At 44.5% G+C, this 57671-nt stretch carries 36 protein-coding genes, 3 tRNA genes and 2 pseudogenes (2 of these 41 running past the window's edge); 33 read left to right on the top strand and 8 right to left on the bottom strand.

The genetic code is table 11. From position 1 onward, the window contains the following. From pheA to AB5618_RS09390, 5 genes are all read left to right on the top strand, one after another. A protein-coding gene (gene pheA, locus AB5618_RS09370) for a prephenate dehydratase (RefSeq protein WP_148462375.1) crosses the window boundary here: on the top strand, positions 1-629 show its 3' portion. The gene continues 502 nt to the left of window position 1, outside the view; only the last 629 of its 1131 coding nucleotides appear in the window; the start codon falls outside the window, past its left edge; the stop codon is at positions 627-629. A 223-nt stretch (positions 630-852) separates the two neighbouring features. After that, positions 853-2163: an ATP-binding protein gene (locus tag AB5618_RS09375; RefSeq protein ID WP_173718763.1), complete on the top strand. Its 1311-nt coding sequence runs from the start codon at positions 853-855 to the stop codon at positions 2161-2163. A 68-nt stretch (positions 2164-2231) separates the two neighbouring features. Beyond that, a complete protein-coding gene (locus AB5618_RS09380; protein ID WP_148462372.1) occupies positions 2232-3767 on the top strand; it encodes an HD domain-containing protein in 1536 nt (511 codons plus the stop codon). A gap of 11 nt (positions 3768-3778) precedes the next feature. Next, the gene (locus tag AB5618_RS09385; RefSeq protein WP_148462370.1) at positions 3779-5938 is read left to right on the top strand and encodes an RNA degradosome polyphosphate kinase; all 2160 of its coding nucleotides are present in this window, start codon (positions 3779-3781) and stop codon (positions 5936-5938) included. Positions 5939-6132: 194 nt separating this feature from the next. Continuing rightward, positions 6133-10089 (top strand): Ig-like domain-containing protein, encoded by a 3957-nt coding sequence (locus AB5618_RS09390; RefSeq protein ID WP_148462368.1) that lies wholly within the window; start codon positions 6133-6135, stop codon positions 10087-10089. Positions 10090-10340: 251 nt separating this feature from the next. Here AB5618_RS09390 and AB5618_RS09395 read toward each other — a convergent pair. From AB5618_RS09395 to AB5618_RS09405, 3 genes are all read right to left on the bottom strand, one after another. Next, positions 10341-10412, bottom strand: a tRNA-Glu gene (locus AB5618_RS09395). A 48-nt stretch (positions 10413-10460) separates the two neighbouring features. Continuing rightward, positions 10461-10532 (bottom strand) — tRNA-Glu (locus tag AB5618_RS09400). 49 nt (positions 10533-10581) lie between these two features. Then, a tRNA-Glu gene (locus AB5618_RS09405) sits at positions 10582-10653 on the bottom strand. A 467-nt stretch (positions 10654-11120) separates the two neighbouring features. Between AB5618_RS09405 and AB5618_RS09410 the strand changes: the two genes are divergently transcribed. Then, on the top strand, positions 11121-13046 hold the full coding sequence (locus AB5618_RS09410) for a type IIA DNA topoisomerase subunit B (protein WP_148462366.1): 1926 nt from the start codon (positions 11121-11123) through the stop codon (positions 13044-13046). A 105-nt stretch (positions 13047-13151) separates the two neighbouring features. Here the strand turns inward: AB5618_RS09410 and AB5618_RS09415 are convergent. Continuing rightward, positions 13152-13232, bottom strand: a pseudogene (locus tag AB5618_RS09415) (DUF6783 domain-containing protein); the annotation flags it as partial. A 32-nt stretch (positions 13233-13264) separates the two neighbouring features. On the opposite strand from AB5618_RS09415, the gene AB5618_RS09420 reads away from it, so the two are divergent. The 13 genes from AB5618_RS09420 to AB5618_RS09480 all read left to right on the top strand — a co-directional run bounded on the left by AB5618_RS09420 (position 13265) and on the right by AB5618_RS09480 (position 28353). Then, on the top strand, positions 13265-15511 hold the full coding sequence (locus tag AB5618_RS09420) for a DNA topoisomerase (ATP-hydrolyzing) subunit A (protein ID WP_368366709.1): 2247 nt from the start codon (positions 13265-13267) through the stop codon (positions 15509-15511). Positions 15512-15841: 330 nt separating this feature from the next. Then, positions 15842-16306, top strand: coding sequence for a ribosome maturation factor RimP (gene rimP, locus AB5618_RS09425; protein ID WP_118578686.1), 465 nt, complete (start codon positions 15842-15844; stop codon positions 16304-16306). A gap of 150 nt (positions 16307-16456) precedes the next feature. Next, the gene (gene nusA, locus AB5618_RS09430; RefSeq protein ID WP_148462362.1) at positions 16457-17665 is read left to right on the top strand and encodes a transcription termination factor NusA; all 1209 of its coding nucleotides are present in this window, start codon (positions 16457-16459) and stop codon (positions 17663-17665) included. Next, positions 17649-17924: an RNase P modulator RnpM gene (locus tag AB5618_RS09435; protein ID WP_148462361.1), complete on the top strand. Its 276-nt coding sequence runs from the start codon at positions 17649-17651 to the stop codon at positions 17922-17924. Before nusA ends, AB5618_RS09435 begins: the two co-directional genes overlap by 17 nt. Further along, positions 17914-18234, top strand: coding sequence for a ribosomal L7Ae/L30e/S12e/Gadd45 family protein (locus AB5618_RS09440; RefSeq protein ID WP_148462358.1), 321 nt, complete (start codon positions 17914-17916; stop codon positions 18232-18234). Before AB5618_RS09435 ends, AB5618_RS09440 begins: the two co-directional genes overlap by 11 nt. Positions 18235-18394: 160 nt before the next feature. Then, the gene (infB, locus tag AB5618_RS09445; RefSeq protein ID WP_148462357.1) at positions 18395-21397 is read left to right on the top strand and encodes a translation initiation factor IF-2; all 3003 of its coding nucleotides are present in this window, start codon (positions 18395-18397) and stop codon (positions 21395-21397) included. Between the two features lie 90 nt (positions 21398-21487). Next, positions 21488-21910: a 30S ribosome-binding factor RbfA gene (gene rbfA / locus AB5618_RS09450; RefSeq protein WP_148462355.1), complete on the top strand. Its 423-nt coding sequence runs from the start codon at positions 21488-21490 to the stop codon at positions 21908-21910. Between the two features lie 17 nt (positions 21911-21927). Continuing rightward, on the top strand, positions 21928-22890 hold the full coding sequence (locus AB5618_RS09455; RefSeq protein WP_148462353.1) for a bifunctional oligoribonuclease/PAP phosphatase NrnA: 963 nt from the start codon (positions 21928-21930) through the stop codon (positions 22888-22890). After that, positions 22890-23780 carry a tRNA pseudouridine(55) synthase TruB gene (gene truB, locus AB5618_RS09460; RefSeq protein WP_148462351.1) on the top strand — a complete coding sequence of 297 codons (891 nt, stop codon included), beginning with the start codon at positions 22890-22892 and terminating at the stop codon, positions 23778-23780. The genes AB5618_RS09455 and truB overlap by 1 nt, the downstream gene beginning before the upstream one ends. Positions 23781-23852: 72 nt before the next feature. Continuing rightward, positions 23853-24752, top strand: a complete 900-nt coding sequence (locus tag AB5618_RS09465) for a bifunctional riboflavin kinase/FAD synthetase (protein ID WP_148462350.1) — start codon at positions 23853-23855, stop codon at positions 24750-24752. A 212-nt stretch (positions 24753-24964) separates the two neighbouring features. Further along, on the top strand, positions 24965-25231 hold the full coding sequence (gene rpsO, locus AB5618_RS09470) for a 30S ribosomal protein S15 (protein WP_148462347.1): 267 nt from the start codon (positions 24965-24967) through the stop codon (positions 25229-25231). 371 nt (positions 25232-25602) lie between these two features. After that, positions 25603-27699, top strand: coding sequence for a polyribonucleotide nucleotidyltransferase (locus tag AB5618_RS09475; protein ID WP_148462345.1), 2097 nt, complete (start codon positions 25603-25605; stop codon positions 27697-27699). A 141-nt stretch (positions 27700-27840) separates the two neighbouring features. After that, positions 27841-28353: a deoxyuridine 5'-triphosphate nucleotidohydrolase gene (locus AB5618_RS09480; RefSeq protein ID WP_148462341.1), complete on the top strand. Its 513-nt coding sequence runs from the start codon at positions 27841-27843 to the stop codon at positions 28351-28353. Positions 28354-28572: 219 nt separating this feature from the next. Here the strand turns inward: AB5618_RS09480 and AB5618_RS09485 are convergent, their stop codons facing one another. Next, positions 28573-28968, bottom strand: a complete 396-nt coding sequence (locus AB5618_RS09485) for a DUF1292 domain-containing protein (RefSeq protein ID WP_118578668.1) — start codon at positions 28966-28968, stop codon at positions 28573-28575. Between the two features lie 343 nt (positions 28969-29311). Here AB5618_RS09485 and AB5618_RS09490 point away from each other — a divergent pair, with 343 nt between their 5' ends. From AB5618_RS09490 to AB5618_RS09515, 6 genes are all read left to right on the top strand, one after another. Next, complete coding sequence (locus tag AB5618_RS09490; RefSeq protein ID WP_368366710.1) at positions 29312-30067, top strand: exodeoxyribonuclease III; 756 nt, start codon at positions 29312-29314, stop codon at positions 30065-30067. A gap of 81 nt (positions 30068-30148) precedes the next feature. Next, positions 30149-32251, top strand: coding sequence for a Type II secretory pathway, pullulanase PulA and related glycosidase (locus AB5618_RS09495; protein WP_173735381.1), 2103 nt, complete (start codon positions 30149-30151; stop codon positions 32249-32251). After that, a complete protein-coding gene (locus tag AB5618_RS09500; protein WP_148462446.1) occupies positions 32229-32774 on the top strand; it encodes a DUF5662 family protein in 546 nt (181 codons plus the stop codon). The genes AB5618_RS09495 and AB5618_RS09500 overlap by 23 nt, the downstream gene beginning before the upstream one ends. Before the next feature lie 154 nt (positions 32775-32928). Further along, the gene (gene putP, locus AB5618_RS09505) at positions 32929-34464 is read left to right on the top strand and encodes a sodium/proline symporter PutP (RefSeq protein ID WP_173735380.1); all 1536 of its coding nucleotides are present in this window, start codon (positions 32929-32931) and stop codon (positions 34462-34464) included. 231 nt (positions 34465-34695) lie between these two features. Then, positions 34696-35811: a UDP-galactopyranose mutase gene (glf, locus tag AB5618_RS09510; protein WP_148462337.1), complete on the top strand. Its 1116-nt coding sequence runs from the start codon at positions 34696-34698 to the stop codon at positions 35809-35811. An 11-nt stretch (positions 35812-35822) separates the two neighbouring features. Then, positions 35823-36416: a DUF6553 family protein gene (locus tag AB5618_RS09515; RefSeq protein WP_118578660.1), complete on the top strand. Its 594-nt coding sequence runs from the start codon at positions 35823-35825 to the stop codon at positions 36414-36416. 54 nt (positions 36417-36470) lie between these two features. Here the strand turns inward: AB5618_RS09515 and AB5618_RS09520 are convergent, their stop codons facing one another. Continuing rightward, positions 36471-37982, bottom strand: a complete 1512-nt coding sequence (locus AB5618_RS09520; RefSeq protein WP_148462335.1) for a hypothetical protein — start codon at positions 37980-37982, stop codon at positions 36471-36473. A 525-nt stretch (positions 37983-38507) separates the two neighbouring features. Here AB5618_RS09520 and AB5618_RS09525 point away from each other — a divergent pair. The 7 genes from AB5618_RS09525 to AB5618_RS09555 all read left to right on the top strand — a co-directional run bounded on the left by AB5618_RS09525 (position 38508) and on the right by AB5618_RS09555 (position 55142). Then, positions 38508-47330 carry a Cna B-type domain-containing protein gene (locus tag AB5618_RS09525; RefSeq protein WP_368366711.1) on the top strand — a complete coding sequence of 2941 codons (8823 nt, stop codon included), beginning with the start codon at positions 38508-38510 and terminating at the stop codon, positions 47328-47330. A gap of 273 nt (positions 47331-47603) precedes the next feature. Next, positions 47604-50528 (top strand): insulinase family protein, encoded by a 2925-nt coding sequence (locus AB5618_RS09530; protein WP_173771077.1) that lies wholly within the window; start codon positions 47604-47606, stop codon positions 50526-50528. Positions 50529-50559: 31 nt separating this feature from the next. After that, positions 50560-51468: a GTPase Era gene (era, locus tag AB5618_RS09535; protein WP_118578648.1), complete on the top strand. Its 909-nt coding sequence runs from the start codon at positions 50560-50562 to the stop codon at positions 51466-51468. 2 nt (positions 51469-51470) lie between these two features. Then, complete coding sequence (recO, locus tag AB5618_RS09540; protein WP_173771076.1) at positions 51471-52238, top strand: DNA repair protein RecO; 768 nt, start codon at positions 51471-51473, stop codon at positions 52236-52238. A gap of 209 nt (positions 52239-52447) precedes the next feature. Beyond that, complete coding sequence (locus AB5618_RS09545) at positions 52448-53842, top strand: glycine--tRNA ligase (protein ID WP_173735377.1); 1395 nt, start codon at positions 52448-52450, stop codon at positions 53840-53842. A 180-nt stretch (positions 53843-54022) separates the two neighbouring features. Further along, positions 54023-55066: an acyltransferase gene (locus AB5618_RS09550; RefSeq protein ID WP_173769365.1), complete on the top strand. Its 1044-nt coding sequence runs from the start codon at positions 54023-54025 to the stop codon at positions 55064-55066. Beyond that, a complete protein-coding gene (locus AB5618_RS09555) occupies positions 55050-55142 on the top strand; it encodes a DUF6783 domain-containing protein (RefSeq protein WP_368356966.1) in 93 nt (30 codons plus the stop codon). Before AB5618_RS09550 ends, AB5618_RS09555 begins: the two co-directional genes overlap by 17 nt. A 112-nt stretch (positions 55143-55254) precedes the next feature. Here AB5618_RS09555 and AB5618_RS09560 read toward each other — a convergent pair. Further along, positions 55255-55337 (bottom strand): annotated as a pseudogene (locus tag AB5618_RS09560) (DUF6783 domain-containing protein); the annotation flags it as partial. 28 nt (positions 55338-55365) lie between these two features. Then, complete coding sequence (locus AB5618_RS09565) at positions 55366-56244, bottom strand: aldose 1-epimerase family protein (protein WP_173716884.1); 879 nt, start codon at positions 56242-56244, stop codon at positions 55366-55368. Between the two features lie 302 nt (positions 56245-56546). Here AB5618_RS09565 and AB5618_RS09570 point away from each other — a divergent pair, with 302 nt between their 5' ends. Beyond that, on the top strand, positions 56547-57671 hold the 5' portion of the coding sequence (locus tag AB5618_RS09570) for a 6-phosphofructokinase (protein ID WP_148462325.1). 132 nt of this gene lie beyond the right edge of the window; 1125 of the gene's 1257 nt are visible here — the first part of the coding sequence; the start codon lies at positions 56547-56549; its stop codon lies beyond the right edge, outside the window.

Below are 57671 nucleotides of genomic sequence, written 5' to 3' on the forward strand. Positions count from 1 at the left end.
TTGTGACAGATATTTATGACCTTTTGACAGAATATAATCTGTTTATCGTGGGAGAGCAGATCCTGAAGGTTGAGCATGTGCTGCTTGGCCTGCAGGAGGCTGAGCTTTCCGATATTGCCGGGGTATATTCCCATCCTCAGGGGCTCGCCCAGTGTAAGGAATATCTGGAAGAGCATAGAGATTGGAAAACCACAGCAGTAACCAACACCGCCGCAGCGGCCAAAAAGGTCAGCGCAGATCAGGATAAGACTCACGCAGCGATTGCCAGCAGGGCTGCCGGAGAGATTTACAATCTGAAGGTTCTGGCAGAGAATATCTGCAAAAATGACAGCAATGTGACCAGATTTATTATTCTGGCAAAGAAACCGGTTTATGAGAATAACAGCTCCAGGATCAGTGTATGCTTCGAGGCACGTCATGCAAGCGGAACTCTTTACAATGTACTTTCCCATATGATCTATAATGGTCTGAATATGACCAAGATCGAGTCCCGGCCTATTCCGGGAAAAACCTGGGAATACCGTTTCTTCGTGGACTTCGAGGGAAATCTGCGGGACAGCGCGGTAAAGAATGCATTGCGGGGCATGGAAGCAGAGACTAGCTATTTGAAAATTCTGGGCAATTATTAAGATTATAGCTGCGAAGGCAGAGAGTGGCGGCAATTTCATTTATTGTTAAAATTAACCAAAGAATTTAAGAAGATTTTATCTGTTTTTAATATAAGAAAAGTAGAATGAAAAACGGTGCGAGTGCGTGAGCTTGTATATCCGAAAGTGTGCTGTTATGAATTGTGCGGACGGCAAAAAGGAGAAGAGACACGTAAATGCGTCATGGAATTGAGAGGAAACAAAAATGGCAAGAACAGAAGAATGTATCCTTTACCGCAATTTCGACAACGGTGAGGTACTGGACATAATGACATCACTGATGAACAACTATGAGGCTGGTGAAGAAGGCTTTGAGAATCGTAAAGAGGAATTTTTCCATATGGCAGGAAGCCTGGTGGAAATGGCAGGAATGTATGGGTTTTCCGGGAATCTGTGGCACACTTATCTGACGCAGCTTCTGGTCAATCACGAGAATGCATTCAGTACCGCTTCCGAGATCAGAGGGGCAGTGGAGGGAAGCATTAACCATCTGGCTCTTCATGATTTTGGAATTTTCAAAGAACTTTATGACTTTGATCTTGCTGTTTTTGACAGTGCGTTTGGAACAGACTGTGCTGATTTTCTCTGTAATTATGTGAATACAGGATGCAACAGCAAGGTATACAACCAGCGTATCTGCGACAGAATCTGTGATATGAGCAAAACACTGGCAGAGGCTTCTACAGTGGAAGAGTTTATGGCAGATATGGTGCAGTTCTACAAAGATTTCGGCGTAGGTAAGCTGGGATTGAACAAGGCATTTCGTATTGAGCATGGCAAGGATGGCAAGCCGGTGATCGCACCGATTACCAGAATCGCCCATGTGAATCTGGATGATCTGGTTGGATATGAAATCCCCAAGCAGAAGCTGATCGAGAACACGGAGGCTTTTGTAAGAGGAAGAAAGGCCAATAACTGCCTGCTTTTTGGTGATGCAGGAACTGGCAAATCTTCCAGCATCAAAGGTATCCTGAACCGTTATTATGACGAAGGACTTCGCATTATCGAGGTGTACAAGCACCAGTTTCAGGATCTGAATGATGTGATCGCACAGATCAAAAACCGTAATTACAAATTTATTCTTTATATGGATGATCTTTCCTTTGAGGAATTTGAAATCGAATATAAATATCTGAAAGCAGTGATCGAGGGCGGTCTTGAGAAAAAGCCGGACAACATCCTGATCTATGCAACCAGCAACAGACGTCATCTTGTTCGGGAGAAATCCGGGGATAAGCTGGAGGTGGCAGACGATGAAGATCTGCATTCCTCCGATACTGTGCAGGAGAAGCTTTCTCTGGTTTACCGTTTTGGCGTGCGGATTTATTTCGGTGCACCCAACAAGAAGGAATTCCAGAATATTGTTACTACACTTGCAGAGCGCTATGGTGTTACAATGCCTGCAGAGGAGCTTCTGACGAAGGCAAACGCCTGGGAGCTTTCTCACGGCGGTCTCACTGGAAGAACGGCGCAGCAGTTTATTGATCATGTTCTGGGAACAAGTGAGGAACAGTAAAAGATTACCAGAGATTATCTGAAATTTATGTCTGGAATGAAATAATCCTTGGCAGGAGGGAAAAACGTATGGCAGTGACCACATTTGCGGCAATTGATATCAGTTCTTATGAGATCACCATGAAAATTTTTGAATTTTCCAAAAAGGGTGGTTTCCGGACTGTGGACGATATCCGGTATCGTCTGAATCTTGGAGTAGGGGTATATTCCGGCGGAACCATGGAAGTGGATAAGGTAGATACTATTTGTGAAGTACTTAACGACTTTAAGAGGATCATGGCAGAGTACGGTGTGAAAGACTACCGCGCCTGTACCACAAGTGTTTTCCGTGAGATGAAGAATCCGCTGATTATCATTGAACAGATTTTCAGAAGAACCGGAATTCATGTGGAGGTTTTAAGCAATGCCGAGCAGCATTTTCTGGGCTATAAATCTATTGCGGCCATTGAGAATGGCTTTAAGAAAATGATCCAGAAAGGAACCGCTATTCTGGATGTGGGCGGTGGAAACCTGCAGATTTCCCTGTTTGACAAAGATGCGCTTGTAACCACCCAGAGCCTGAAAATGGGAAGCGTGCGTATCCGCCAACGTCTGAAGGAGCTGGAGAAAACCAATACGAATTATGCACAGCTGGTGGAGGAGTTTATCCGTAATGACCTGACCGGGTTTAAGCGTCTTTATCTGAAAGACCGCGAGATAAAGAATTTGATCCTTATGGGGGATTTTCTTACTGAGACTATTTTCCGTGAGGAGAGACAGGATAACATTATTACACGGGCTGAATTCGAGAAGCGGTATGAGAATACGGTTTATAAGACCGAGACTTCACTGTCAGAGGAAATGGATATTGATCCGGAGTATGCCGCTTTGATCGTGCCAACTATGGTTATCTGTAAAGATTTTATGGATCTTTTCAATGCAGAAGCGCTTTGGATGCCAGGTGTATCTCTTCTTGATGGCATTGCCTATGATTTCGGGGAAAAGAAGAATTTTATTAAGAGCGCACATAATTTTGAAAATGATATTCTGGTGGCAGCCAGAAACATTGCCAAACGTTATTCTACTGGAAAGGATCATATTAAGGGTACTACCGACCTTGCCCTGGCGATTTTTGACAGCATGAAGAAAGTTCACGGAATGGGAGACAGAGAGCGTCTGCTTCTTCAGATCGCAGTGCAGCTTCATGACTGTGGCAAATATATCAGTATGGGAGATGTGGCAGAGTGCTCCTATCAGATCATTATGGCTACGGAGATCATCGGACTTTCCACAGAAGAACGTCAGATCATTGCAAATGCGGTGCGCTACAATACCACAGAATTTGTTTATTACAGCGAGATCGCAGGAGAAGTCGGAATGGATCGTTCCGTATATCTTTTGATCGCCAAGCTGACTGCAATCCTTCGTATTGCAAATGCCATGGATCGCAGCCATTATCAGAAGGTAAAGAATATGAAGGCTATGCTGAAGGACAGAACTCTGCTTCTTACAGTTGATTCTGAGCAGGATATCTCCCTGGAACTTGGACTTCTTATGGATAAAGTTGAATTTTTTGAAGAGGTATTTGGTATCCGTCTGGTATTCAGACGTAAGAGAAAAGTGTGAGGAGGGGCACAATGGATCTGAAAAATTTTGAAAAACCGGAGTATTTTGTGAACAGGGAGTTGAGCTGGCTGAAGTTTGACGACCGTGTTCTTTCAGAAGCAAGAGATAAAAGTCTGCCATTGTTTGAAAGACTGAAATTTACCAGCATTGTATCTTCCAATCTGGATGAGTTTTACATGGTTCGTGTGGCTTCTCTGAAGGACCAGGTTCATGCCGGCTATGAGAAAACAGATATTGCAGGAATGGGACCAAAAGAGCAGCTGAAGGAGATCAGTGTCCAGACACATGAACTCGTCCGTTCCCAGTACAGCACTCTGAACCGTTCCCTTCTTCCGGCGCTGGAGAAGGTAGGACTTCACCTGGTGATGGAGCATGAGAAATTAAACGAAGAACAGCAGGAGTATGTGGACCGTTATTTCGAGGATAATGTTTATCCGGTTCTTACTCCTATGGCAATGGATTCTTCCAGACCTTTCCCGTTGATTCGAAATAAGACATTGAATATTGGCGCCTTGATTTCCAAGAAGGATAAGAAAAAGGGCAAGGATGTACTGGTATTTGCCACTGTCCAGGTGCCGTCTGTACTGCCGCGTGTGGTTGTCATTCCATCCGGGAATAAAGAGGACACTACTGTGATCCTTCTGGAGGAGATTATCGAGCGCAATATTGACAAGCTTTTCCTTGGATATGATGTGGTTTGTGCACATCCTTACCGTATTATGAGAAATGCGGATCTTTCCATAGATGAGGATGGGGCGGAGGATCTTCTGGTGGAAATCCAGAAGCAGCTGAAGAAGCGCCAGTGGGGTGAGGTGATCCGCCTGGAAGTGGAGGATAAAACGGACTCCAGACTTCTTGGCATTCTGAAAAAGGAATTTGACATTAAAGAAGAGGATATTTTCTATATTAACGGACCACTGGATCTTACCATGCTGATGAAGGTTTATGGACAGGATGGCTTTGATCAGTACAAAGAGCCGAAATATACCCCTGCTGTAGTGCCTGCATTTGCAGATACCAGTAAGGATATTTTCCAGGTGATCCGTGAGGGTGATGTGTTCTTACACCATCCATACATGAGCTTTGACCCGGTTGTAAATTTTGTACGCCAGGCGGCAAAGGATCCGGATGTACTTGCGATTAAGCAGACGTTGTACCGTGTCAGTGGAAATTCCCCGATCATTGCAGCACTTGCCCAGGCAGCGGAGAATGGCAAACAGGTTTCGGTTCTGGTAGAGCTGAAGGCACGTTTTGATGAGGAACACAATATTGTGTGGGCAAAAATGCTGGAAAAAGCAGGCTGTCATGTTATTTATGGTCTGGTTGGCCTGAAAACACACAGTAAGATTACTTTGGTGGTTCGCCGTGAGGACACCGGAATCCGCCGTTATGTCCATCTGGCAACTGGTAACTATAACGACTCTACTGCAAAGCTTTATACGGACTGCGGCATTTTTACCTGTGATGAGCGCTTCGGCGAGGATGCAACTGCAGTGTTTAACATGCTTTCCGGATATTCTGAGCCGAAGAACTGGAATCGTCTGATCGTGGCACCAATCTGGATGAAGGATCGTTTCCTGAAGCTGATCGAGAGAGAGGCAGAGCACGCGAAGAAAGGAATGCCGGCTATGATCGTAGCGAAGATGAACTCTCTTTGTGATCCGAAGATCATTGCAGCTCTTTATCATGCATCTTCCTGTGGCGTGCAGATTTACCTGCTGATCCGAGGTATCTGCTGTCTGAGAGTGGGAATCCCGGGTGTGAGCGAGAATATCCATGTACGTTCCATTGTAGGAAACTTCCTGGAGCACAGCCGTATTTTCTATTTCCACAATAATGGCAGTGACGAGATTTATATGGGAAGTGCGGACTGGATGCCTCGTAATCTGGACCGCCGTGTGGAGATTGTTTTCCCGGTCGAGGACGAGCAGATCAAGAATGAGATCAAGCATGTTCTGGATCTGGAGTTCCGTGATAATGTAAAAGCCCATATTCTTCAGCCTGATGGAACTTACGAGAAGCAGGACAAGAGAGGCAAGCTTCTGATCAATTCCCAGATGGAATTCTGCAGGGAGGCCACTGAGAAAGCAGAAGCGTTAAAGAAAAAAGAAAAACATGAAAATTCCAGAGTCTTCATCCCGGCAGAACCGGCGGAGGATGTGGAAGAATAAGAAGTTGAAGTGAATTAGGAAAAATAAGGAAAGCCGCTGTATTGTGATGTGAGATTATAATACGGAGGCTTCCTTCGTTTGTTTGCAAAATTTAACCAAAATGTACTTGAAATAGAAGAAAGAATATTTTATTATTAAATTAGTCCAGTTTATCACGGTAAACCGGAAAAATATTTTAACGAAGGAGGAGCATTATGAGTAAGAAAATGTGGAAAAAGCTTTCTACACTTTTGCTTATGGTTGTTATGGTGTTGACTATGAGCCTTTCGGTCCAGGCAGCAGCCGTAAAAATGAATAAGGCAAAAGCAACCCTGTATCCAGGCCAAAAAGTTACACTCAAGGTTACAGGAACCAGTAAAAAAGCAAAATGGTCCAGCTCAAATGCAAAAGTAGCAAAAGTAAGCAAAGGTAAAGTTACCGCAGTGAAAAAAGGTAAGGCTACGATCAAAGCCAAAGTAGGAAAGAAGACCTACACCTGTAAGATTACGGTAAAAGCACCGGCTCTGAGCCAGAAAAAGCTGAATGTAACAGTTGGCTCAAAAGCAACTGTAAAGCTGCATGGAACAAAGATCAAATCTGTATCCAGCAGTAATAAGAAAGTTGCGACTGTTACCAAAAAAGGTGTGATCACAGGTAAAAAGACAGGAAAATGTACCGTTACATTTAAGGGTGCGAATGGAAAAAGCTACAAATGCACAGTAACTGTCAACGTAGCCCCAACTGCAACCCCGGCACCAACCGCAACTCCAGTGCCAATTGCGACTCCGGCACCAACCGCAACTCCGGTGCCAACTGCAACTCCGGCACCAACCGCGACTCCAGTGCCGACTGCAACCCCGGCACCAACTGCAACTCCAACCCCTACTCCAATTACTCAGCAGGTGGTTTCCACTCAGGCTGAACTGAATGCAGCACTCGCTTCTTCTAATCCGGATCTGAAAGAAGTAGTAATTGAGCAGAGTGGAGCAAGCAGCTTCGAAATTCCAAAGGAAGACAAGTCTGATTTAACACTTGTAGTAAATGCACCAAACGGCGAAGTTGTCAACAATGGTAATTTCAAAGAAATTGTAATCAAAGCAATTGCATCCAATACCTTTATTGAGAAAGCAACTGGCAATAACATTATATTCCAGGCAGCAACCGGACGTGTGGCAATTGATGAAGGCGCAAGCGCAAACATCGAAGTAAACAAAGGTGAGTCCGAAGCACCAAAGCTTGATCTGGTAAATAACGGAACTGTATCCGAACTTACCCTGTCCACAAAGGCAGATGTAAATGTATCCGGCAAAATTACTGCAACGGCAATTCCTGTTACCAGTACGGCTTCAGCAGGGGGAAGTACCATTTCCACCAGTCAGAACCTGAATCTGAAAGCAGAGAGTAAGGTAGAACTGACACTGAACGCAGGTGCAGAAAGCACAACAGCTGCTGTATCTGACGTAGCTAATATTCCAGATGTAAAAGGTCTTGGAAAAGTTCAGGTAAAAGATTCTGATTCAGGTAAAATTCTGGATACAGTAGTGGCAGAGAAAGATGAAAATGTGGCAGTTAATAAGGTTTCTGTAACCGGTAACGTAAAAAATGCAGGGGATAACACTGCATTTTCCGGTGCTTCTGTATATCTGTTAAACTATGTTGCAGGAATCAATGCAGGAAATGTTTCCCAGTATCTGACTGCAGAAAATAAAGTGGCAGATACAGCTGAAGACGGAAGTTATGCGTTTGAAGCAGAATGGGGAAATTATTATCTGGTAGTTGTTGCAGACGGATACCGCACTGCATTACAGACTGTAGAGATCACAAGTGCAAATGAAAACTCATTCAGCTGTGAGCCAATCAGCCTTGTAGCTGGCGGCGAAGATGAGACAGGCAGCGTGGATCTTACATTTGTAGATGCTGCAACAGGAAGCGTTATTGATTATGCAGTTGCCCTTGAAATTCGTGAAGGAGCAAACAATGTTTCTGGAAAAGTATTAAAAGAGATTGCAGTAGATGCGTCTGAAAATGGAAAATGCACAATAGAAGAGCTTCCGATCGGAACGTACACCATTCAGGTAGTATCAGCAGATGCAAAGTCTGAAATTGTTGCTGCGCCGTTCAGTGTAACAGTAGTAAGCGGACAGACAGTAACCAAGACCTTCTCTGTAACGAGGATTATCAATGATGACCAGATTCGTTTCGTTCTGAGATGGGGCGATGAGGAGTCTGACGCACCTTCTGACCTTGATTCTCATCTGGTTGGTCCAAAAGCAAGCGGAAATGGTAAATTCCATACCTATTATTCGGATAAGACATATGGAGATACAGACACACAGGAGAATTATGTGACCTATGCAGATCTGGATGTAGATGATACAGATTGGGAAGGACCAGAGACAACCACAATTTACAAACAGACGGCAGGAACTTATAGTTTCTATATTTATGATTTTACAGATCAGTCTGATGAAGAAAGCACCAACATGTCTAACAAGTCTGGTGCAATTGTCACAGTTTACAGAGGAAGTACCCTTCTGAATACATTTAGTGTACCGACTGGTCAGGCTGGAAATCTGTGGCATGTGTGCGATTATGATTCTGTTACTGGCAGGGTAACCGGTATTAATACAGTTGGTTACTGGCCAAATGGTGGAAGCGATACTGTTGGTATGTCTGAGACTGATGTTTTGAAAGCAGAATTGGACAGAAAAATCAGCGAAGTATCAAAACAGAAAGCGGCTCTTGTAGATAATGCATTTAAGGCTGACCTTGATATCCTCCTTTCTGAAGCAAAGAGTGTGAATAGTACTTCAGATAATATAGATGACATTAAGGCAATGATTCAGAAGCTGAATGATATTATAGATGCCATTGACAGTGTTTCAAATGTGGAAAATGTTATAATAGACGGTGAGTACGCTGACTATGAGAAAGTGTATAATGATGAAGAAGACTGTGATGGAATCCTAATCCGCGGCAAAGGTGAAAATATTGGAAATCTGGAAATAACTTTTGCAAACGAAAATGGAGAAAAGGCAGATGTTCAAGTAGCAGATGTATCTGGTCAAGATTATGTAAAAATGGTTACGGCTACTAATGCTAAATATGGTATCTCTAGAGTTTGGAAAATCTTTTATGAAATGGATTTAAGAGAAATATTCAGCCTCAATGAAGATGATATTGTAGGTAGTATGATTACGCGGGTTGATATTGAAACCTATGATACCAGTGGATGGATGGCAATTTATGGAGTTTCAGAGTCCTTGCCAGAATTTACAGTAAATACAGCTGAGGGTATTGAATATACAATTAGCGAGGATGATGGAAGTCATGAATGTGATGTAGTAATTACATTAACATCCGGAGAAAAAACTTTTAAATATTATGTTGAATATGAAAGAGACTTTAAACTTGTACGTCCGGACAGAATTTCTGGAAAAGGTATTGTTTCATATTCTGTAAGTAATATTAACAATATTATTAGTGTAACAGGAACGGAAGCAACGTTGACAGACTTGTCTGTAACAAATGATGACGAAAATAAATCTGTACAGATTAACAAGGATGAACAGGGCGTTGTAAAAGAAATTGTAGTAACAAACAGCAAATATAATATTACTGTTACATATTCGGTTAAATACACAATGTTAGAAGCTTCTGCAATTGAGTGTGACACTGAGTATGAAGTATCTCTGGAGGAAGGCGAATATGCGGATTATACGTTTGTACCGGAGAAAACAGGTTGGTACAATATTAAAAATATAACTTCTGATTATAGTGATGTATATATTGAACTGTACAAGAATGGAATAAGAGTTGATTATTCTAGTGACGGTTTCGTTGAAGATGCATATCTGCTGGCTGGTGAAACTTATTATTGCAGAATAAGACAATTTGAGAATGAGAACGGTGTTTATACGTTTACGTTCAAAGTGATTTTTGCAGGGGATGACGTGGATATGCTCTCTTTACCAGAATCTGACGGATTCACTGATGAAGCAGTAGTAGCAGATACCGAAGGAACCGCATTTGGTGACGAGAGTTTCGTAGAAGAGGGCGAAAGCACACCAGAGGCTGACGGATTTACAGCTGGTTCCGGTGATTTCACAGAAAATGCTGGAGAAAGCATTGAGGCAGATGCAGACGACTTCGCTTCCGAAGATTTCCAGTAAAAACTAAAATCCTGACTTTATACTTGTAAAGCCGGATCAAGGGTGCCGCAGGGCAGACTGATATAGCAGTCGCGCTGCGGCACCTTTTTGAAAAAAAAGAATTTAACAATATTTATGGGAACTTGTTTTTCCATAAGAGTGAATGGAGTTGGTTTCTTGTTTAAACTATAGAAAAATGCAACAATATACAAAAAAACTTTCATAAAATCTGGTAAACAAAAAAACTTCCGAATCACTTCGGAAGTTTCTAGCAGCCAGTACGAGAATCGAACTCGTGTTTTCGCCGTGAGAGGGCGACGTCTTAACCCCTTGACCAACTGGCCATGCAAGCGGTATGCTTAACATATATATTCAATTTGTAGAAAACAGAGCAGCCAGTACGAGAATCGAACTCGTGTTTTCGCCGTGAGAGGGCGACGTCTTAACCCCTTGACCAACTGGCCATGTAAGCGGTTCGCTTAACATATGTATTCAATTTGTCGGAAAATAAAGCAGCCAGTACGAGAATCGAACTCGTGTTTTCGCCGTGAGAGGGCGACGTCTTAACCCCTTGACCAACTGGCCTTGTCAACCGACTCGCTTAGTATATCTTACTTTGCAGGAGAATGCAAGCACTTTTTTTATTTTTTTTGCGAAAAATTGAAAAACTCCGAAAAAAGCCAGGAAATAAGCGGGTTTGCGGTGTCAAAAAAATTTTAAACAAAATAGAAAACCCAAATTTTACTTGCAAAAATACCATAAACTGGGGTATGATATAGAACGAATGTTTGAACAGAAGATAAGAATGGAAAAGAAGCGGACATACTGTCCGCTTTTCACAACCATTGGAATAAATGCTGAAGCCCAGACAGTGCATCATGAAATGTAGAGCTGTAAATGAAATGAGCAGTTATTTCGTGCACTTACAAGTTGATTTCTCGAACAATCCTGTCGGTACACTGGATGCATAAAAGAAGAATTTGGGACAGCAGAGTCTGAAGTTACTGTTCACTGGTAACAGTCTGAATGATAGTAAGAAAGGAATTAACACCATGGCAAAGAAAGACACTTACGACGCGGGTAGTATTTCTGTCCTGGAAGGATTGGAAGCTGTTCGGAAACGTCCGGGAATGTACATCGGAAGCGTATCCAGAAAAGGTCTGAACCACTTGATCTATGAGATCGTGGACAATGCGGTAGATGAACATCTGGCCGGTTACTGTTCTGAAATTGAAGTAACACTGGAGAAAGACGGCTCCTGTACGGTCACTGATAATGGACGAGGAATTCCGGTAGATATGCATGCGAAAGGGGTATCTGCAGAGCGTCTTGTATTTACCACCCTCCATGCAGGCGGTAAATTTGACAACTCTGCTTATAAGACAAGCGGTGGACTTCATGGCGTTGGTTCTTCCGTTGTAAATGCCCTGTCCACATATCTGGATATTAAGATCAGCCGTGATGGATTTGTACATCACGATCATTATGAGAGAGGTATCCCCACGATTGAACTGGAAGAGGGACTTCTCCCCAGGCTTGGCAAGACCAGACAGACCGGAACCTGCGTGAATTTTCTTCCGGACCCGGAGATTTTTGAAAAAACAAGATTTTCATCCACAGAAGTAAAGAGCCGTCTCCATGAGACTGCATACCTGAATCCCAACCTTACCATTCATTTCATGGATCTTCGTGGTGATACTCCTGAAGATATCACTTATCATGAGCCAGATGGAATCGTGGGATATATCAAAGACCTGAATCACAATTCCGAAGCCCTCCACGAACCGATTTATCTGAAAGGAGAAGCTGACGGAATCCAGGTAGAAGCAGCATTTCAGTACACCAACGAATTTCGTGAGAACGTACTTGGCTTCTGCAATAATATTTACAATGCAGAAGGCGGCACTCATCTTACCGGATTTAAAACAACCTTTACAACGGTGATGAATACTTACGCTCGTGAGATCGGTATTCTGAAGGAAAAAGATGCTAATTTCACAGGAGCGGATATCCGTAATGGAATGACAGCGGTTGTTTCCATCAAGCACCCGGAGCCACGCTTTGAGGGGCAGACCAAGACCAAACTGGACAATCAGGATGCAGCCCGCGCCACGGGAAAAGTAATGTCTGAGCAGCTGGTACTCTATTTTGACCGAAACCTGGAAACCTTGAAGACCATTTTGTCCTGTGCGGAAAAGGCCGCCAAGATCCGTAAGACAGAGGAGCGTGCCAAGACCAACCTTCTCACCAAGCAGAAATATTCTTTCGATTCCAATGGAAAGCTTGCCAATTGCGAGAAAAAAGATCCTTCACTTTGTGAAATCTTTATCGTAGAGGGAGATTCCGCTGGCGGTTCTGCAAAGACTGCCAGAGATCGTAATTACCAGGCAATTCTTCCGATCCGCGGTAAGATCCTGAATGTGGAGAAAGCCACCATTGACAAGGTGCTTGCAAACGCAGAGATCAAGACTATGATCAATGCATTTGGATGCGGATTTTCCGAAGGCTATGGAAACGACTTTGATATCACCAAACTTCGTTACGACAAGATCGTGATTATGGCCGATGCGGATGTGGATGGTGCTCATATTTCCACACTTTTACTTACTTTATTCTATCGTTTTATGCCGGAACTGATCTATGAGGGACATGTTTATATTGCCATGCCCCCTCTTTACAAAGTAATGCCGAAGAAGGGTGCCGAAGAGTACCTGTATGATGATAAGGCACTGGAAAAATACCGCCGCAGTCACAAGCCGGGAAGCTTTACCCTCCAGAGATACAAAGGTCTTGGAGAGATGGATGCCCAGCAGCTTTGGGAGACAACCTTAAATCCGGAAACCCGGAGAATGAAACGGGTGGAAATTGAGGATGCCCGTATGGCTTCCAGCGTGACGGAAATCCTGATGGGAAGCGATGTGCCGCCAAGAAAGGCATTTATTTACGAGCATGCAACTGATGCAGAACTGGATATTTAAGAAGGCTGAAATCCGAAAGAGCAGAATTTTTCGGACGAAAAAGCAGAATATGGTCTGAACGTAATATAGAAGAGTATTTTGCAAGAGGAGAACCTCAGATTTTAGCTTGGAGTGTGTTTGAAAAATGCTTTCTGCAAGATGTGCGTCACAATTTGTGGGAGATTGCAGGAATGATTTTTTAAACAGGCTCCAGAGTGTGTTTGAAAGGAAAACAGATTATGGAAACAAAGCAGGAGAATGTAATTGCCACGGACTATGCGGACGTGATGCAAAAATCCTATATAGATTATGCCATGAGCGTTATCATTTCCAGGGCACTTCCGGATGTCCGCGATGGTCTGAAGCCGGTACAGCGAAGAACCCTGTATGATATGTACGAGCTTGGGATCCGTTACGACCGTCCATATCGTAAGTGCGCCCGTATCGTTGGAGATACCATGGGTAAATATCACCCTCACGGGGACAGCTCTATTTATGAAGCACTGGTTGTAATGGCGCAGGATTTCAAGAAGGGCAAAATCCTGGTAGACGGTCATGGAAACTTCGGCTCCATTGAGGGAGACGGTGCCGCTGCCATGCGATATACAGAGGCAAGACTGGAGAAACTGACCCAGGAGGTTTTTCTGGCAGACCTTGACAAAAATGTAGTGGACTTTATGCCAAACTTCGACGAGACAGAGAAGGAGCCTCAGGTGCTTCCGGTGAAGATTCCCAACCTTCTGGTAAACGGTGCAGATGGTATCGCCGTAGGTATGGCCACCAGCATTCCGCCTCATAACCTTGGGGAGGTTGTGGATGCAGTGAAGGCTTATATAAAGAACAACGACATCAGTGTGAAAGGCCTGATGCGTTATCTGAAAGGACCGGATTTCCCTACAGGCGGTCTGGTTGTAAATAAAGATGATCTTCTGAATATTTATGAGACCGGAAGCGGCAAGCTCCGTCTCCGCGGTAAAGTGGAAGTGGAAAAAGTAAAAGGCGGTCGCCAGCAGCTGGTGATCACCGAGATTCCGTACACCATGATCGGTGCCAATATTGGAAAATTCCTTAACGACGTAGCCTCCCTTGTAGAAACCAAGAAAACCACAGATATTGTGGATATTTCCAACCAGTCCTCCAAGGAAGGAATCCGTATTGTACTGGAACTGAAAAAGGATGCAGATGTAGAGAATCTCACCAACATGCTCTACAAGAAAACCAGACTGGAAGACACCTTCGGAGTCAATATGCTGGCTGTTGCAGACGGACGTCCGGAAACCTTAAGCCTGAAGCAGGTGATTGAGCACCATGTGGATTTTGTGTTCGAAGTAACTACCCGCAAGTACAAGACTCTTCTGGGAAAAGAGCTTGAGAAAAAGGAAATTCAGGAAGGCCTTATCAAAGCCTGTGATGTAATCGATCTGATCATTGAGATCCTTCGAGGCAGCAAGAGCCGTGACCAGGTTAAAAAGTGTCTGGTAGAGGGTATCACAGAGGGAATCAGATTCAAGTCAAAAGCCAGTGAGAAAGCTGCAAAGAATCTGAAATTTACGGAGAATCAGGCTACAGCCATTCTGGAAATGCGTCTGTATCGTCTGATCGGACTGGAAATTGAGGCACTTCAGGCAGAGTATGACCAGACTATGAAAAATATTGCTTCTTATGAAGATATTCTGAACAACTATGATTCCATGTGTGAAGTAATTATTGAAGAACTTGACGGAATCAAAAAAGAATACAGCACCAAGAGAAGAACTGTGATCGAGAACGCAGAAGAGGCAGTTTACGAAGAAAAGAAGATGGAAGAGACAGAGGTCTGCTTCCTTATGGACCGCTTCGGCTATATGCGCCTTATTGATAAGAATGCTTATGAGAGAAACAAAGAGGCTGCCCATGCAGAGAATAAATTTATTTTTACCTGTATGAATACAGACAAGATCTGCATTTTCACAGATATGGGACGCATGCATTCCATCAAAGTGGCAGACATTCCGCTGGTGCGCTTCCGTGACAAGGGAACTCCGGCTGATAACCTGAGTAACTACGACAGCAGCCAAGAGCAGATCCTTTATGTGGCACCTGTAGGACAGGTGAAATTATCCACCCTGTTGTTCGTGACTAAGACCTCCATGTGCAAGCTTGTCGCAGGTGAGGAATTCGATGTGGCAAAGAGAACGATTGCATCTACCAAGCTGGGAGAAGAGGATCAGCTGATCTTTGTAGGTACTGCAGATGAAATGGAACAGGTGGTGTTCCAGAGTCAGAATGGCTATTTCCTCCGTATCCTGAAAACGGATGTTTCTACTATGAAGAAGACCTCTGTTGGTGTAAGAGGAATGAAGCTGGGGGACGGGGATGTTCTTGAGCATGCCTATCTGGTGGAACCGAGACAGGAGTACACCATTCAGTATCACGACAAGCCGTATGCATTGAACAAGGTAAAGCTGGCCAAACGTGATACCAAAGGTATGAAGCCCAGAATCTAAGCAGCAGATTATGAAGAAAAGGCTGTTATACAGGTTGTGAAGCGGAAGCTCAAAAGAGCTGAGAGTAAAAGCTGTTGCTGGTGAAATAAACTTAACAATACTGTCAAAATGGGTTAAAACCTTGTAAAATGGGCATTTATAAGAAAAAGCCCTTGCAATTTGGATTTAAAGGTGTTAGAATAATACAAGAAATCAGAACTTGTTGACAAAGGAGTGGGCGTGAGCCCACTCTTTTTGATGATAAGGACCAGAGCGGCATTCGCAGGTGATAACCGCGAATACCGGATTAGAGCGTGTTTGAAAAAGGCTCTAGAGAGGCAGGTGGGAAAAATGAGCAGAAAAGAAGAGTATGAACAGAAAGCAGAAGCATTGTTATCTCCGATCGTAGAAAGCAATGGATTCGAACTGGTAGATGTGGAATATGTCAAGGAAGCAGGAAACTGGTATCTTCGCGGCTACATTGACAAACCAGGTGGAATCACAGTGAATGACTGCGAGACAGTAAGCAGGGCTTTCAGCGACAGGCTTGACGAAGATGATTTCATCGAGGACAGCTACATCATGGAGATCAGCTCTCCGGGACTTGACAGACCTCTGAAGAAAGAAAAAGATTTTGCCAGAAGCATTGGCAAACTGGTAGAAATCAGAACCTACCGGCCAATCGAGAAACAGAAAGAATTTTGTGGTGAACTGACAGCATATGATAATAACAGTGTGACCATTGATGAGGAGGGAACTCCACGCACTTTCGATAAGAAAGATATCGCACTGGTGCGTCTGGCAATTGATTTTTAAGTTACCATGAAAGTCCGGGCCGGCAGCTGTGGGAGTACCACAGGCGCGGAACAGCTGACTTTCATATAGGAAGATGCTGCCAGTAGGCGACATGTCCGATTTAAGAAATAAGCGATTATGCTGGAAAGCAAAAAGGAGGAAATAAGAAAAATGAACAAGGAGTTAATGGGTGCTCTGGACGAACTGGAACGCGAGAAAAATATCAGCAAGGAAACTTTGCTGGATGCCATTGAGCAGTCCCTGATCCAGGCATACAAGAATCATTTTGGAAAAGCTGACAATGTACATGTTACCATTAACAGAGAAACAGGCGATTTCAGTGTATATGCAGACCGCAAGGTTGTAGAATTCGTAGAAGATCCTGCTGAAGAGGTTTCTCTTGTAGAAGCACAGAAGCAGAATACCAATGCAGAGGTTGGCGATATCCTGAAGGTACCGGTTCACTCTGACAAATTTGGCCGTATTGCAACACAGAATGCAAAGAACGTAATCCTTCAGAAAATCCGTGAGGAAGAGCGTAAAGTTCTGTTTGACCAGTATCACGGCAATGAGAAAGAGGTTGTTACCGGCATTGTACAGCGTGTGGTAGGACATAATGTAAGCGTAAATCTTGGCAAGGCAGATGCAATCCTTGCTGAGAATGAGCAGGTGAAGGGTGAGACCTTCAAGCCTACTGAGAGAATCAAAGTGTATATTCTTGAGGTAAAGGATACACCGAAGGGACCTCGTATCCTTGTTTCCAGAACACATCCTGGCCTTGTAAAACGCCTCTTTGAGTCTGAGGTTGCTGAGGTGAAGGACGGAACTGTTGAGATCAAGAGTATTGCCCGTGAGGCAGGTTCCCGTACCAAGCTGGCAGTATGGAGCAACGATCCTGATGTAGATCCGGTTGGAGCATGTGTTGGTGTAAATGGTGCCCGTGTAAGTGCGATTGTAAATGAGCTCCGCGGTGAGAAGATTGATATCATCAACTGGGATGAGAATCCTGCAATCCTGATCGAGAATGCATTAAGCCCGGCGAAGGTAATCGCTGTTATGGCAGATCCGGATGAGAAGACTGCACTTGTTGTGGTTCCGGATTACCAGCTTTCCCTTGCAATCGGTAAAGAAGGACAGAATGCACGTCTTGCAGCACGTCTGACTGGATTTAAGATTGATATCAAGAGTGAAACCCAGGCAAGAGAGTCCGGCGACTTCTATGATTATGACGAGGATGACGATGAGTACTATGAGGATGACGAGTACGAAGAGTCTGAGGAGTCCGCTACAGAAGAAATTTCTCAGGATAGCGAAGAAACAGCTGCCGGTGAAGAGTCTGAAGAGACTGAGGATGCGGTAGAGAATGAAGACGAAGAATAAAATTCCCATGCGCCAGTGTACTGGCTGCAGAGAAATGAAGAATAAAAAAGAAATGATCAGGGTGTTGAAAACCGCAGAGGATGAGATCGTTCTGGATGCTACAGGCAGGAAAAACGGTCGCGGAGCCTACATCTGCAAGAGCCGTGAGTGCCTGGAGAAAGCCAGAAAAAATCACGGACTGGAGCGTTCTTTGAAAGCAGCTATCCCGGATGAGGTTTATGATAGCCTTGAGAAGGAGTTTGATAGTATTGAAGAATAATAAAGCACTGTCCCTGATCGGACTTGCAACAAAGGCCGGAAAGACAGTCAGCGGAGAGTTTTCCACTGAGAAATCCATTAAGACCGGCAAAGGATATCTGGCAATCGTAGCCGGAGATTCTTCTGATAACACCAAGAAGAAATTCCGGAACATGTGTGAATTTTACGAAGTGCCCTTGTATATCCTTTCAGATAAAGAAACGTTAGGGCATGCCATGGGTAAGGAATTCCGTGCCAGCCTGGCTGTACAGGACTGGAATTTTGCAGAAGCTATTATGAAGGTGCTGCAGGATGAGGGGAAGGAGCTTTAGAGCATACCACTGTTGTCTGAGAAAACGACCTGAACCAAAGAGGAAAAAGCGTTCCAGGGAATGCTTTTAAATGTTCCCGGGAAATGATTTTTGATGATACGAGCTGCGAAAGACTTATGAAAGCGTATCCTGGCTCGTACTGGTGAAGGGAGAATGGCATATGGTGATAAAGTCACATGAGCCTGCCAAAGACAGAAATAAGCAAAACAGAGAGAATAAAAACAGAGTGAAAAAAGTTATAGATACGGGAAAGGAGAAAGGAATAACATTGGAGACTCCTAAGACAGAAGAGCAGAAAGTGTCAGTAAAGAAAGAAGGCGACGGTGCAGAGGCACCGAAGAAGAAAAAAAATATTATCCGCGTATATCATGCACAGAATGCAAGTGACGGCGGGAAGAACAGAAAGAAACCAGTTGGAGAGAGAAAAGCACGTCCACAGGGCACACGTCCTGCAGCACAGGCACAGCCGGCAGCGAAAGCGGAGGCACCTGTAAAGGCAGCACCGAAGACAGAAGCTCCTAAGACAGAAGCACCGAAGCCGGTAAGTGCACCGAAGGCTGAGGCTCCTAAGACAGAAGCACCAAAAGCTGAGGCACCAAAGGCAGAAGCACCAAAAGCTGAGACAGCACCAAAGAGCGCACCGGTAAGTGCACCGAAGACAGAGCCGGCAAAACCGGTTCAGACTGCACCAAAAGCAGAAGCTCCAAGGACAGAATCCCAGAGACCAGCTGCACAGCAGAACAGAAACGAAGGACAGCAGCGTCAGGGAAATGGCCAGGGCAACCGTAATTTCCGTCAGGGCGAGGGCCGCGACAATAATCGCGGAGACAACAATCGTGGTGACAGAAATGGAGGCAGATTTGGCCAGGGAAGACCACAGGGCGGCAATGGCGGCCAGGGTGGATTCCGCGGAAACAGAAATAATGATGGTCAGGGAAGACCTGTAAGACAGGGAGATTCCCAGAACAGAGGACCGCGCCAGGGTGATGGAAACGGACGTGGATTCCGTCAGGGCGGTGACAACAGAGACAATAGAAATGGAAACGGAAATGGCAGCAGATTTGGCCAGGGAAGACCACAGGGCGGACAGGGACGTTTCGGAGGAAAAGACGGAGATAACCGTAGTGAAGGACGCTTTGGCGGACAGAACCACCAGGGTGGACAGCGCTCCGGCGGTGCAAGAAGAAGCGGCGGCGGATCTGACGCAATCTTTACACCAGAGCTGACCAAGACATCCAAGGACAGCAAGCGTGAGCGTGACAGAGAGAACAAGAATAAGAAGAAAGATTTCGATAAGACATCAGGTGGCGGACACAGACCAAACCAGGGTGGCAGAAACCAGATGTCCAGAATCCCGAAAGCACTTCAGAAGCCTGCTCCGCAGCAGAAACAGGAAGAGAAGAAACCGGAGATCAAGGAGATCACAATTCCGGAGAAGCTTACCATCCGCGAGCTTGCAGAAGCGATGAAGATGCAGCCATCTGCAATTGTTAAGAAGCTGTTCATGGAAGGTCAGATGGTAACGGTAAACCACGAGATCGATTTCGAGCAGGCAGAAGAGATTGCTCTTGGATTTGACATTATTGCAGAAAAAGAAGAAAAAGTAGATGTAATTGAGGAACTTCTGAAAGAGGAAGAGGAAGACGAATCCACAATGGTTTCAAGACCACCGGTAGTCTGTGTAATGGGACACGTTGACCATGGTAAAACTTCTCTTCTGGATGCAATCCGTAAGACAAACGTAACAAGAGGCGAGGCTGGTGGAATCACACAGCATATCGGTGCTTATGTAGTTGATATCAACGGACAGAAGATCACCTTCCTTGATACACCGGGACATGAGGCATTCACTGCCATGCGTATGCGTGGAGCAAACTCCACAGATATCGCTGTTCTTGTAGTTGCAGCTGACGATGGTGTTATGCCGCAGACAGTAGAAGCTATCAGCCATGCAAAGGCTGCTGGTGTTGAGATCATCGTTGCCATCAACAAGATCGATAAGCCAAGTGCAAACATTGAACGTGTAAAACAGGAGCTTTCCGAGTATGAGCTGATTCCTGAGGACTGGGGCGGTACAACTCCGTTCGTTCCGGTATCTGCCAAGACAGGAGAGGGCATTGATGATCTTCTTGAAATGATCCTTTTAACAGCAGAGGTTTCTGAGCTGAAGGCAAACCCGAACCGTGCAGCAAGAGGTCTTGTGATCGAGGCTCAGCTGGATAAAGGCAAAGGACCGGTTGCTACGATCCTTGTACAGAAGGGTACTCTTCATGTTGGAGATTTTATCGCAGCCGGAGCATGCAATGGTAAAGTACGTGCCATGATGGATGATAAGGGACGCCGTGTAAAACAGGCTGGTCCGTCTACTCCTGTAGAGATCCTTGGTCTTGGCGATGTTCCGAATGCCGGAGAGGTTCTTATGTCCTTTGAGAATGATAAAGAGGCTAAGAATTTTGCAGCAGCATTTGTTTCCGAGAATAAGAACCGTCTTCTTGAGGAAACTAAGGGTAAACTTTCCCTGGATAATCTGTTTGACCAGATTCAGGCAAGCGACCTTAAGGAGCTCCCGATTATTGTCAAAGCCGATGTGCAGGGTTCTGTAGAGGCTGTAAAACAGAGTCTTGTAAAACTTTCCAATGATGAGGTTGTTGTAAGAGTGATCCATGGCGGCGTTGGTGCTGTCAATGAGTCTGATGTCAGCCTTGCTGCTACATCAAATGCGATCATCATCGGATTTAACGTTCGTCCTGATACCACAGCGAAACAGCTGGCAGAGCAGGAAGGCGTTGACCTTCGTCTGTACCGTGTTATCTACCAGGCAATTGAGGACGTGGAAGCTGCCATGAAGGGTATGCTGGATCCGGTATTTGAGGAGAAGGTAATCGGTCATGCAGAGGTTCGTCAGCTGTTCAAGGCTTCCGGTATCGGTACTATCGCAGGAAGCTATGTGCTTGACGGTACCTTCCAGAGAGGATGCAAGGTACGAATCACAAGAGACGAGGAGCAGATCTATGAAGGTGAGCTGGCTTCCCTTAAGAGATTTAAAGATGATGTCAAAGAAGTCCGTGCGGGCTATGAGTGTGGTCTTGTATTCCAGGATTTCAATGACGTTAAAGAAGAAGATAAAGTTGAAGCATATATTATGGTTGAGGTGCCGCGCTAGAGCGTAGTAATCGCAGGTGTCAGTTGGGGGCAAGCTCATTGCCCCCAATTTTTCGTTGTCAGAGCCTGCGCTCATATAGGAGACCAAAAAATGAGAAAAAACAGCATTAAAAATACAAGGATCAATGCAGAAGTTCAGAAAGAACTGAGCAACATTATCCGCAGTGAGATCAAGGATCCCCGCATCCATCCCATGACATCTGTCATGGCTGTGGAGGTTGCACCGGATCTTAAGACCTGCAAGGCATTTATCAGTGTCCTTGGCAGCGAGGAATCCAAGCAGTCCACAATTAAAGGGCTGAAAAGTGCAGAAGGCTATATCCGCCGTCAGCTTGCGAAGAACCTGAATCTTCGCAACACTCCGGAAATCCGCTTCATTCTGGATGAGTCTATTGAATATGGCGTAAATATGTCCAGACTTATCGATGATGTGATCGAACACGACCATTCGAAGGGCACTGAGAGTGAGGATGGGGAAAAACAGGATGCAGCAGAAACTGAAGACGAAGAGTAAAAATCGAGGTGAAGGGAATGGAGAGAATCGAAGAAATTCTGGATGGCGTAAAGACCATGGGAATTGGGGGACATGTTCGCCCAGATGGTGACTGTGTAGGTTCCTGCATGGCACTTTATCTGTATATAAAGAAATGGTATCCTGAAATCAAGGCAGATATCTATCTGGAGAAGCCGAAGCCGGTATTCGGACATATTGCATGCATGGACGAGGTGCATTATGAAGCAGGCGAGCCCAGAGAGTATGATCTTTTTGTAACCTGTGATGTAAGCGCTCCTGACCGTCTGGCAGTAGCGTCTGATTATTTCGCTTCTGCGAAAAAGACCGTCTGCATTGACCATCATGTGAGCAATCCGGGATTTGCAGATGTGAACCACGTACATGGTGAGATCAGCTCTGCCAGCGAGGTTCTGTATAAGCTTCTTAACAAAGAAAAAATCGATCTGGATATTGCAACTGCTATTTATACCGGAATGATCCACGATACAGGTGTATTCCAGTATTCCTCCACATCTCCGGACACCATGCGTATTGCCGGTGACCTGATGGAAAAAGGTGTTGATTTTTCCAATATTATTGACGAATCCTTCTATCAGAAGAGCTACATTCAGAATCAGGTCATGGGGCGTGTTCTGGCAGAGAGCATTATGCTTCTGGATGGCAAATGTATCGTTGGCTACATGAAGCTGAGAGACATGGATTTCTATGGTGTAAAGCCGTCAGACCTGGATGGAATCGTAAGCCAGCTCCGTCTTACGAAAGGTGTGGAAGTGGCAATGTTTATTTATGAGCATGAAAGCCAGGTGTTTAAGGTATCACTCCGTTCCAACGGTTCTGTAGATGTAAGCAAGATTGCTTCCTATTTCGGAGGAGGCGGACATGTGAAAGCAGCAGGCTGTGATCTGGCCGGCTCCATGTATGACGTTATCAATAATATTTCAGAACAGATCGAAAAACAGCTTTTAGGACAGGATAAGTAATGGCAGATTTTCAGGGAATCATTGTAATTCACAAGGAAAAGGGCTTTACCTCCCATGATGTGGTAGCCAAGCTTCGGGGAATTCTCCATATGAAAAAGATAGGGCACACAGGTACTCTTGACCCGGATGCTACCGGTGTTTTGCCGGTAGCTCTTGGAAAGGGCACCAAGCTGGTGGATCTTCTTACAGATAAGGAAAAAACGTATGAGGCAGTGCTTCATCTGGGAATCGACACGGATACCCAGGATATGTCCGGAACAGTTCTGGAAGAGCGGCCAGTGAATGTGACTGAGGAGGAAGTGCGAAAAGTACTGAAAAGCTTTGTAGGGGAGCAGCTTCAGGTTCCGCCTATGTATTCTGCTCTGAAGGTAAATGGAAAGAAACTTTATGAGCTGGCAAGAGAGGGCAAAACGGTTGAGCGAAAAGCCCGGCCAGTGTGCTTCTACGAGATAGAGCCTCTGGAATTTCATCTTCCGCTGGTGAAAATAAGAGTGACCTGCAGTAAGGGAACCTATATCCGCACCTTGTGCCATGATATTGGTGAGAAGCTTGGCTGTGGCGGCTGTATGGAAGAACTGCTCCGGTCAAGGGTAGGCCGGTATTCTCTCTCTGAGAGCCATACGCTTGCCCAGGTGGAAGCTGCCGTGGCAGATGGAACCGTCCAGGATATGATCGATCCGGTAGAGGCAGTTCTGGCTGAGTACCCCGCTCTTTATGCGGATTCTTACGGGGACAGGCTTCTGGCAAATGGAAATCCGCTGTCCGACAATCTGGTGAGTCCCCAGCACAAAGAAGGCTGGGTGCGCATGTACGCCAGTGACGGAACTTTTACAGGTATTTTTCAGTGGGATGCAGGGGAGAAGAAATATTATCCGGTGAAAATGTTCTGAATAATAAAGTGACGATTTGGCAGGTGCTGAATAGTCACCAATCAGACATAAACTGGTGTGACAGGAGAGATTATGGAATACCTGAAGATAGAGGGTGAGTTTCCAAAGCTTGCCAACTGTGCAGTAACAATGGGAAAATTTGACGGGATCCACCGTGGCCACAGGAAACTGGTTGAGAAGATCAGGGAGCGGAAGACACTTGGAGAACAGGCTGTCCTTTTTGCCATTGATGCTTCCAGCAACATGATCCTTACCAGCCAGGAGCGCGCTTCCCTTCTTGAAAAGCTTGGCGTGGATGTGCTGGTAGAATGCCAGTTAAATGACAGGATCCGGCATATGAAGGCTGAGAATTTTATAAAAGAGATTCTTATGGGAGATCTTGGGGCATCCTACGTAGTAGTAGGAGAGGACAACCGGTTTGGCTTTGAGCGGAAAGGTACGCCCCGGCTTCTTATGGAATTTGGAGAAAAGTATGGCTTTGATGTGGAAATCCTTTCCAAAGAAATGGATGGACACAGGAAGATCAGCAGTACCTATATCAGAGAAGAACTGAAAAAAGGAAATATGGAGAAAGTTACTTCCCTTATGGGAAGGGATTACTTTGTGGAAGGCCAGGTGGTGCATGGCAGGGGAATGGGACATAAGGTCCTGCTTCCCACCACCAATCTCGTGCCTCCCAGGACCAAGATCCTGCCGCCAAACGGTGTGTATGTGACAAGCTCTTATTTCGGGGATAAGATATACCACGGAATTACCAACATTGGCTGTAAGCCTACGGTTGGTGAGAGCTTTATAGGGGTGGAAACCTATCTTTTTGACTGTAAGGAAGATCTCTACGGAGAGGAATGCCGGGTGGATTTCAAAAAGTTTTTGAGGCCGGAACGGAAATTTCCCTCTCTTGAGGCGCTGAAGAGCAGACTTCTGGCGGATGCAGAGGATGGCCGGAGATTTTTTGAAAAAACTGAGAAATAATATCGGGAAGAAAAACGAAAAAAACAGTTTACAGAATCTGGCGGGTATGCTATACTAGGCAAGGTGTGAGTAGGTTTACTTCCTGCGTTCACATATCAGACAGCCCATATTCAGGGGTTGGACACTCCGACCGTCTCTTAATATGCGGCGATTACGTCCCCACAGGAATACCTGCATGGGAGACCATTAAGAATAATAAGGAGGAAATCAAGATGATTTCAAAAGAAAAGAAAACAGCAATTATGAAAGAGTATGCAAGATGTGAGGGAGATACTGGTTCACCAGAGGTACAGGTAGCTGTTCTTACTGCAAGAATCCAGGAGCTTACTGAGCATTTACAGAACAACCACAAGGATCATCATTCCAGACGTGGTCTGCTGAAAATGGTAGGTCAGAGACGTGGACTGTTAGCTTACTTAAAGAAAACAGACATCGAAAGATACCGTGCACTGATTGAGAAATTAGGTTTAAGAAAATAATTAGTATGCGGAAGGGGCGGATATCCATCCGCCCTATTTTAAGATGTGAGGAAAGTTATGATTGTTCACTGACAAGCTTTCTACCGGAGCTTTTGTGGATAGTGATAAGTGTCACAATAGAGGCACTATTGTCTGTAAGGGCAACCTGACAGATAAAGATTTCCGAGACTTCTGAAAAGGACATTTGAAGAGAACATTTGAAGAGAACTGTTCCCAGCAATATCAAATGTATTTTTCAGTCGTTTCGGACTTCTGTTGTGACAGAGGCAAAGAGAGCTGCAATATACGTCGGTCAGAACTGGTTTTTACAGCTTCTGCAGAAGTGTAAGGTGGCTTCAGATCAATATTTTATATGAAAAAGGAGAGAAGACATGTACAAAAGTTATTCCATGGAATTAGCTGGAAGAACACTTACCGTAGATATCGGACGTGTTGCGAAACAGGCCAATGGCGCAGCACTTATGCATTATGGTGATACCACTGTACTTGCTACAGCAACTGCATCCAAGGAGCCAAGAGAGGGAATCGACTTTTTCCCATTAAGCGTTGAATATGAAGAGAAAATGTACGCCGTAGGAAAGATTCCGGGCGGTTTCAATAAGAGAGAAGGAAAGGCAAGCGAGCACGCAATCCTTACCTCCCGTGTTATCGACAGACCTATGCGTCCTTTGTTCCCGAAGGATTACAGAAACGACGTAACACTGGTAGACATGGTTATGTCTGTAGATCCGGAGTGCAACCCGGAGATCCCGGCTATGCTTGGTTCTTCCCTTGCTACCTGTATTTCTGATATTCCATTTGATGGCCCATGTGCAACGACACAGATCGGCCTGATCAATGGAGAGTATGTTGTGAACCCTACACTGGCTCAGAAGGATATTTCTGATCTTCAGCTGACAGTAGCTTCCACAAGAGACAAAGTTATCATGATCGAGGCCGGTGCCAACGAGGTTCCGGAGGATCAGATGATCGAGGCTATTTATAAAGCACATGAGGTAAACCAGGAGATCATCAGATTCTTCGATCAGATCATCGCTGAGTGCGGTAAAGAGAAACACAGCTATGAGTCCTGTGCAGTTCCGCAGGAGCTGTTTGACGCCATCAAGGAGATCGTTCCTCCGGAAGAAATGGAAGTTGCCGTATTCTCTGATGACAAGCAGACAAGAGAGAACAATATTGCAGAGATCACAGACAAGCTGAAAGAAGCTTTCGCAGAGAAAGAGGAGTGGCTTGCTGTTCTTGGTGAGGCTGTTTACCAGTATCAGAAGAAGACCGTTCGTAAGATGATCCTGAAAGATCACAAACGTCCGGACGGCCGTGCAATCACACAGATCCGTCCTCTGGCAGCAGAGGTTGACATCATCCCGAGAGTACATGGCTCTGCTATGTTCACCCGTGGACAGACTCAGATTTGTACGATCACTACTCTGGCACCTCTTGCAGAGGCACAGAGAATTGACGGACTTGACGAGTTTGAGACAAGCAAGAGATATATGCATCACTACAATTTCCCGTCCTATTCTGTAGGTGAGACAAAGCCATCCAGAGGACCGGGACGCCGTGAGATCGGTCATGGAGCACTTGCTGAGAGAGCACTTGTACCGGTTCTTCCAAGCGTAGAAGAATTCCCATATGCAATCCGTACTGTATCCGAGACCTTTGAGTCAAACGGATCTACCTCCCAGGCAAGTATCTGTGCATCCACCATGTCTCTTGAGGCTGCCGGTGTACCGATTAAGAAGCCGGTTGCAGGTATTTCCTGTGGTCTTGTAACAGGTGACACAGATGATGATTATATCGTTCTTACTGATATCCAGGGACTTGAGGACTTCTTTGGCGACATGGACTTCAAGGTAGCCGGAACTCATGACGGTATCACAGCGATTCAGATGGATATTAAGATCCACGGTCTTACAAGACAGATCGTAGAAGAAGCAATCAGACGTACTAAGGAAGCAAGAGAGTACATCCTTAACGAAGTTATTGAGAAATGTATCCCTGCACCTCGTACAACTGTTGGAAAATATGCTCCGAAGATCATCCAGATCCAGATCGATCCTCAGAAGATCGGTGATGTTGTTGGCCAGAGAGGTAAGACCATCAACACCATCATTGAGCGCACAGGCGTTAAGATCGACATCACAGATGAGGGTGCTGTATCTATCTGCGGCGTAGATGATAAGAACATGCAGGAAGCAAAGCGTATGGTTGAGATCATTGCTTCTGACTTCGAGCAGGGACAGATCCTTACCGGACAGGTTGTAAGCATCAAGGAGTTTGGCGCATTTGTTGAGTTCGCACCTGGCAAAGAGGGAATGGTTCACATTTCCAAGATCTGCAAGGAGAGAATCAACCGCGTAGAGGATGTTCTTACACTTGGAGATAAAGTGACTGTTGTATGCCTTGGAAAAGACAAGATGGGAAGAATGAGCTTCAGCATCAAGGATGTTCCGGCAGAGGCAAAATAAGAATAAAATGCAAGGCCACTGTGTAGGAAAAGCACAGTGACAGCTTGGGGGATGCCGGACAGATGTGCCCGGCATTCTTTATATCCGCTGCAGAGCCGGAGCTTTGGAAAATGCGTCTGCACGGGATAAACAGGAGGAAACATGAAGAGAATTGCAAAATTTCATAAAGTAAGTAAAGAGCGCTTTGTGGCAGACTGGATGGATGCTTTTGAAGGCGTGTCTGCTGACGAGGCAGAGAAGATTTATGAGGGAATCCGTCTTCCAAGACGGGCTACTGCCGGAAGCGCAGGCTATGATTTCTTTTCCCCGGCTGATTTTACCATCAAGCCAGGCGAGACCATCAAGATTCCGACCGGGATCTGTGTGGAGATGGATCAGGAATGGGTGCTGAAATGCTATCCAAGAAGCGGCCTGGGATTCAAATTCCGTCTGCAGCTGAATAATACGGTGGGGATTATTGACAGCGATTATTTTTATTCTGACAATGAAGGCCATATTTTTGCCAAGCTGACAAATGATACCAATGAGAATAAAGTGGTAGAATTGAAGGCAGATACAGGCTTTATGCAGGGAATCTTCGTTGAGTACGGGATTACCGTAGATGATGATGTGACAGATGTGAGAAATGGCGGGTTTGGAAGTACGACGAAGTAACCCGCTGCGGCGCCCTCGCAGTTTTATGGGAAATACAAAAGCAGGTAAATGTGATGAATTTATCAATCACAGATACCTGCTTTTATTGTGCTTAAGTTTTTTTCAAATTTTGCAGAAAGCCTTTTTCAAACAGGCTCCCGCAGGAAATCTCTTTAAAGACCACCGGGAAGATTACTCTGATGCTCCCGCAGGAAATTTCTTTAAAGACCACCGGAGAGATTACTCTAAAGGTGTTCCGGCAGCTTCTGCTTCTCGTGCATTCTGTAAAACAGTGTCAAATGCGATAGCAGCCTTATTGTACTCTTCGTCGCTCTCAATGTTGGAAAGCATGGGAGCACCCTCTGCAGTGCGGGTGAAGGAATACAGATAAACTTCACCGTCATGATTCTGGCCCTCTTCGTCAAGAGGAAGAAGCGCAATATATTCCTTTGCATCTACCGGGAAAATGGTAAGGATGGCGCATTCTACCTCAGTATCATCCTCCATGGTAAGAGTAATGGTGCTGTGCTGGTTTGCGTCAGTGCTGCATCCACCGCATGTGGAGCAGTCGGAACCGCCGCAGGATGAGCTGCTTCCACAGCTGCTGCAGGAGTTTGTCATATCTGAATCACTCATTAAAAATACCTCACTTTATAAAAAATTTGTATTTATATGTTACCTGTGAAAAAGCATGTTCATGCTGTAAAACAAGGTAACACCGGGACTTCTTTAGCTTCATTTTCACTGGTAACGGTATGCCCGGACAATATTTAGATTGTACCAGAAAAATAGGGTTTTGTGAATAGGGAAATCTGTGTTATAATGAAGAAAGTGTTAGAATATATTGAATATTCACAGGCAATATCCTATGAGAGGTTTTTTGTGAATGAAGTTCACTGGAAACTTTGAAAAAATGGGCAAAATCATGTACAGAAGGATTTTTGTGCATTATATAAATTTTTACAGATTGGAGAACAACATGAAGCTTGTATCATGGAACGTAAATGGAATCCGTGCCTGTATTACCAAGGGCTTTGAAGAAAGCTTTGCGAAGCTGGACGCAGACATTTTCTGCCTTCAGGAGACCAAATGTCAGGAGAACCAGGTGAAGCTGGAGCTTCCAGGTTATTATCAATATTGGAATTACGCGAACCGCAAGGGATATTCCGGAACAGCTGTTTTTACGAAAAAAGAGCCGTTGTCCGTGACTTACGGACTTGGAATAGAGGAACACGATAAAGAAGGCCGTGTGATCACTGCAGAGATGGACGATTTTTATCTGGTTACCGTATATACGCCCAATTCCCAGTCCGAGCTTCGAAGACTGGAATACCGCATGGAATGGGAAAGAGATTTCCTGGCTTATCTTCTGAAGCTTCAGGAGAAAAAGCCTGTGATCTGCTGTGGAGACATGAATGTGGCACATCAGGAAATTGACCTGAAGAATCCTAAGACTAACCGGATGAACGCAGGCTTCACAGATGAAGAGAGAGCCTGCTTTACCAGAACTCTGGAAGCTGGATTTATTGACACATTCCGTTACTTTTATCCGGAGCTTGAGGGTGCCTACTCCTGGTGGTCTTACCGATTTAAGGCAAGAGAGAAGAACGCCGGATGGAGAATTGACTATTTCATCACCTCTCCGTCCTTGAAAGAGAATCTGGAGGATTCGAAGATTCACAGCGAGATAATGGGATCCGACCATTGTCCTGTAGAGCTGGATCTGAAATTTTAGACCATAGGGAGTCCTGTATGGCAGGATCTGGGGATAAACAGATAGCATCGGATGATTTTATTTCATAAGAAAGATTGCATTATGCAGATTCCTTTTGGGAAACGTGCTCTGTGTACAAAAATGGCTACAGACGAGACAGCAGACAAAGACAGGAGGGCTTATAAAGTGCCAATACCGGGAAATAAGAGCGTGGTTGTGACATACGGTTATCCTCTTTTACTTGGGGTAACCCAGATGGCAGATGGATATAATTTTGCAGTGGAAGCGGAAGAGGATTCTGAGGTTTACCTGCTTCTTTACAGGAAGAGGGGAAGAGAGCCCTTTTATGAACTTCTTCTGGATGAAAAATATCGTACAGGACGGATTTTTTCTGTCTTTATGAAAAAATTAAATGTAACCAATCTGGAATACAATTTTAAGATAAACGGGGAAATCTATCTGGATCCCTGTGCCAGCAGAATCAGCGGAAGAGAGCACTTTGGGGCAGCGTGGGAGGAGGATCCCCACAAGGTGCGATGCGGCTTCTGGTCAGGCAATGGTTATGACTGGGGGGATGAGAAAGCACCGGAAACAGACTTTGGAGATATGATCCTCTATAAAGTACATGTCCGTGGATATACCAGGCAGGCTAAGCTGCCGGCAGGACTTCGGGGCACTTTTTCCGGTCTGGTACAGATGATCCCATACTGGCAGGAGCTTGGCATTAATACAGTAGAGCTTATGCCGGCCTATGAATTTATGGAGGTGGTTCCGCCAAAGGAGCCAGACGGTCTGGTTTCCCAGAAGGGGAAAAAGGACGAGGTAAATTACTGGGGATATGGAAATGGTCTTTATTTCGCGCCAAAGAGTGCTTATTGCGCTACCCGGGATCCCCACAGGGAATTTTGTGACATGATCAGGGCTTTTCACAAAGCAGGGATTGGCTGTATCATGGAAATGTATTTTCCGGCAGAAGTTAATCCTTTAATGGCACTTCGTGCAGTGCAGTTCTGGAAACAGAATTATCATGTGGACGGCTTTCATATTCTGGGAGAAGGGGCACCTCTTGACCTGATCATGAAGGACGGCCTGCTTGCAGGGACGAAGATCATGGCAGAAGGAATGGATACGGCTGCTCTTTATAAGAACCGCAGATCAGGAAAGCGTTGCTTTGCGGAATATAATCTGGGCTTTTTGCAGGATATGCGCAGATTCCTGAAAAGCGATGAGGATATGGTTCCGGCTGTGCAGTACCGCATCCGTCATAACCCGGATGACCATGGAGTGATCAATTATATCACCTGCCAGGACGGTTTTACTTTAAATGACCTTGTTTCCTACAATTATAAGCACAATGAGGCAAATGGGGAAGGCAATAACGACGGCTGCAGCTATAATTATTCCTGGAATTGCGGTATTGAAGGACCAAGCAGGAAGCAGTGGATCCGTCAGATGAGGGAGCGCCAGATGCGTGCTGCTTTTGCCATGCTGCTGTTTTCCCAGGGAGTGCCCATGATCTATGGCGGTGATGAGATCGGCAATTCCCAGGAGGGAAATAACAATGCTTACTGTCAGGATAATCCCATTGGCTGGATTGACTGGCGGGGACTGCGGCGAAATGCCAGTATGCTCGCCTTTGTAAAAAAGGCAGTTGCACTTCGGAAGGCTCATCCTGTCCTTCATATGAGTGAGAGCATGAAAGAAGCAGATTACCTTGGCAAGGGATTCCCGGATATGTCTTTTCATGGGGAACGTGCATGGTTCTGCAACATGGAAAATACCAGCCGCATGATCGGCATGATGCTGTGCGGGGCATATGCAAAGCTGCCGGACGGAAGTGAGGATGATTTCCTTTATACAGGCTATAATTTTCACTGGGAAACCAGGAATATCGCGCTTCCTAATCTGCCAGAGGGGATGGAGTGGAAGAAAGTGATGGATACCGGAGATCTGACCTGTGATGGATTTTATGGGGAAAATGGCCAGGTCTATGAAAGAGCCGTGGAGGTGGGACCGCGTACAGTGGTTGTACTTCAGGGTGTGAAGAAACCGGAGCCTGAAAGAAAGCATACTGGCAAAGGAAAAAAGAATGAAAAACTGCCAGTCGCAAAAGCGAAGAAAACTGCAGCTTCAGACAATACTGTGACAGAAGCTGAGAATAAGGAAAGGAGGTCCGGTGACAATGCATCCATGGCTTCACTTTAAAACAATCACAAAGCATAAGCTGATGGTCATGCACTATTGCTTCCGAATCGGACTTTACAAGCAAGGGCTTCTCCATGACCTTTCCAAATATACTCCATCGGAATTTCTGGTGGGCTGCAAATATTATCAGGGAAACAGAAGTCCAAATAACGCAGAACGTGAGGCTACTGGCGTGTCTACCGCCTGGCTTCATCATAAAGGGCGCAATAAGCATCATTATGAGCATTGGGTGGATTATTCCATAAATGATCCGGAGCATGTGATCATGGGGGCGAAAATGCCTCGCAGATATGTGGCAGAGATGGTGATGGACCGGATCAGTGCCTCCAGGACGTATCTTGGGGACGCATATGACAATCACAAGCCGCTGGAATATTTTCTGAAAAGCAAGCCGAAGCTGTGGTTTGTACATCCCCAGACCAAAAAAGAGTTAGAGGGGCTGCTTCGGATCCTCAATGACAAAGGGGAAGAAAAGGCTTTGTGGTATATTAAGCATGTTTATCTGAAAGGGAAAGAGAAGTAGTTTCATATTCTGTGTTTATAAAACGCATACTTTCAAAAAAATATATAATATCACTTGCACTTTCATACTCTTCTGTGGTAAAGTATGAAATATGTTATTTTGCTGTCCGGATGATTTGGGGACGGCAGATTTTATAACAGAGGAGGAGAAAAAATTGAGTGGTACAACAGTGATAATTCTGATTGCTTTTGTGTTTTACCTTGCCATGATGATCGTCATCGGCGCGGTTTACATGAAAAAGACCTCCAGCTCAGAGGATTATTTCCTTGGAGGACGAGGACTGAACGGATGGGTGGCAGCCCTTTCAGCACAGGCTTCTGATATGAGCGGATGGCTTCTGATGGGTCTTCCCGGAGCTATTTATTCCTTTGGATCCGGACAGATCTGGATCGCGGTAGGACTTTTTATCGGAACTGTTCTCAACTGGGTTTGTATTTCCGGAAGACTTCGTAAATACACCATCGCAGCAAACAATTCCATGACCATCCCGGCATTTTTCGAGAACCGTTACCGTGATAAGAAAAAGATCCTACTTCTGATCTCATCAGTGGTAATCGTAATCTTTTTCCTGGTGTATACAGCTTCTGCGCTGGCAGCAGGCGGTAAGCTGTTCAATACCGTATTTGGACTTGATTATCACATAGCACTTGCCATTGGAGCAGCGGTTATTCTTTGCTATACTTTCATGGGCGGCTTTATGGCGGTCTGTGTAACAGACTTTGTACAGGGAACCCTGATGCTTATCGGACTGCTTGTAGTTCCGCTGGTGGCATATTTCCTGCTTCCAGGCAATCTTACAGACCTGATCTCCCAGAGCGGCGTGACCGGCGGTGCAGGTGCTTATCTGAACCCATTTATGAATGGAGACAGACCATATACCTTTATAGAGATCTTTTCCCAGCTGGCATGGGGCTTTGGATACTGTGGAATGCCTCACGTACTGGTAAGATTTATGGCAGTTAAGAACGAGAAGGAACTGAAAAAATCCTGGGCGATTGCCATTGTATGGGATCTTCTTTCCCTGACAGCTGCATTTGCAATCGCTGTGATCGGAAGAGCTTATCTGCTTCCTGTTATTCTTGGGGAGAACGGAGCTGCTTCTTCTGAGAGCGTATTTATTGAGATGATCCGCAAGGTGTTTACCTCAGAGCTTGCGCTTCCCTTTATCGGTGGACTGTTCCTCTGCGGAATCCTTGCAGCGATCATGTCCACAGCGGATTCCCAGCTTCTGGTAACGGCTTCTGCAGTATCAGAGGACTTGTATCACAGCTTTGTCAAGAAGGATGCTGATACAGAGGAAATTCTGAAAGTAAGCCGCATCACGGTTATTGTGATCGCAGTGATTGCATTTGTCATTGCATGGAATCCGGACAGCAGTATTATGGGACTGGTTTCCAATGCATGGGCAGGACTTGGTTCTGCATTTGGACCGATCGTGGTAATGTCCCTGTTCTGGAGAAGAACCAATCTTCCAGGTGCCATTGCAGGTATGGTGACTGGCGGACTTACCGTTATTATCTGGGACTATATTCCATTAGTTGGAGGACAGACACTGGGAACCTATACCGGACTTTATTCCCTGGCAGTTGGTTTCCTGCTCAGTCTGGTGATGATCGTGATCGTCAGCCTTGTGACGAAGGCTCCATCCAAAGAAATCACAGATGAGTTTGACAGAGTTGCTGCGAAATAATGCGGTTGTATGATCGTTGTGCATTGTGATGCGTGTTATAGGTTGCGATGCGACCATTAAGAAAGTTTTATAAAAAAGGTAGTCCTTATATGGAAAGGGCTACCTTTTTTTCTGAAAATTTGTTATAATAATAACATCTTTATCCGGGAATGAAAGACATTGTATATCAGTGTCTGGCAGAAAACGGACGTAATAAATCTGCATTCCCATAACAGAAAGGGGCAACACAAGATGAAAAAATATGATTATTTAATTGTAGGAGCCGGACTTTTTGGAGCTGTATTCGCTCACGAAGCTACTAAGAAGGGCAAGACCTGCCTGGTGATCGACAAGCGTGATCATATCGGCGGTAATATTTACACAGAGGAAGTAGAAGGCATCCAGGTCCACAAGTATGGCGCACATATTTTCCATACCTCTAAGAAGGAAATCTGGGACTATGTGAACCAGTTTACAGAATTTAACCACTTTGTAAATTCACCTATTGCTGTGTATAAGGATGAACTGTATAATCTTCCGTTTAATATGAATACATTCCACCAGCTCTGGGGAGTTCGGACTCCGGCAGAGGCGAAGGCGAAGATTCAGGAGCAGATCAGCCGCATGCACATCACACACCCGAAGAACCTGGAAGAGCAGGCGCTGGCGCTGGTGGGACAGGATGTGTATGAGAAGCTGGTAGAGGGCTATACCCGCAAGCAGTGGGGAAGAGAGTGTAAGGACCTTCCGTCCTTTATTATCAAGAGACTTCCTCTTCGTTATACCTATGATAATAACTATTTTAAGGATCCCTATCAGGGTATTCCGAAGGGCGGCTATACCCGCATTATCAAGAAGCTTCTGGAGGGTGTCCAGGTTTGCCTGAAGACGGATTTCTTTGCAAACAGAGAAGAGCTCACTGCACAGGCAGATAAGATCCTTTTTACCGGTATGATCGATGAATTTTACGATTACTGCTATGGTGAGCTGGAGTACCGTTCCCTGCGTTTTGAGACAGAAGTGCTTGATATGGGGAACTATCAGGGAAATGCGGTTGTGAACTATACCGATTATGAAGTGCCATATACCCGTATTATTGAGCATAAGCACTTCGAATTTGGGACACAGCCGAAGACTGTTATCACAAGAGAATATCCGGCAGCATGGGAGAAGGGAAAAGAGCCGTATTATCCCATTAATGATCCGAAGAATGACGAGCTCTTTGACAAGTATGAGCGCCGTGCATTAGAAGAGAAGAATGTACTCTTCGGCGGACGACTGGGCATGTACCGCTATATGGATATGGATAAAGTAATCGAGGAAGCTCTTAATATGGCTGAGACCGAGCTGACCTACGAAGAAGTATAAAGGAGAATACTATGGATACCCCGACTATTACACAATACTACAGAGAATCGGACCCGGCCAGACGTCTGGCACTTTTGAATATGTCAATTGAGGCAGGAGAGGAGCCGGAGCTGAATCAGATCCGCAGGGAGCTTTGGGACATCCGTTATCAGGATCCGTCTGAGCTTGGCGGTGATACCCGGGCTGACGGTTTGATCGCACTGTGGATGCTGATGGAGTTTAATAAGGACAGCGGCAAGCGCTTTATGGGAGTCCGCGGCGGACGTAAGGAGATCATGAAACAGCTGAATAAAATGAAATTCCAGGAAATCTGCGCCAAGGGTAAGGATTATGAAGAGCTTCTTTACAGGGAGTGCTGCCATATGGTGAAGACGTATATGGAGCTTAGTGAGTCTGATAAGGCTTATAACAGCACGCTGTTTGGAATTATGAAAATGAGCAGTGAGCGTGCCAAGGACAAGCTGAAAGCGGATATTTATGATACTGCCGTGGTGCTTCCGCAGACATTGAAGATGGAAGAAGAGCTTGGAATCGTCACCCGCGCCGCCCGGGAAATGTACGAACTGCATTTTCCAGGAGAGGGAAGCCTGGGAGCAGACAGATAACATGTCAGGCGAAAAAGCCTGACATGTATAAAAAGATATAAAATTATAAAGTCCTTAATACCGCAGCAGTCTCCGAATCTGGAGCTGGCTGCGGTATTTATTATGCAGCTCCAGTTCCAGCGCCTTCTCACATGCATCCAGAATCACATCATAATAGGTAAACTGATAAATATTACCTGCAATCTGTACACAATTATACCGCTGCAAAGAAATCCCAATCTGTTCCATGGAAAACTGGAAATCAAGCTTCGCCTGCAGCATACGCATTAAGGTAAAGGACACAAACCCAATCACAAAATGGGCATTGATCTTATCCGGTGTCCAGATGAAGGTAGCAGAGGAGTCATACTGGCTTTTGGAATCAAGGAAAATTTTCTCCATATGACGAAGTCCGCTGAAAAGACGATAAGGGGCAAGATTATCCACCTCCAGATTATCAGTAGCAATGGCAGTATATCCGTCCAGCTTCAATCCGGTACGCCTTCCGGAAGACTCCCTGGCAAGGCGCTGCTGTCTGGCCTGAAGCTCATGGTAGTATACAAATTGTTTTTCCCTATCCTCAAAAATCCGCTCTTTATAAAGAAGAGGGATAGTCTGATGCTTTTCATTCAGAATTTTCATTTCCTGATAACCATCCTTCAGTACCCAATCCTTAAATTCTGCATTCGCAGTATGTACCGGCAGACCATAAATATATCCGTCTGCTGGAACTCCATTGCAAATAAAAGGCTCCTCCTCCGGACGCACAGGTGCAGTATTATAAAAGCGGGTTCTGGGATTCTCTCTCTTTAATTGCTTTACGGCATTAAAAACAGACTGGTTCAACACAGTACCACTGGTAGACAGGTCATATGCAATGGGAATTCCATTTCTGTCCGTGAGAAGATCCAGGTGAAGGGTGGAATCTGTACGTTTGGCATTGGGCTGCGTGTCAGAGGGCATGCTTCCCGGAATGGAAAAATTATAGCTGGTGTGATCCAAAAAAGCAGAAGTGGTATCTCTGGAAAGGATGCTGCCGGAATGCTCATAAATCCACTTCTGCAGATCTTTTTGCAGTTTCACGATAACATGAAAGGCAGAATCCAGGTCTTCGTCTGAGATGCTTCCGGATTCTTCGAAGTAGATTCCTTTTTCAATAGCTTCATTCCAGGTGCAATTTGGGTAAAGCGCACGGGAAATGACCATATATCGGAAAAGTTCTTCTATATTATAGGAGAGAGATAGATTCCAGGTCCTGGTACGCCAGAAAATGTCCAGCTGAAGCTCCTTATAAAGGTATTTCAGAATGCCGTAGCCTACATTTTTCAGAGAGTGTTCTCCCGGTGAGAGAGCAGTAGTAAGGTCAACATATACCACAGAGTTCTTTTTGGCTTCTCGTTCCTGGTTCATATCAGCGACAACCTTCTCGAAATGGCTGATGGGATCCGGGTAATCCTTCTTTAAATCTTCCAGATATCCCAACCCCATAATGGTTTTCTGACGAGTGGCTTTCTTCTCTTTATCATAGTAGGATTCGGTGATGGCAAGGTAAGTTCCCTTTGCCTTAGGGGTCTTTTTGAGAAACATAGGGGTCCTCCTGTATGCTTTATCATTTGAAAATGAAGATGGTGCGTAATCCTTGTTTGCCAATTGTATAAGTGCATTGGTTTTCTGGCAGTTATTATACCACACGAAAGAATGTACATCAAGATACACCATGAGTAAATACGAAAATCGGAGCGAATATAGTTTAGAAAACAGGGCGTGAAATTGTGCAATATGCTGAAATTCAGACAGGGGAAAATGGAGTAAACATGTAGCTTTTTTGCCCTGTGAAAGCAGAAAAAATAAGAATTTGTGTGCTTTTTTCAATTAAAAGTCGAAAATAACTACAGTACACCAAAATACACATTATAAAAATACGAAAATGAAGACCGAATCGTGCCAGATTTCTTAGTGAAACGGCAGAAAACAGGGATTTTTCAGGTGATTATAAATTATTGCTCCTTTAAAATCAGTGTGATATGATGATGAAAATGGATTTTGGGCTACTTCTGCCTGCAAAACCACACTGAAAAAAGGAAAACCCGATCTTAAAAAGGAGGTTGTAACATGAAAAAGAATTCAAGGCTGAAATCGTTTTTTGCCATACTTTTGGCGGTATCTATGATATTCCAGCAGTCCAGTCTGACTGTTCTGGCAACAGACGATACCTACGTTGAGGACGCGACGGCAACACCGACTCCGTCTGAAAGCGAAGCAGAAGCATACGCAACAGAGGGAACGGAACCGGTTGCTGAGAAACAGGAAGAACCTCAGCAAATGCAGGAAACTCCTGCTGCGGAACAAGCTCAGGAGCCAACGGAAGCACCTGCCGAGCAGCCAACAGAAGCGCCAACAGAGCAGCCGACGGAAGCACCAGCAGAGCAGCCGACAGAAGCACCAGCAGAGCAGCCAACAGAGGCGCCTGCAGCAGCTCCGACAGAAACACCTGCAACAGAGCCTACAGCGGCACCAGCAGCAGAAGTGACGGAAGCTCCTGCAGCACCGGAAGCTACAGCAACACCAGCTGCCGAGGCAACTGCAACTCCGACACCGGAAGTCAGCGCGTCCCCAAGTGAGACACCGACTCCGACAGAAGCACCGAAGACTTCTTTCAGATACGAAGACAGTCGTGTAGTGATTACAGCAACAGCTCCGGAAGATGCAAACCTTCAACAGGATGCAGAAATCAAAGCTGACTACATCGCACCTGGCACCGATCGCTACAATGCAGCAGTAGCAGCATTCAACAGCCAGCTGAGCAGCCAGTTGGGACTGGACGCTGAGAATACGGAAGCTGAGTACGTACTTTACGATGTATATTTCCTGACCGCCGACGGAAGCAGAATTGAACCTGAAAGCGGAAATGTAAAAGTAGATATGAGCTTCAAGAAAATTCAGGAAAGCACCGTTGACGGCGACGTCGTAAATAAAAATGTTGTCCACCTGGACAATGATGGACAGGCCGAAGTTGTAACCGAATACGTAAACACAAACGCAGACGGCGAGATCACCTCTATGGGTTTTACGCAGGATAGTTTTTCAATTGTGGGTGGCGTGACGACTTATGATGTTGAAACATCTGGAGGCGAAGGAAACAGTGAAAATGCATTAAAGTTAGATGCTTATATTACTAATGTAATAATACAGGATGCTAACCAGCAGACTATTACATCTCTTACAGAGACGACTACAGAAAGTAAAAGAACTGAATCATTTAATTTAGTTGGATATTTTGGAAATATTCCAGTAGATGAACTTGAAAAGCATGGCTGGAAAGTGGAATATCAGATTCCTGAACAGGACAAAATTAAACTTGAAGAACCGACGTCTGGTACGATAAAAAATGGTAGTAACGAAGTTATTGGAAATTATAGAATAACAACCGACGGATTTGTCAGTATGGAATTTGATAAGGACAAATTAGGTCATGGAACAGCAGTTGGAGGCAATTTTACCTGTTGGGCATATTTAGATTGCACAGACATAACTACTACTGGAGATGTAACATTAAAGTTTAATGATAAGGTTGAAAATAATGTTACAATTCGCGTAATTAAAAAAGAACAGTTGGAAATAAAGAAAGTTGCTGAAGTACCTGTAGTAAATTATGAGAATAATGAGATTACGTATACATACACAGTTAAAGTGTCATCTCCTACAGGAACGGTAAAATCAATTGATTTTGTAGATAAACTGGAAAAATGGTCTTCAGACGCGAATCTTAGTTGGAGCAGTTTAACTATAGAATGTAATGATCCACTTGTTAGTGTAGCATCGGATTGTTTAACTATATCTACGGAAAATAAAACTATATCAGGAACATTGCCTTGTTTATCAGTAGGTGAATTTTATACTATTACGTATAAAATTACGGAAAAATTCAATGAACCAGTAAATGGCAAGTTTTCAGAGAATAATACTGCAAAAGCAAAGACGAATCCATCAGGAAAACTGGAGGATTTAATAGAAGTAGAAGCCAAAAGCAATCCGGAGGTTAATTATACAAGCAAAGATTATAAAGATGTTGTAGTTGATAAAAAAGGAACTGGAGTTCAAGGCGATGATGGAAAGATTACATGGACTTATACAGTAACAGTTTCTTCACCACATGGCACTGGGGATGAAATTGACTTTAAAGATCAATTAAAGAGTGATGCAAAAGGTACAAGTCGTAAGGTTAAATCAGATTCCTTGTCTGTTAAGAAAAAAACAAATACAGCACCTGATGGTATAAATGTTACGTCGGAAAATTATCTGAAGGTTTCAGGTGATGAATTGCTTAAAGCGGATTCCATTGCAGTGTCTGGAAAATTGCCAGCGCTTAATGCTGGTGAATCTTATGAAATTACGTATCAGGTAGAAGAAAGTGGATTTACCGAAAGCAATTTTACAGCAAATGGAAAAAATACAGCGTATGCCAAGGTAACTGAAAAAGTTAAAGATGAGCACTCATCAGAGCCGACAATTTATTATGGTATTCCTAATTTAAATAAAAATGGAAATTATGATGCTGAAAACAATAAGGTAAATTGGACTATTGAGGTAAATAATAATTTTGCTAGCCTTGAAGGATATGAAGTTAGTGATATATTATTACAAAATGACATTCAGCAGAATGCTGATATTATAGCAAAGGTTACGATTCAGAAAACTGGATGGCTGGATGTTAAGCTGGTAGATGATGTAAAGTTACCTATAAAATTTTATACTGATAGTAATGGAAAACCATGTATGGAAGATGCTGCCGGTAAGGTGACTGAATTATATACAATTAGAGATTTTATAAAAATTGAATATTCTACCATGGTACCAGATGATAATAATTATTATGTTAAATATAATAATACGGCTAATATTGAAAAAGGAGGGGAAAATAAAGGAGAATCCAAAAAAGATGTTGATGCCATTAAACCAATAGTAACAAAGGATGATGCTATTGTAACTGAGAATAAGGATTCTGATGCAGTTAATCTGGCATGGACAACTTCTATAACAATTCCTGCTGATGGAATAAAAGTGGGTTCTTATTTTGAAGATTATCTGGAAAACCCATGGAGCGGTTCTGAACCTAAATTAGGCAGTTGGTTTACAAAAGAACAATTAGATAGCATGACGGTAACAGGAATAAATAAGAGCGATTATATAATTACTTATATTCAAACTGAAAATAATGCGAATTATTTCAAGGGATTTAAAATTACATTTAATAAAGCAATTTCTTATTCTGAGGTGAAACAGATTAGTCTTAGTTATTCTTCAACTGGTTATGTAGGAAATTTAAAAGCTGGAGAGAAGAAAGAGTTTGTTAATGAGGCTAAATTTACGCAGGACGGAAAGCAAACGACAGATAAAGGAAAAGGATTATATTCTAAAGAGTCAACCGGTCCAAAAGTTGACAAGGAAAATTTAACAGAGGATGGTTCTGTAAAGGATGCATTTTATAGCTGTGATAATAGTAAAAAGATAAGAATATATTATCGTGTTGTAATTGATACAGAAAGTTTAACTGAGAATATTGTTTATGAGGATGTGTTTCCGAATTATGGTACATTAGTTACTTCAGACTGGAAATACGATGGGAAAGAATGCGACTCAAATAACTCAAGGAAGGGCATTATTGTTCGGTATCTATCGGATACTACAGAAGCTGATAATTTGCGAGGAGTATTTGGTAATTTAGGCTTTGATTATTATGCAGCGAGTAGAATGGATGTCACCGAATCAAAAACAGGATCTTTTACAATAACCGTTGATAAGGATGCTATTGGTATTCATAGTAATGGCAATTGGTTTGCTCCGTATGGCGAGAGACCTAAACTTGTACTTTATTATGCAATTGATTATGATCTGAACAGTGTGGGTCTTACTGATCGAAATGATTGTGTTATAACCAATAATGGTACCGTATCATCAGGCGGAAAAAGTGATTCTTCTTCTGCAACAGCGACTGTAGAAATGAGTAAAGTAAGTAAATCTTCTGCAGGCTATCATGATGATACTAATACAATTAGTTATGCTGTTACAATTAACCCTGCTGGTGAAGAGGTGCTGGACGGAAATAATTTGACTGTTACAGATACGTTAAATTATACAGATCATGTAAATGACATAAAGGGAATTTCTTTAATTCCAGGTTCTGCAAAACTTTATCGAAGAAATGCGGATGGATCTAAAGGAGAGGATATAACTCCTAATGGAGGATGGATTTCAGTAACAGATGCAAATGGAATTTGTACTTTAGTAGCAAGTGTTCCAGATAAAACTGCATGTATTTTGGAATATAAATATTTGTTTGAGTACAAAAATATTAGTCGAAAGGACTATTTGATTTCTAATACAGCAGTTGTTTCAGGAGAAGCAAATAAGAAATGGACATCCACAGTGTCTACTCAGCTGAAAGATCAGGGAAGCGATGTAATTGCAAACACAGAGAGTACAATGCTTACATTAGTAAAACGAGATTCTCAAAATGCTGCGCTTTTCTTAGAGGGAGCAGTTTACAAGCTGGAAAAATATAATGGAACTAAATGGGTAACAGTCGGTGAAAATTATACAACTGATAAAAATGGTGTTGTCCAGCTTGGGGAAGAGATTAACGGTAAAATTGTTATGAAATATAACTATGCATACCGTTTAACAGAAATTAAAGCGCCAAATAATTATAAATGTGCATCTGAACCAATTTATATTTACTTGAAAGAGGCAAGCAGTAGTGTATCATACAAACCAACAGGTTTTGATGAATCAAAAGCATTGGGAAGCAATGGTGGATATATTTATGTTTCAGACGAAAAGGATCTTACTGAAAAAATAAGTATTCCAGTAGAAAAGCGTTGGGATGATGCTAATAATAAAGAAGGATTCAGACCATCTAAAATTACAGTAGTATTAATAAAAAATGGAACGGAAACAAAGACGACGTTAGAACTTACTGCTGATAATGATTGGAAGGGTGAATTTAGTAAACTTGACAAATTTGATAGTGCCGGTGATTTAATTTCCTATGGAATTAAGGAAATTGAAGTGAATTATTATCCGAAACCTGATGTTACAGGAGATGCAACTAAGGGATTTGTAGTTACGAATAAACGTACACCAGAGATGGTAGACATTTCGGTAAGCAAGAGCTGGGACGACAGCAACAACCAGGACGGAAAACGAGTGGGAGAAGTAGAAGTCCAGCTGTATGCAGATGGAAGCGCAGTAGCAGGAAAAGTCCTGAAGCTGAATGAAGGCAATGGCTGGAAGGGAACCTTCCAAGATCTGGATAAATATAAGAAGGGACAGGAAATCAAGTATACCGTAGTTGAAACCACAAATGTGAACGGTTATACAGCAAACGTAAGTGGAAGCGCCAAAGACGGTTATGTGATAACCAATATCCACACTCCAGAAAGTGTGAACATTGAAGGAACCAAGACCTGGAATGACAATGGCAATGCAGACATCAGACCAGAAACTATCACTATTAATCTTTATGCAAATAAAAAATTGGTTGCTTCCAAGACTGTAACAAAGACAGATGACTGGAAATGGAAATTTGCAGATCAGCCGAAATACGAAAAAGGGCAGGAAATTGAATACACCATAACAGAGGATAAAGTAGATGGATATATTACTGCACAGGGAATTGGCAATTATGATGTAGTCAATACTCCAACTACAGTAACTGTCGACAAAGTCGATGATGAAGGAAATCCAGTAAAGAATGCAAAGCTTCAGATTTCTGTAAAAGATGATAATGGAAATGTAGTAGCAAGCTGGAAAACAGATGATACCAGCTATGATATTATTGGTAAGCTGATTGCAGGAAACACTTATACACTGGAGGAAATTAATGTTCCGACAGGCTATGTTGCAGCAGATCCAATTACCTTTAAAGTAGAAGCTGATGGAACTATTACAGTGGACAACAAAACAATAGTTGGCAATAAACTGACTCTGGTAGATGCCAAACTACATTTCAATGTCAACAAAGTAGAACTTGGAAATGGTAAAGAAGTAGAAGGTGCTCATCTTGTAGTAATTGATAAGGAAACAGGTAAGACTGTAGATGAGTGGGTTTCTGAAAAAGGTAAAACTCACGACTTTGGTCCTAAACTTGAAGCTGGAAAGAGCTATATTCTTAGAGAAACAGTAGCTCCTGCTGGTTATAAGTATGCAACAGATATTGAGTTTACTGTTAAAAAAGATGGAACTATTGAAACCAATGCAAAAACTACAACAGATACAGATGGTAACAAGGTATACCTGGTAGAAGATGACACCACCAAGGTAACCATCACCAAAGTAGACGCCCTTGGCAATCAGCTTTCAGGCGTAGTACTCGAAATCCAGGACAAGGACGGCGTGGTAATCGATAGTTGGACAACTTCAACTAAGGACAACCCACGCGTAATCACTGGCAAACTGATCCTCGGCGAAACCTACAAGTTAGTCGAGAAATCCGCTCCAGCTGGTTATACCCTGGCAGATCCTGTTGAGTTTACGGTAAGTGAGAATGACATCGACAACAAAGTTGAGATGAAGAACACCTACTCCGCATCCGGAAGTCTGAACCTGACAGCTAAGAAGACTCTGACAACCACAGAGACACCACTTACAGAAGGTCAGTTTACATTCGAACTTCGCGACAAAGATGGCACTGTTCTTCAGACCAAGACCAACGATGCTGACGGAAACGTAACCTTTGACGAAATCAAGTACAGCCTTGTAAAAGACAACACAGATAAGAAAGTAGATGATACCGGCGAATACCAGTACACCGTAAATGAGGTGAAAGGTGACGCAGCAGGTTACACCTACGACGACACCATCTACACCATCAACGCAACCGTAACAGATGCAGGCAACGGTACCTTAACCGTAACCCCAGTCATCCATTCCTCCAAGGCAACCTCTGAGGATGCCACTGTAACAGGTATGGAATTTACCAACACCTACACCACATCTGGTCAGATCGCTCTTGGTGCAACCAAGACTCTGGAAGGCCAGACACTGGAAGCAGAGCAGTTCAGCTTCCAGGCAACAGAAATGGATGCAGATGGAAAGGCAGTAGAAAATGGTTACAACGAAACTGTGAAGAATGCTGACGGCGGCACCATCACATTCCCAATCATCACATACAAGGAATCCGGAACCCATTATTACCAGATCACAGAAGTAAAAGATGAGAAACCGGCATACCAGTATGATGAAAGAAAATACGTTGTAAAAGTAGACGTAACAGACGACAATGCAGGCAAGTTAACAGCGAAAGTTACTTCTGTCACAAAGAACGGCGAACCTGTAAAGAGTGAAGACCTCACTGGAGCAGTTACCTTCACGAATACCTACAGCGCTTCCGCTGACCTTGAACTGAAAGCCCAGAAGTCCATGAAGGTAGAAGCTGAGCAGCTTGGAACCTTCGAATTCGAACTGAAAGATGCAGATGGCAAGGTAATTGAGACAGTTAAGAACGACGAGAAAGGTGCGATCAGCTTCAGCAAGCTTTCCTATACAGAGAAAGATGCTGGCAAGACCTTTACCTACACCGTAAACGAAAAGCTCCCATCAGAGGCAGACACCTACGTATACGACAAAACTGTTTATACAGTAACTGTAAATGTAGAAGACAACCGTGACGGAACTCTGAAGCTTACCACCAAGGTAAATGGAGAAGATTACACTGAGACAGCCATGAAATTTGTCAACGATACTACCAAGGTTACCATTTCCAAGGTAGACGACACCACCCTGAAAGCTCTTGCAGGAGCAAAACTTCAGGTAGTAGATGACCAGGATAAGGTTGTGGAAGAGTGGACCTCAGATGGTACACCACATGTGATCACAGCGAAACTTGTTCTTGGCAAGACCTACAAACTGGTTGAGGCAGAAGCACCATCAGGATATGAGATCGCAGAGCCGATCACCTTCACTGTTGATGCAGATGACACCAAAAATGCAGTTGAGATGAAGGATGCCATGACAAAGAGCAAGACCGCTGCTATTGAGATCACCAAGGAACTGAAGCTGAACGATGCACTTGCAGGCGCTAAGGATATGACCTTCTACGCAGCACTTTTCGCAGATGCAGAATGCACAATTCCTGCTTCTGATGTAAAAGCACTTGAGTTTAAGAATGCATCTTCTTCCACAGTTACCTTTACCAATCTGGATCTTGGAAGAACCTACTATGTAAGTGAGACAGATGTAACCGGAAAAGCAATTGATTCAGGCATGACGCCGGATGAAAAGGTTTATGTACCGGTTTATCCACAGGGACAGGCAATCACCGTAACTGAGGATGGCGCAAAGAGCAGCATCACATTCGAGAACCAGTTCAGCGAATGGCCGGATGGATTCTACAAGATCGCGACTCTGAATGTAACCAAGAAGCTTCTTGGTGCAGATGGAAATGCCCTGGAAAGTGATGAGATTTTCTATGCAGGTATCTTTGATGACAAAGAGTGCACAACTCTTTCCACAAGAACAGAGAAGAACATCCTGACACTTGATCTTGCAGGCGGCTCCACAGTATCTGAGAGTACACAGGCAGTTGTAATACCGGATGAAGCCTTTACGCTCTATGTTGCAGAGACAGATGCAGAAGGAAATCTGGTAGATGGTACAGACGGATTCAGATACGCAGTAACTGTTGAAAATGGAAATGTACTGTTTGATGAAAATAATCTCAATGCAGAGGTAACCATCATTAACCAGAAACAACCGGAAGCAACACCTACTGTAACTCCTGAGGAGACCATAACTCCTACACCAACCCCAGGCACCTCCACAGGTGTTAAGACAGGTGATGACACACCAATCGGCTTCTATATGGCATTGTTCTTTGTTGCAGCTCTCGCAATCGAAGAAACAACCAGAAGACGCCGCAAAAAAGAACAGGATTAACAAATCACAATTAAATAATCAGAACCGCCCCTGCAGGAAGAATCCTACCAGATTCGCCCGCAGGGGCGGTTCTTTTTAAAAGAATTTTGTTGTAGTAAGATACTTTTTTGTGTGTTATACTAATGCAAGAAGTTGAAGATGCTCCGGAATTATCAGCTGCATTGTATAAAGCTTTTAAGTGCAGTGTAATTCAGCATAATCGAAGAAATGAATTAAATACATCCCAATACCGGTTGTTTAAACAAACTGATTGGGCACTATTTGGAGGAAAAAATGAAAAAAGAGAACATTCCTGCATACGAGGTTTTGAAACAGGAGAATCTGACCGATATCCATTCCGCCGGATATCTGGTTCGCCATAAGAAAACAGGAGCCAGACTGGTTCTGATCGAGAATGATGATGAGAATAAGGTATTTTCCATTGCCTTTCGTACTACGCCGAAGAACAGCACCGGTGTTCCCCACATTCTGGAACACAGCGTTCTGTGCGGCTCCCGCGAGTTTCCGCTGAAGGATCCATTTGTAGAGCTGGTAAAGGGCTCTCTGAATACCTTCCTGAATGCCATGACCTACCCGGACAAGACCTGTTATCCGGTGGCAAGCTGCAATGACCAGGATTTCCAGAACCTGATGCATGTGTATCTGGACGCTGTTTTTTACCCGAATATTTATAAGAAAGAGGAGATTTTCCGCCAGGAAGGATGGAATTACCATCTGGAGAAGAAGGAAGGCCCGCTCACATACAATGGTGTTGTATACAATGAGATGAAGGGCGCATTTTCTTCCCCGGACGAGGTGCTGGAAAGAGAAATTATGAACCATCTTTTCCCGGACAATACCTACGGCGTGGAATCCGGCGGCAATCCGGAGAATATTCCGGAGCTTTCCTATGAAGAGTTTCTGGATTTCCACCGCACCTACTATCATCCGTCCAACAGCTATATTTACCTTTACGGAAATATGGACATGGAAGAGAAGTTGCGATTTATTGATGAGAAATATCTGTCCGCATTTGAGGCTTTGGACGTTGATTCCAGTATTAAGGAGCAGGCAGCTTTTTCCCAGGTGAAAGACCTGCAGATCGAGTATCCCATTGCGGAGAACGAGGAAGAAGAGGATAACACCTATCTCTCCTATAACATGGTTGTAGGAAATGCCATGGACAGTACCCTGGGTGTGGCATTTGATGTGTTGGATTATGCACTTTTAAGTGCGCCGGGAGCACCGCTGAAGCAGGCTCTTCTGGACGCCGGAATCGGTAAGGATATTTATGGCGATTACAGCGACGGTGTTTTGCAGCCGTATTTCTCCGTGATTGCAAAAGGTGCCAGAGCTGCCCGGAAGGAGGAATTTGTTTCCATTATCCGAAATTGCCTTCAGGACATTGTGAAAAATGGAATTGATAAGAAGGCGGTTCTTTCCGGAATCAATTACATGGAGTTCCGTTACCGCGAAGCAGATTTTGGACAGTTTCCAAAAGGTCTGATGTATGGACTGGATATTATGGGAAGCTGGCTTTATGATGATGAGAATGCTTTTTCCCAGGTAAAGCTTCTGGAGATTTATGATCAGCTGAAAATTGCAGTAAATGAAGGCTATTTCGAGAATCTGATCCAGAAATGGCTTCTGGACAATACACATGGTGCGATCCTGACTCTTGTGCCGAAGCGCGGTCTTGCAGCCCAGCGTGAGAAAGAGCTGGCAGACAGGCTGGAAGCATACAGAAGCAGCCTTTCCGATGAACAGCTGGAAGAAATGGTAAGAAAGACAAAAGCCCTTGAGGCTTACCAGGAGTCTGAGGAGAGACCGGAGGACCTGGAATGCATTCCTATGCTGAAGCGTTCCGATATCCGCAAAGAAGTGAATGGTTTTTCCAATGAAGAGCTTCAGGTGGAGGACAGTCTGTTCCTGTATCAGGATGTATGCACCAATGGAATCGGTTATGTAAATATTATGTTCGAGATTAAGGATATGGCTGTTGAGAAGGTCCATTATCTTGGACTTTTGAAGTCTGTTCTCGGATATGTGGATACAAAGAATTACACTTACGGTCAGCTGTTTAATGAGACCAATGCCAGAACCGGCGGTATCCAGTGCGGCATAGATGTTTTTGACAAGGCGAACGACCCGGAAGCATTCCGTACCATGTTTACCATCCGTGGCAAAGCACTGTATTCCCAGATGGATTTCCTGTTCCAGATGATGGAAGAAATCCTGAATACTTCTAAGCTTTCAGATACCAGACGTCTTGGTGAGATTATCGGGGAGATCAGGTCCAGAGGACAGGCTTCCCTGATTGGCGCAGGCCATCAGACAGCAGTACTCCGCAGCGCTGCCTACGGTTCTCCAATGGCAGAATATCAGGATGAGATGGCAGGCGTTGGCTATTACAAATTTATCGAAGACCTTGAGAAGAATTTTCAGGAGAAAAAGGACGAGATCGTAGCCGGACTTCAGAATGCCATGGCAGAGATCATCCGAAAGGATTCCTTCATGGTAAGCTATACCGGAGAAAGAGAGTCTGTGGAACAGGTGAAGGCCTTAAGCGGTGCCCTGAAGAAGAGTCTGCCGGAGAGTACCTGTGAGGTTCCGGAAACTGCCATTACCTGCAGGAAAAAGAACGAGGGCTTTAAGACCTCCGGACAGGTTCAGTATGTGGCAAGAACCGGTAACTTTGTAAAAAAAGGCTTTACCTATACCGGTGCCCTGGAAATTCTGAAGGTTGCCTTAAGCTATGATTATCTGTGGATCAATCTTCGTGTAAAGGGGGGCGCATACGGCTGTATGAGCGGCTTTAAGAGAAGCGGGGAGAGTTATTTCGTTTCCTACAGAGATCCCCATCTTCGCAGAACTCTTGAAATATATGAGGGTGTGCCGGAATATGTGCGTACCTTTGCAGCGGATGAACGTGAGATGACCAAATACATTATCGGTACCATCAGCGGAAAGGATGTTCCAAGAACACCGCAGACACAGGGCGCCCTTGGCAGAATGGCTTATTTCCGCGGTCTCACTGTGGAGATGTTGCAAAAAGAGCGTGACCAGATCCTGAATGCTACAGTAGAGGATATCCATGCACTGGCTCCTCTGATCCAGGCAGTTCTCTCCGATGACCAGCTCTGTGTGGTTGGAAGCGAGAATGCAATCGAGAAGGCGAAGGATGTATTTATGGAGACCAAGCCGCTGGTAAGCTGCTGATAAAAGTTAAGAAAGATGAGGATATATTTTAATGACACCAGATTTTAAATCCGGATTTGTTGCAATTATTGGCCGCCCGAACGTTGGGAAATCTACCCTGATGAACCATCTGATCGGCCAGAAGATCGCGATCACATCCAAGAAGCCCCAGACCACCAGAAACCGCATCCAGACAGTCTATACCTGTGAGAAGGGACAGATCGTTTTTCTGGATACGCCTGGTATCCATAAGGCGAAGAATAAGCTTGGAGAGTATATGGTAGCCGTTGCAGAGCGTACCCTGAAAGAGGTGGATGCAATTATGTGGCTGGTTGAGCCGTCTACCTTCATTGGAGCCGGTGAGCGCCACATTGCAGAGCAGCTCCAGGGCGTTGGCGTGCCGGTCATTTTGATCATTAATAAGATCGATACAGTGAAAAAAGAGGAGATCCTTCCGGCAATCGATACGTACCGCAAGATCTGTGATTTTGCAGAGATTATCCCTTGCTCTGCACTCCGCGGACAGAACACAGAGGATATTATTGACAGTATTTTGAAATATCTGCCTTATGGACCCATGTTCTATGATGAGGATACCGTAACGGACCAGCCTCAGCGCCAGATCGTGGCAGAGGTGATCCGTGAGAAGGCGCTTCACGCACTGGATGCGGAGATTCCACATGGAATCGCAGTGGCAATTGACAAAATGAAGGAGCGTCCGGGCAAAAATCCTATGGTGGATATTGAGGCGACCATTATTTGCGAGAGGGATTCCCACAAGGGCATTATCATTGGAAAAGGCGGTGCCATGCTGAAGAAGATCGGCAGCAACGCCAGATTTGAGCTGGAACGTATGCTGGACTCCAAGGTAAACCTGAAGCTTTGGGTAAAGGTGAAAAAAGACTGGCGTGACAGTGATTTTATGATCAAAAACTTTGGATATGATAAGAAGGAAATCTGAATATGAGTGATCTGATCACGGTACAGGGAATTGTACTTTCTGCGCAGCCTGTGGGAGAGTATGACAAGCGGATCGTGCTTCTTACCAGGGAGAGGGGGAAGATTTCCGCTTTCGCCAAGGGCGCCAGACGGCAGAACAGCCCGTTTATGGCAGCTGCCAATCCTTTTGTGTTCGGGAACTTCACCCTGTATGAAGGGCGCAGCAGCTACAATCTGAACCAGGTGACCGTGACCCATCATTTTGTGGAGCTGGCCGCCAGACAGCCGGGAGTTTATTATGGTTATTACTTTCTGGAACTGGCAGATTATTTCGGAAGAGAGGGCACAGATGAGAAGAATATGATGAATCTTCTTTATCTTACTGTGAAGGCTCTCCTGAATCCGGAGATCGATGACCGGCTGGTAAGGTGCATTTTTGAACTGCGAACTATGACAGAGCAGGGGCTGATGCCGGAGCTTTTCCGGTGTGTGAACTGTGGGGAGGAGATCACCGGAAAAGAGAATCTGTTCTTTTCCCAGGAGGCACATGGAATCCTGGATGGGGACTGCCTGAAGAAAGCAAGCCCCGGAGAAGCCAGAACCGCCCGCCGGATTTCCCCGGCAGCACTTTATACCATGCAGTACATTGTAAGCTCGCCCATGACGAAGCTATACAGCTTTACAGTGACCGATGAGGTGCTGTGGGAGCTGGAACGGCATATTCAGCCTTATGTGGCAGGGAATACGGATAAGAAATTTAAGAGTTTGCAGATATTAGAAGTTATGATGTAAGTGGATTGGATGTTGCACATAACAGGAAAGCTGATTAACGTGCTTTGCTCTATACTTCGATAGCAGCACATGATTTGCTGTTCAAAAGTGCGGAAATTGTGTTTTTGCGGCAGAATGTACGGAATTGAGTACGCGGTATAACTTTACAAAAAGAAAAGTTGCGAGTATAATATTAGAAAATCATCTATCAAACAATGAGGAGAGATATCATGGAAAAAACAATGGACAAGATTATTGCTCTGGCAAAAGCAAGAGGATTTGTTTACCCGGGTTCTGAGATCTATGGAGGTCTTGCGAATACATGGGATTACGGCAACCTTGGCGTAGAGCTTAAGAATAACGTAAAGCGCGCATGGTGGCAGAAATTCATTCAGGAGTCTCCGTACAACGTAGGTGTTGACTGTGCCATCCTGATGAACCCGCAGACCTGGGTCGCATCCGGACATCTGGGAAGCTTCTCTGATCCGCTTATGGATTGTAAAGAGTGCCATGAGCGTTTCCGCGCAGACAAGATCATCGAGGACTACAGCCAGGAGCACGGCATTGAGCTTGAGAGCTCTGTAGACGGATGGTCTCAGGAAGAGATGAAGAATTTCATCGAAGAGCATAATGTTCCATGTCCTTCCTGTGGCAAACACAATTTCACAGATATCCGTCAGTTCAACCTGATGTTCAAGACCTTCCAGGGCGTAACTGAGGATGCTAAGAATACTGTATATTTAAGACCTGAGACAGCACAGGGTATTTTTGTAAACTTCAAGAACTTACAGAGAACATCCCGTAAGAAGATTCCATTTGGTATCGGTCAGATCGGTAAATCCTTCCGTAACGAGATCACACCTGGTAACTTCACATTCCGTACCCGTGAGTTCGAGCAGATGGAGCTTGAGTTCTTCTGCGAGCCGGACACAGACCTTGAGTGGTTTGCATACTGGAAGAGCTTCTGCCTGAACTGGCTGCATTCTCTTGGACTGAAGGATGAGGAAGTACGTTACCGTGACCATGACAAGGAAGAGCTGAGCTTCTACAGCAAGGCTACTACAGACGTTGAGTTCCTTTTCCCATTTGGATGGGGCGAGCTTTGGGGAATCGCAGACAGAACAGACTACGACCTTACCCAGCACCAGAATGTATCCGGACAGGATCTTACTTACTTCGATGATGAGAAGAAGCAGAAATATATCCCATATGTAATCGAGCCGTCACTTGGTGCTGACCGTGTGGTTCTTGCATTCCTTTGCAGTGCATATGATGAGGAGGTTCTGGATGCAGAGAAGAACGACGTTCGTACAGTCCTTCACTTCCATCCGGCACTTGCACCGGTTAAGATCGGTGTGCTTCCGCTTTCCAAGAAGCTGAACGAGGGCGCTGAGAAAATCTACGCTCAGTTATCAAAGAAATACAACTGCGAATTTGATGATCGTGGAAACATCGGTAAACGTTACAGAAGACAGGACGAGATCGGTACTCCGTTCTGCGTAACCTACGATTTCGATTCCGAAACTGACGGAATGGTAACTGTCCGTGACCGTGATTCCATGGAGCAGGTTCGTATTAAGATTGATGAGCTGGATGCTTACTTCGCAGATAAATTTACATTCTGATTTATGTGACAGGCAGTTCAGAATCCTCATATAACAGGAATCTGAAAATGCCGCAGCAGCGTGTGGAAACCGCGTGGAGTGTATATAAAGTAATAAAAGGGCTGACTTTCTGAAATCAGATGGTTGGTCCTTTTGCTGTCCGTATTTGCCCGGAACAGCAGTTATTGGAGTTACGAGGAAATGAAAAAAAGACGTTGGACGTGTATTGATATTTTGAAATGCCTGGCTGCTATTGCAGTGGTTGAGATCCACAAGCCTCTGGAAATACAGGGGGGAGATGAATTCCTGATCCTGTGCCGTTTTGCAGTGCCTGTGTTTTTTATGATCACCGGATTCTTTTACCCGGAAACAGTGGCGAAGAAACGGGAACTGAAGCAGTTTGGCAAAATTTTCACCATTACCATTGGCGCAAATCTGTTTTACCTGCTATGGGAAATCCTTCTGGCAGTTGAGAAAAGAGAAAATATAAAAGAAGCACTGCTTGCAAGGTTTGAGAAAAGAGTTCCGGAGGATTTTATTTTGTGGAATTTTTCCCCGCTTTCACCGCACCTGTGGTATCTGCAGGCACTTCTCTATGTGCTTGTAATTGCTTTTATTGTAGAACATCTGGGACTGAGAAAGCTGGCTTATCTGGCGATTCCGGTGCTGTTGGCGGGAAGTCTCATAAAGGGAAGCTATTCCCTGTTTTTTGTGGGAAAAGAAGACTGTCATATTTATTATGCAAGGAACTTTCTGTACTGCGGACTTCCCTTTTTCTGGCTGGGCTGCTGGTTTGGATCCAGAAAGGAGGCTCTTCTTAGCTTTCTGGACAGGAAGAAAATGGGATTTTTGCTGTGTGGACTTCCTGTTTTCTGGAATATGGCTGTTATGGAGCAGAAGTGGCTGGAAAAGCGAAATGTCCTGGGAACCCAGGAAGAGTATGCTGGAACCATTTTTCTGGCAATCTGCATCTTTCTTCTTTTTATTGGCTGGCAGAATTTTTATGTGGAGAATTCTCTTACCAGAGCATTGGCAAAAGTGGGAAAAGACTATTCCATGCTTATCTATGTTCTTCACTATGCGGTTCTGCAGGCCTTGTCCAGATGCTTTAAAGGCAGAAGGAGCCTGCTCGCAAAGGGATACCATCAGTATGGGATGATGTTTGTGTTTGCGGTTACTGTGGTGATGGTGGCAGTTTACGCTAATGCTAGAGCCTGTTTGAAAAATCATTCTCGCAAATTGTGACGAACATCTTGCAGAAAGCCTTTTTCAGACACAATCTGGGAAAAAACTGAGGATGCCTTATGAAACTGAAAAGTGAGTGAATAAAATATCGGTACACTTCCAGAAGCGCGGAAGTGTACCGATATTTTTTTGCTCTGCTTAGAATGTGTCTGAAAAATCATTCCCACAATCTGCACGCCTCGCTTTGCGGTATATTTTGCCCAAATTCGGTTGCGTAGCCCGCTGCGGCGCCCTCATCCGGGCATGATCTCCCACAAATTGTGACGAACATCTTGCAGAAAGCCCTTTTCAAACACGATTTAGAATATTTCAATAGTATATGCCGTTTCAAACATCTCATCCATTTTCAGATGATTGATAAATGGTTTCTCCGACAGATCTCCTGTGAATCCGCAATCATCGCAGCGTCCCATCCATGGCTCCAGGCAGACAAATGGGGCATCCTGGGAAGCTGACCAGATCCCGAAATTGGGGAATCCCACACAGCGCAGCTCCAGATAAGGAGTGCCGTCTGGCAGCTGGATGCCAGCCCTTGTGATCTGATTGTCAAATACCAGTGCATCGTGGTCAAACATGTGATCCTCAATCTGGCAGGTGCCATTTTCCAGCTTCAGAGTGGCCTTTTCCTCAGCCTTGGCCGTGCCGCTCTCCGGATCAAGAAGAAGGTATGTAAGGCTTTCCTGTCCGTCGAAGGTAAGACGGTAATCACTTCTTCTGGTATCCGGCAGAACCGGTACACGAAATGCCGGATGTCCGCCGATGGCGAAATACATATCCGTGTCACTGTTATTTGCTACCTTCCAGCTGACTGTAAGGGTGCGCCCCTTCAGAATATGACGGATGCGGAGCACGAAATCAAAAGGATAAACCTCTTTGGTCTCTTCTGTAGAACGAATCTGGTGGGTTACGGAATCCAGTGTGGAATCAATACATGTGAAATCTGTGTCACGGGCAAAGCCATGCTGCTTGGAAGCATATTCCTTATCACCGATCCGGTAATGATTTCCATAATGCTTTCCTACATTTGGAAAAAGAACCGGCGCATGACGTCCCCAGAACCTGGGATCTCCCTGCCAGATCACCTCACGGTCTTTCTCTTTGTCATAAATGCTGACCAGCTCAGCCCCATGGTCGTCAATGGTCACTTTCAGAAAGTCATTTTCCAAAACTCTTTTCATGATGTAAAACCTCCATGTGTGATGTTATATGTGGAGCGCGAATTCTGTCTGCTGCACTCCACAGAGCGCGTTTTCTCCATTATATCACTATATCTGTAAATTTCACCATCAAAAAATTGCATTATTTGTCCAAAATATAAATAATTCATATAAAAATGACATAAAAACATAATTAAATATGCAAAACGTACAATATCACATTGACTTTGTTATATGCCTTTGGTAAACTATACAATTATAGGGTGAATGGCATAGAAATTTTCGACACCCACATCCATTCGAAATAGAGGAGGAATACCACCATGGCAAAGAAAAGAAATATTATTGTAGGACAGTCCGGCGGACCAACATCTGTAATTAATTCCAGTCTTGCGGGCGTATACAAGAATGCAGTAGAGCGTGGCTTTGACAAGGTATATGGAATGCTTCACGGAATCCAGGGGCTGCTTGACGAGCAGTATATCGACCTTTCTACCCAGATTCATTCCGAGCTTGACATTGAGCTTCTGAAAAGGACTCCGTCCGCATTTCTTGGTTCCTGCCGTTATAAGCTTCCGGAAATCCACGAAGACAGAGCTATCTATGAGAAAATCTTCGATATTCTGAATAAACTGGAAATCTATGCATTTATCTACATCGGCGGAAATGATTCCATGGATACCATCAAGAAGCTGTCTGATTATGCCATCATTACCGGACAGACCCAGAAATTCCTTGGTGTTCCGAAGACCATTGACAATGACCTTGCACTTACCGATCATACCCCAGGCTTCGGAAGTGCAGCCAAGTATATAGCAGCTTCCACCAAGGAAGTGATCCGTGACGCAGAAGGTCTCACCTATAAGAAAAATATGATTACCATTATGGAAATCATGGGAAGAAATGCGGGCTGGCTTACAGGCGCCACTGCACTTTCCAAGTCAGAAGACTGCGAAGGACCAGATCTCATTTACCTTCCGGAGGTTCCCTTTGATATTGAGAAATTCCTCGCAAAAGTGAAAGACCTTCTGAAAAAGAAATCCTCCGTTGTCATTGCTGTATCCGAAGGAATCAAGCTGGCTGACGGACGTTATGTCTGCGAGCTTGGAAGCGTAGGAGATTATGTGGACGCATTTGGACACAAGCAGCTGCAGGGAACTGCCACCTATCTGGCGAATTTCCTGGCAGCAGAGTGCGGCTGCAAGACCCGTGCCGTAGAGCTTTCCACCCTTCAGAGAAGCGCTTCCCATATGGCATCCCGGGTGGATATTGATGAGGCTATGATGGTTGGCGGTGCAGCCGTAAAGGCAGCAGATGAAGGTGACACCGGCAAGATGGTAGTCATCGACCGTGTATCCGACGATCCATATATGGCAGCTACTGGAATTTACGATGTACACCGAATCGCCAATGAAGAGAAGCTGGTTCCGAGAAACTGGATGAACAAG

The organism is Ruminococcus sp. J1101004sp1_RTP21198st1_B9_RTP21198_201120, assembly GCF_040924245.1.
GTDB lineage: Bacteria > Bacillota > Clostridia > Lachnospirales > Lachnospiraceae > Blautia_A > Blautia_A faecis.

Bases quoted from the DNA above. Each gene is read 5' to 3' on its own strand.
- AB5618_RS09375 (WP_173718763.1), top strand. From the start codon at position 853: ATGGCAAGAACAGAAGAATGTATCCTTTACCGCAATTTCGACAACGGT.
- AB5618_RS09380 (WP_148462372.1), top strand. From the start codon at position 2,232: ATGGCAGTGACCACATTTGCGGCAATTGATATCAGTTCTTATGAGATC.
- AB5618_RS09385 (WP_148462370.1), top strand. From the start codon at position 3,779: ATGGATCTGAAAAATTTTGAAAAACCGGAGTATTTTGTGAACAGGGAG.
- AB5618_RS09390 (WP_148462368.1), top strand. From the start codon at position 6,133: ATGAGTAAGAAAATGTGGAAAAAGCTTTCTACACTTTTGCTTATGGTT.
- AB5618_RS09410 (WP_148462366.1), top strand. From the start codon at position 11,121: ATGGCAAAGAAAGACACTTACGACGCGGGTAGTATTTCTGTCCTGGAA.
- AB5618_RS09420 (WP_368366709.1), top strand. From the start codon at position 13,265: ATGGAAACAAAGCAGGAGAATGTAATTGCCACGGACTATGCGGACGTG.
- rimP (WP_118578686.1), top strand. From the start codon at position 15,842: ATGAGCAGAAAAGAAGAGTATGAACAGAAAGCAGAAGCATTGTTATCT.
- nusA (WP_148462362.1), top strand. From the start codon at position 16,457: ATGAACAAGGAGTTAATGGGTGCTCTGGACGAACTGGAACGCGAGAAA.
- AB5618_RS09435 (WP_148462361.1), top strand. From the start codon at position 17,649: ATGAAGACGAAGAATAAAATTCCCATGCGCCAGTGTACTGGCTGCAGA.
- infB (WP_148462357.1), top strand. From the start codon at position 18,395: ATGGTGATAAAGTCACATGAGCCTGCCAAAGACAGAAATAAGCAAAAC.
- rbfA (WP_148462355.1), top strand. From the start codon at position 21,488: ATGAGAAAAAACAGCATTAAAAATACAAGGATCAATGCAGAAGTTCAG.
- AB5618_RS09455 (WP_148462353.1), top strand. From the start codon at position 21,928: ATGGAGAGAATCGAAGAAATTCTGGATGGCGTAAAGACCATGGGAATT.
- truB (WP_148462351.1), top strand. From the start codon at position 22,890: ATGGCAGATTTTCAGGGAATCATTGTAATTCACAAGGAAAAGGGCTTT.
- AB5618_RS09465 (WP_148462350.1), top strand. From the start codon at position 23,853: ATGGAATACCTGAAGATAGAGGGTGAGTTTCCAAAGCTTGCCAACTGT.
- rpsO (WP_148462347.1), top strand. From the start codon at position 24,965: ATGATTTCAAAAGAAAAGAAAACAGCAATTATGAAAGAGTATGCAAGA.
- AB5618_RS09475 (WP_148462345.1), top strand. From the start codon at position 25,603: ATGTACAAAAGTTATTCCATGGAATTAGCTGGAAGAACACTTACCGTA.
- AB5618_RS09480 (WP_148462341.1), top strand. From the start codon at position 27,841: ATGAAGAGAATTGCAAAATTTCATAAAGTAAGTAAAGAGCGCTTTGTG.
- AB5618_RS09485 (WP_118578668.1), bottom strand. From the start codon at position 28,968: ATGAGTGATTCAGATATGACAAACTCCTGCAGCAGCTGTGGAAGCAGC.
- AB5618_RS09490 (WP_368366710.1), top strand. From the start codon at position 29,312: ATGAAGCTTGTATCATGGAACGTAAATGGAATCCGTGCCTGTATTACC.
- AB5618_RS09495 (WP_173735381.1), top strand. From the start codon at position 30,149: ATGCAGATTCCTTTTGGGAAACGTGCTCTGTGTACAAAAATGGCTACA.
- AB5618_RS09500 (WP_148462446.1), top strand. From the start codon at position 32,229: ATGCATCCATGGCTTCACTTTAAAACAATCACAAAGCATAAGCTGATG.
- glf (WP_148462337.1), top strand. From the start codon at position 34,696: ATGAAAAAATATGATTATTTAATTGTAGGAGCCGGACTTTTTGGAGCT.
- AB5618_RS09515 (WP_118578660.1), top strand. From the start codon at position 35,823: ATGGATACCCCGACTATTACACAATACTACAGAGAATCGGACCCGGCC.
- AB5618_RS09520 (WP_148462335.1), bottom strand. From the start codon at position 37,982: ATGTTTCTCAAAAAGACCCCTAAGGCAAAGGGAACTTACCTTGCCATC.
- AB5618_RS09525 (WP_368366711.1), top strand. From the start codon at position 38,508: ATGAAAAAGAATTCAAGGCTGAAATCGTTTTTTGCCATACTTTTGGCG.
- AB5618_RS09530 (WP_173771077.1), top strand. From the start codon at position 47,604: ATGAAAAAAGAGAACATTCCTGCATACGAGGTTTTGAAACAGGAGAAT.
- era (WP_118578648.1), top strand. From the start codon at position 50,560: ATGACACCAGATTTTAAATCCGGATTTGTTGCAATTATTGGCCGCCCG.
- recO (WP_173771076.1), top strand. From the start codon at position 51,471: ATGAGTGATCTGATCACGGTACAGGGAATTGTACTTTCTGCGCAGCCT.
- AB5618_RS09545 (WP_173735377.1), top strand. From the start codon at position 52,448: ATGGAAAAAACAATGGACAAGATTATTGCTCTGGCAAAAGCAAGAGGA.
- AB5618_RS09550 (WP_173769365.1), top strand. From the start codon at position 54,023: ATGAAAAAAAGACGTTGGACGTGTATTGATATTTTGAAATGCCTGGCT.
- AB5618_RS09565 (WP_173716884.1), bottom strand. From the start codon at position 56,244: ATGAAAAGAGTTTTGGAAAATGACTTTCTGAAAGTGACCATTGACGAC.